Annotated in this window: 73 protein-coding genes, 1 tRNA gene and 1 pseudogene (1 of these 75 only partly in view); 40 read left to right on the forward strand and 35 right to left on the reverse strand. The window is 55.9% G+C overall.

Features of this window, described 5'->3' with window-relative positions; translation table 11 throughout:
• The 28 genes and pseudogenes from tuf to rplQ all read left to right on the forward strand — a co-directional run.
• A pseudogene (gene tuf / locus ASF69_RS22840) lies at positions 1-151 on the forward strand (elongation factor Tu); the annotation flags it as partial.
• A gap of 358 nt (positions 152-509) precedes the next feature.
• On the forward strand, positions 510-818 hold the full coding sequence (rpsJ, locus tag ASF69_RS16585) for a 30S ribosomal protein S10 (protein WP_003507767.1): 309 nt from the start codon (positions 510-512) through the stop codon (positions 816-818).
• Between the two features lie 170 nt (positions 819-988).
• The gene (gene rplC / locus ASF69_RS16590; protein WP_062589331.1) at positions 989-1,630 is read left to right on the forward strand and encodes a 50S ribosomal protein L3; all 642 of its coding nucleotides are present in this window, start codon (positions 989-991) and stop codon (positions 1,628-1,630) included.
• 13 nt (positions 1,631-1,643) lie between these two features.
• Complete coding sequence (gene rplD / locus ASF69_RS16595) at positions 1,644-2,264, forward strand: 50S ribosomal protein L4 (RefSeq protein WP_062451320.1); 621 nt, start codon at positions 1,644-1,646, stop codon at positions 2,262-2,264.
• Positions 2,261-2,554 (forward strand): 50S ribosomal protein L23, encoded by a 294-nt coding sequence (locus tag ASF69_RS16600; protein ID WP_062589332.1) that lies wholly within the window; start codon positions 2,261-2,263, stop codon positions 2,552-2,554. The genes rplD and ASF69_RS16600 overlap by 4 nt, the downstream gene beginning before the upstream one ends.
• Before the next feature lie 44 nt (positions 2,555-2,598).
• Complete coding sequence (rplB, locus tag ASF69_RS16605; RefSeq protein ID WP_062589333.1) at positions 2,599-3,435, forward strand: 50S ribosomal protein L2; 837 nt, start codon at positions 2,599-2,601, stop codon at positions 3,433-3,435.
• A 15-nt stretch (positions 3,436-3,450) separates the two neighbouring features.
• Positions 3,451-3,729 (forward strand): 30S ribosomal protein S19, encoded by a 279-nt coding sequence (gene rpsS / locus ASF69_RS16610; protein WP_045230774.1) that lies wholly within the window; start codon positions 3,451-3,453, stop codon positions 3,727-3,729.
• 2 nt (positions 3,730-3,731) lie between these two features.
• Positions 3,732-4,121 carry a 50S ribosomal protein L22 gene (gene rplV, locus ASF69_RS16615; protein ID WP_037172087.1) on the forward strand — a complete coding sequence of 130 codons (390 nt, stop codon included), beginning with the start codon at positions 3,732-3,734 and terminating at the stop codon, positions 4,119-4,121.
• Positions 4,121-4,852, forward strand: coding sequence for a 30S ribosomal protein S3 (gene rpsC / locus ASF69_RS16620; RefSeq protein WP_062589334.1), 732 nt, complete (start codon positions 4,121-4,123; stop codon positions 4,850-4,852). Before rplV ends, rpsC begins: the two co-directional genes overlap by 1 nt.
• Positions 4,853-4,890: 38 nt before the next feature.
• Entirely contained in the window at positions 4,891-5,304 is a 414-nt protein-coding gene (gene rplP / locus ASF69_RS16625) for a 50S ribosomal protein L16 (RefSeq protein WP_042618528.1), read from the forward strand.
• Positions 5,305-5,316: 12 nt separating this feature from the next.
• Entirely contained in the window at positions 5,317-5,517 is a 201-nt protein-coding gene (gene rpmC, locus ASF69_RS16630; protein ID WP_042618527.1) for a 50S ribosomal protein L29, read from the forward strand.
• A 12-nt stretch (positions 5,518-5,529) separates the two neighbouring features.
• Positions 5,530-5,766: a 30S ribosomal protein S17 gene (gene rpsQ / locus ASF69_RS16635; protein WP_062451325.1), complete on the forward strand. Its 237-nt coding sequence runs from the start codon at positions 5,530-5,532 to the stop codon at positions 5,764-5,766.
• Positions 5,767-5,998: 232 nt separating this feature from the next.
• Positions 5,999-6,367, forward strand: a complete 369-nt coding sequence (gene rplN / locus ASF69_RS16640) for a 50S ribosomal protein L14 (RefSeq protein ID WP_003495199.1) — start codon at positions 5,999-6,001, stop codon at positions 6,365-6,367.
• Positions 6,368-6,379: 12 nt separating this feature from the next.
• Positions 6,380-6,688, forward strand: a complete 309-nt coding sequence (rplX, locus tag ASF69_RS16645; RefSeq protein ID WP_062589335.1) for a 50S ribosomal protein L24 — start codon at positions 6,380-6,382, stop codon at positions 6,686-6,688.
• Positions 6,681-7,238: a 50S ribosomal protein L5 gene (gene rplE, locus ASF69_RS16650; protein WP_062589336.1), complete on the forward strand. Its 558-nt coding sequence runs from the start codon at positions 6,681-6,683 to the stop codon at positions 7,236-7,238. The genes rplX and rplE overlap by 8 nt, the downstream gene beginning before the upstream one ends.
• Before the next feature lie 33 nt (positions 7,239-7,271).
• Positions 7,272-7,577 carry a 30S ribosomal protein S14 gene (gene rpsN, locus ASF69_RS16655; protein ID WP_042618523.1) on the forward strand — a complete coding sequence of 102 codons (306 nt, stop codon included), beginning with the start codon at positions 7,272-7,274 and terminating at the stop codon, positions 7,575-7,577.
• A 12-nt stretch (positions 7,578-7,589) separates the two neighbouring features.
• Complete coding sequence (gene rpsH / locus ASF69_RS16660) at positions 7,590-7,988, forward strand: 30S ribosomal protein S8 (protein ID WP_062589337.1); 399 nt, start codon at positions 7,590-7,592, stop codon at positions 7,986-7,988.
• A 42-nt stretch (positions 7,989-8,030) separates the two neighbouring features.
• Positions 8,031-8,564: a 50S ribosomal protein L6 gene (gene rplF / locus ASF69_RS16665; protein WP_062589338.1), complete on the forward strand. Its 534-nt coding sequence runs from the start codon at positions 8,031-8,033 to the stop codon at positions 8,562-8,564.
• 12 nt (positions 8,565-8,576) lie between these two features.
• On the forward strand, positions 8,577-8,939 hold the full coding sequence (gene rplR / locus ASF69_RS16670) for a 50S ribosomal protein L18 (RefSeq protein WP_062589339.1): 363 nt from the start codon (positions 8,577-8,579) through the stop codon (positions 8,937-8,939).
• 120 nt (positions 8,940-9,059) lie between these two features.
• Complete coding sequence (gene rpsE, locus ASF69_RS16675; protein ID WP_062589340.1) at positions 9,060-9,629, forward strand: 30S ribosomal protein S5; 570 nt, start codon at positions 9,060-9,062, stop codon at positions 9,627-9,629.
• Positions 9,630-9,640: 11 nt separating this feature from the next.
• Positions 9,641-9,847 carry a 50S ribosomal protein L30 gene (rpmD, locus tag ASF69_RS16680; RefSeq protein ID WP_045230765.1) on the forward strand — a complete coding sequence of 69 codons (207 nt, stop codon included), beginning with the start codon at positions 9,641-9,643 and terminating at the stop codon, positions 9,845-9,847.
• A gap of 16 nt (positions 9,848-9,863) precedes the next feature.
• Positions 9,864-10,343 carry a 50S ribosomal protein L15 gene (rplO, locus tag ASF69_RS16685; protein ID WP_062589341.1) on the forward strand — a complete coding sequence of 160 codons (480 nt, stop codon included), beginning with the start codon at positions 9,864-9,866 and terminating at the stop codon, positions 10,341-10,343.
• A gap of 314 nt (positions 10,344-10,657) precedes the next feature.
• Positions 10,658-11,998 carry a preprotein translocase subunit SecY gene (secY, locus tag ASF69_RS16690; RefSeq protein ID WP_062589342.1) on the forward strand — a complete coding sequence of 447 codons (1,341 nt, stop codon included), beginning with the start codon at positions 10,658-10,660 and terminating at the stop codon, positions 11,996-11,998.
• Positions 11,995-12,609 (forward strand): adenylate kinase, encoded by a 615-nt coding sequence (locus ASF69_RS16695; RefSeq protein ID WP_062589343.1) that lies wholly within the window; start codon positions 11,995-11,997, stop codon positions 12,607-12,609. Before secY ends, ASF69_RS16695 begins: the two co-directional genes overlap by 4 nt.
• Positions 12,610-12,833: 224 nt before the next feature.
• Complete coding sequence (gene rpsM, locus ASF69_RS16700) at positions 12,834-13,202, forward strand: 30S ribosomal protein S13 (protein WP_062589344.1); 369 nt, start codon at positions 12,834-12,836, stop codon at positions 13,200-13,202.
• A 134-nt stretch (positions 13,203-13,336) separates the two neighbouring features.
• On the forward strand, positions 13,337-13,726 hold the full coding sequence (gene rpsK / locus ASF69_RS16705; protein WP_007766864.1) for a 30S ribosomal protein S11: 390 nt from the start codon (positions 13,337-13,339) through the stop codon (positions 13,724-13,726).
• 185 nt (positions 13,727-13,911) lie between these two features.
• Complete coding sequence (locus ASF69_RS16710; RefSeq protein WP_003495228.1) at positions 13,912-14,922, forward strand: DNA-directed RNA polymerase subunit alpha; 1,011 nt, start codon at positions 13,912-13,914, stop codon at positions 14,920-14,922.
• Between the two features lie 134 nt (positions 14,923-15,056).
• Positions 15,057-15,482 (forward strand): 50S ribosomal protein L17, encoded by a 426-nt coding sequence (rplQ, locus tag ASF69_RS16715; RefSeq protein WP_062589345.1) that lies wholly within the window; start codon positions 15,057-15,059, stop codon positions 15,480-15,482.
• A gap of 122 nt (positions 15,483-15,604) precedes the next feature.
• On the opposite strand, the gene ASF69_RS16720 is transcribed toward rplQ, so the two are convergent.
• The 3 genes from ASF69_RS16720 to ASF69_RS16730 all read right to left on the reverse strand — a co-directional run bounded on the left by ASF69_RS16720 (position 15,605) and on the right by ASF69_RS16730 (position 18,050).
• On the reverse strand, positions 15,605-15,997 hold the full coding sequence (locus tag ASF69_RS16720; protein ID WP_244475504.1) for a DUF930 domain-containing protein: 393 nt from the start codon (positions 15,995-15,997) through the stop codon (positions 15,605-15,607).
• 351 nt (positions 15,998-16,348) lie between these two features.
• Positions 16,349-17,164 (reverse strand): carbon-nitrogen hydrolase family protein, encoded by an 816-nt coding sequence (locus ASF69_RS16725; protein ID WP_062589347.1) that lies wholly within the window; start codon positions 17,162-17,164, stop codon positions 16,349-16,351.
• A gap of 13 nt (positions 17,165-17,177) precedes the next feature.
• Positions 17,178-18,050 carry a DUF817 domain-containing protein gene (locus tag ASF69_RS16730; RefSeq protein ID WP_062589860.1) on the reverse strand — a complete coding sequence of 291 codons (873 nt, stop codon included), beginning with the start codon at positions 18,048-18,050 and terminating at the stop codon, positions 17,178-17,180.
• A 67-nt stretch (positions 18,051-18,117) separates the two neighbouring features.
• Here ASF69_RS16730 and ASF69_RS16735 point away from each other — a divergent pair, with 67 nt between their 5' ends.
• Complete coding sequence (locus tag ASF69_RS16735) at positions 18,118-18,552, forward strand: DUF2809 domain-containing protein (RefSeq protein WP_156462121.1); 435 nt, start codon at positions 18,118-18,120, stop codon at positions 18,550-18,552.
• Here the strand turns inward: ASF69_RS16735 and msrQ are convergent.
• The 5 genes from msrQ to ASF69_RS16760 all read right to left on the reverse strand — a co-directional run bounded on the left by msrQ (position 18,494) and on the right by ASF69_RS16760 (position 23,314).
• Positions 18,494-19,153, reverse strand: coding sequence for a protein-methionine-sulfoxide reductase heme-binding subunit MsrQ (gene msrQ / locus ASF69_RS16740; RefSeq protein WP_062589349.1), 660 nt, complete (start codon positions 19,151-19,153; stop codon positions 18,494-18,496). The genes ASF69_RS16735 and msrQ overlap by 59 nt on opposite strands.
• Positions 19,154-19,155: 2 nt before the next feature.
• Positions 19,156-20,097, reverse strand: a complete 942-nt coding sequence (gene msrP, locus ASF69_RS16745; RefSeq protein WP_062589861.1) for a protein-methionine-sulfoxide reductase catalytic subunit MsrP — start codon at positions 20,095-20,097, stop codon at positions 19,156-19,158.
• Between the two features lie 206 nt (positions 20,098-20,303).
• Positions 20,304-22,292: a bifunctional 2',3'-cyclic-nucleotide 2'-phosphodiesterase/3'-nucleotidase gene (locus ASF69_RS16750; RefSeq protein ID WP_062589862.1), complete on the reverse strand. Its 1,989-nt coding sequence runs from the start codon at positions 22,290-22,292 to the stop codon at positions 20,304-20,306.
• Between the two features lie 129 nt (positions 22,293-22,421).
• Positions 22,422-22,757: a PilZ domain-containing protein gene (locus ASF69_RS16755; protein WP_062589863.1), complete on the reverse strand. Its 336-nt coding sequence runs from the start codon at positions 22,755-22,757 to the stop codon at positions 22,422-22,424.
• A gap of 89 nt (positions 22,758-22,846) precedes the next feature.
• Positions 22,847-23,314, reverse strand: coding sequence for a DUF1203 domain-containing protein (locus ASF69_RS16760; RefSeq protein WP_062589350.1), 468 nt, complete (start codon positions 23,312-23,314; stop codon positions 22,847-22,849).
• A 165-nt stretch (positions 23,315-23,479) separates the two neighbouring features.
• On the opposite strand from ASF69_RS16760, the gene ASF69_RS16765 reads away from it, so the two are divergent.
• A complete protein-coding gene (locus ASF69_RS16765) occupies positions 23,480-24,349 on the forward strand; it encodes a DUF4344 domain-containing metallopeptidase (protein ID WP_244475505.1) in 870 nt (289 codons plus the stop codon).
• Positions 24,350-24,455: 106 nt separating this feature from the next.
• Here the strand turns inward: ASF69_RS16765 and sseA are convergent, their stop codons facing one another.
• The 4 genes from sseA to ASF69_RS16785 all read right to left on the reverse strand — a co-directional run bounded on the left by sseA (position 24,456) and on the right by ASF69_RS16785 (position 29,250).
• Positions 24,456-25,877 carry a 3-mercaptopyruvate sulfurtransferase gene (sseA, locus tag ASF69_RS16770; RefSeq protein ID WP_062589352.1) on the reverse strand — a complete coding sequence of 474 codons (1,422 nt, stop codon included), beginning with the start codon at positions 25,875-25,877 and terminating at the stop codon, positions 24,456-24,458.
• 16 nt (positions 25,878-25,893) lie between these two features.
• Positions 25,894-26,631, reverse strand: a complete 738-nt coding sequence (locus ASF69_RS16775; protein ID WP_062589354.1) for an alanyl-tRNA editing protein — start codon at positions 26,629-26,631, stop codon at positions 25,894-25,896.
• 11 nt (positions 26,632-26,642) lie between these two features.
• The gene (locus ASF69_RS16780) at positions 26,643-27,680 is read right to left on the reverse strand and encodes a cysteine synthase A (RefSeq protein ID WP_062589355.1); all 1,038 of its coding nucleotides are present in this window, start codon (positions 27,678-27,680) and stop codon (positions 26,643-26,645) included.
• Between the two features lie 121 nt (positions 27,681-27,801).
• Positions 27,802-29,250 carry a deoxyribodipyrimidine photo-lyase gene (locus ASF69_RS16785; protein ID WP_062589356.1) on the reverse strand — a complete coding sequence of 483 codons (1,449 nt, stop codon included), beginning with the start codon at positions 29,248-29,250 and terminating at the stop codon, positions 27,802-27,804.
• Between the two features lie 188 nt (positions 29,251-29,438).
• Here ASF69_RS16785 and ASF69_RS16790 point away from each other — a divergent pair, with 188 nt between their 5' ends.
• Together ASF69_RS16790 and ASF69_RS16795 are read left to right on the forward strand one after the other, a co-directional pair.
• A complete protein-coding gene (locus ASF69_RS16790; RefSeq protein ID WP_062589357.1) occupies positions 29,439-29,705 on the forward strand; it encodes a DUF982 domain-containing protein in 267 nt (88 codons plus the stop codon).
• A 407-nt stretch (positions 29,706-30,112) separates the two neighbouring features.
• The gene (locus tag ASF69_RS16795; RefSeq protein WP_082469762.1) at positions 30,113-30,487 is read left to right on the forward strand and encodes a TIGR02594 family protein; all 375 of its coding nucleotides are present in this window, start codon (positions 30,113-30,115) and stop codon (positions 30,485-30,487) included.
• Positions 30,488-30,498: 11 nt separating this feature from the next.
• On the opposite strand, the gene ASF69_RS16800 is transcribed toward ASF69_RS16795, so the two are convergent.
• Positions 30,499-30,729 carry a hypothetical protein gene (locus ASF69_RS16800; protein WP_062589358.1) on the reverse strand — a complete coding sequence of 77 codons (231 nt, stop codon included), beginning with the start codon at positions 30,727-30,729 and terminating at the stop codon, positions 30,499-30,501.
• Positions 30,730-30,861: 132 nt separating this feature from the next.
• On the opposite strand from ASF69_RS16800, the gene ASF69_RS16805 reads away from it, so the two are divergent.
• Positions 30,862-31,179, forward strand: coding sequence for a DUF2934 domain-containing protein (locus tag ASF69_RS16805; protein ID WP_062589359.1), 318 nt, complete (start codon positions 30,862-30,864; stop codon positions 31,177-31,179).
• A gap of 431 nt (positions 31,180-31,610) precedes the next feature.
• On the opposite strand, the gene ASF69_RS16810 is transcribed toward ASF69_RS16805, so the two are convergent.
• The gene (locus tag ASF69_RS16810) at positions 31,611-33,563 is read right to left on the reverse strand and encodes a HAMP domain-containing methyl-accepting chemotaxis protein (protein ID WP_062589360.1); all 1,953 of its coding nucleotides are present in this window, start codon (positions 33,561-33,563) and stop codon (positions 31,611-31,613) included.
• A gap of 579 nt (positions 33,564-34,142) precedes the next feature.
• Positions 34,143-34,217, reverse strand: a tRNA-Asn gene (locus ASF69_RS16815).
• Positions 34,218-34,393: 176 nt separating this feature from the next.
• Here ASF69_RS16815 and ASF69_RS16820 point away from each other — a divergent pair.
• Positions 34,394-34,678, forward strand: a complete 285-nt coding sequence (locus ASF69_RS16820; protein ID WP_062589361.1) for a hypothetical protein — start codon at positions 34,394-34,396, stop codon at positions 34,676-34,678.
• Here ASF69_RS16820 and ASF69_RS16825 read toward each other — a convergent pair.
• On the reverse strand, positions 34,665-35,312 hold the full coding sequence (locus ASF69_RS16825) for an exopolysaccharide biosynthesis protein (RefSeq protein WP_062589362.1): 648 nt from the start codon (positions 35,310-35,312) through the stop codon (positions 34,665-34,667). The genes ASF69_RS16820 and ASF69_RS16825 overlap by 14 nt on opposite strands.
• A 461-nt stretch (positions 35,313-35,773) precedes the next feature.
• Between ASF69_RS16825 and ASF69_RS16830 the strand changes: the two genes are divergently transcribed.
• Positions 35,774-36,361, forward strand: a complete 588-nt coding sequence (locus tag ASF69_RS16830; RefSeq protein WP_062589363.1) for a YqaA family protein — start codon at positions 35,774-35,776, stop codon at positions 36,359-36,361.
• Between the two features lie 100 nt (positions 36,362-36,461).
• Positions 36,462-37,058, forward strand: a complete 597-nt coding sequence (locus ASF69_RS16835; protein WP_082469763.1) for a dual specificity protein phosphatase family protein — start codon at positions 36,462-36,464, stop codon at positions 37,056-37,058.
• A 198-nt stretch (positions 37,059-37,256) separates the two neighbouring features.
• Here ASF69_RS16835 and ASF69_RS16840 read toward each other — a convergent pair whose 3' ends face one another.
• The 16 genes from ASF69_RS16840 to ASF69_RS16925 all read right to left on the reverse strand — a co-directional run bounded on the left by ASF69_RS16840 (position 37,257) and on the right by ASF69_RS16925 (position 46,588).
• On the reverse strand, positions 37,257-38,381 hold the full coding sequence (locus ASF69_RS16840; protein ID WP_156462093.1) for a tyrosine-type recombinase/integrase: 1,125 nt from the start codon (positions 38,379-38,381) through the stop codon (positions 37,257-37,259).
• Between the two features lie 341 nt (positions 38,382-38,722).
• Positions 38,723-39,073 (reverse strand): hypothetical protein, encoded by a 351-nt coding sequence (locus tag ASF69_RS16850; RefSeq protein ID WP_062589366.1) that lies wholly within the window; start codon positions 39,071-39,073, stop codon positions 38,723-38,725.
• Entirely contained in the window at positions 39,070-39,801 is a 732-nt protein-coding gene (locus ASF69_RS16855) for a hypothetical protein (RefSeq protein WP_062589367.1), read from the reverse strand. The genes ASF69_RS16850 and ASF69_RS16855 overlap by 4 nt, the downstream gene beginning before the upstream one ends.
• The gene (locus ASF69_RS16860) at positions 39,791-40,327 is read right to left on the reverse strand and encodes a hypothetical protein (protein WP_062589368.1); all 537 of its coding nucleotides are present in this window, start codon (positions 40,325-40,327) and stop codon (positions 39,791-39,793) included. Before ASF69_RS16860 ends, ASF69_RS16855 begins: the two co-directional genes overlap by 11 nt.
• Entirely contained in the window at positions 40,324-40,719 is a 396-nt protein-coding gene (locus ASF69_RS16865) for an HNH endonuclease (protein ID WP_062589369.1), read from the reverse strand. The genes ASF69_RS16860 and ASF69_RS16865 overlap by 4 nt, the downstream gene beginning before the upstream one ends.
• Positions 40,720-40,918: 199 nt before the next feature.
• Positions 40,919-41,203 carry a pentapeptide repeat-containing protein gene (locus ASF69_RS16875; protein WP_062589371.1) on the reverse strand — a complete coding sequence of 95 codons (285 nt, stop codon included), beginning with the start codon at positions 41,201-41,203 and terminating at the stop codon, positions 40,919-40,921.
• On the reverse strand, positions 41,200-41,328 hold the full coding sequence (locus ASF69_RS23760; RefSeq protein ID WP_280136390.1) for a hypothetical protein: 129 nt from the start codon (positions 41,326-41,328) through the stop codon (positions 41,200-41,202). The genes ASF69_RS16875 and ASF69_RS23760 overlap by 4 nt, the downstream gene beginning before the upstream one ends.
• Entirely contained in the window at positions 41,321-42,160 is an 840-nt protein-coding gene (locus tag ASF69_RS16880; RefSeq protein WP_156462094.1) for a hypothetical protein, read from the reverse strand. The genes ASF69_RS23760 and ASF69_RS16880 overlap by 8 nt, the downstream gene beginning before the upstream one ends.
• A complete protein-coding gene (locus tag ASF69_RS16885; RefSeq protein ID WP_062589373.1) occupies positions 42,157-43,038 on the reverse strand; it encodes a hypothetical protein in 882 nt (293 codons plus the stop codon). Before ASF69_RS16885 ends, ASF69_RS16880 begins: the two co-directional genes overlap by 4 nt.
• A gap of 199 nt (positions 43,039-43,237) precedes the next feature.
• Complete coding sequence (locus ASF69_RS16895) at positions 43,238-44,212, reverse strand: hypothetical protein (RefSeq protein ID WP_062589375.1); 975 nt, start codon at positions 44,210-44,212, stop codon at positions 43,238-43,240.
• Complete coding sequence (locus ASF69_RS16900; protein WP_156462095.1) at positions 44,200-44,442, reverse strand: hypothetical protein; 243 nt, start codon at positions 44,440-44,442, stop codon at positions 44,200-44,202. The genes ASF69_RS16895 and ASF69_RS16900 overlap by 13 nt, the downstream gene beginning before the upstream one ends.
• Positions 44,443-44,965: 523 nt before the next feature.
• Positions 44,966-45,349, reverse strand: coding sequence for a hypothetical protein (locus ASF69_RS16905; protein ID WP_244475506.1), 384 nt, complete (start codon positions 45,347-45,349; stop codon positions 44,966-44,968).
• A 42-nt stretch (positions 45,350-45,391) separates the two neighbouring features.
• Positions 45,392-45,769, reverse strand: coding sequence for a hypothetical protein (locus ASF69_RS16910; RefSeq protein ID WP_062589377.1), 378 nt, complete (start codon positions 45,767-45,769; stop codon positions 45,392-45,394).
• A complete protein-coding gene (locus ASF69_RS16915) occupies positions 45,766-46,134 on the reverse strand; it encodes a hypothetical protein (protein ID WP_062589378.1) in 369 nt (122 codons plus the stop codon). Before ASF69_RS16915 ends, ASF69_RS16910 begins: the two co-directional genes overlap by 4 nt.
• A 41-nt stretch (positions 46,135-46,175) precedes the next feature.
• On the reverse strand, positions 46,176-46,415 hold the full coding sequence (locus tag ASF69_RS16920) for a hypothetical protein (RefSeq protein WP_062589379.1): 240 nt from the start codon (positions 46,413-46,415) through the stop codon (positions 46,176-46,178).
• Complete coding sequence (locus ASF69_RS16925) at positions 46,415-46,588, reverse strand: DUF1391 family protein (RefSeq protein ID WP_156462096.1); 174 nt, start codon at positions 46,586-46,588, stop codon at positions 46,415-46,417. The genes ASF69_RS16920 and ASF69_RS16925 overlap by 1 nt, the downstream gene beginning before the upstream one ends.
• Positions 46,589-47,572: 984 nt before the next feature.
• On the opposite strand from ASF69_RS16925, the gene ASF69_RS16930 reads away from it, so the two are divergent.
• On the forward strand, positions 47,573-48,346 hold the full coding sequence (locus ASF69_RS16930; protein WP_062589382.1) for a KilA-N domain-containing protein: 774 nt from the start codon (positions 47,573-47,575) through the stop codon (positions 48,344-48,346).
• A gap of 30 nt (positions 48,347-48,376) precedes the next feature.
• Here the strand turns inward: ASF69_RS16930 and ASF69_RS16935 are convergent, their stop codons facing one another.
• Together ASF69_RS16935 and ASF69_RS16940 are read right to left on the reverse strand one after the other, a co-directional pair.
• Positions 48,377-48,658, reverse strand: a complete 282-nt coding sequence (locus ASF69_RS16935) for a hypothetical protein (RefSeq protein ID WP_156462097.1) — start codon at positions 48,656-48,658, stop codon at positions 48,377-48,379.
• Positions 48,655-48,852 (reverse strand): hypothetical protein, encoded by a 198-nt coding sequence (locus ASF69_RS16940; RefSeq protein ID WP_062589390.1) that lies wholly within the window; start codon positions 48,850-48,852, stop codon positions 48,655-48,657. Before ASF69_RS16940 ends, ASF69_RS16935 begins: the two co-directional genes overlap by 4 nt.
• Positions 48,853-48,946: 94 nt before the next feature.
• Here ASF69_RS16940 and ASF69_RS16945 point away from each other — a divergent pair, with 94 nt between their 5' ends.
• Positions 48,947-49,252 carry a hypothetical protein gene (locus tag ASF69_RS16945; RefSeq protein ID WP_062589391.1) on the forward strand — a complete coding sequence of 102 codons (306 nt, stop codon included), beginning with the start codon at positions 48,947-48,949 and terminating at the stop codon, positions 49,250-49,252.
• Here ASF69_RS16945 and ASF69_RS16950 read toward each other — a convergent pair whose 3' ends face one another.
• Positions 49,253-50,008, reverse strand: coding sequence for a LexA family transcriptional regulator (locus ASF69_RS16950; RefSeq protein WP_062589867.1), 756 nt, complete (start codon positions 50,006-50,008; stop codon positions 49,253-49,255).
• Positions 50,009-50,102: 94 nt separating this feature from the next.
• On the opposite strand from ASF69_RS16950, the gene ASF69_RS16955 reads away from it, so the two are divergent.
• Both ASF69_RS16955 and ASF69_RS16960 read left to right on the forward strand, forming a co-directional pair.
• Positions 50,103-50,300 (forward strand): helix-turn-helix domain-containing protein, encoded by a 198-nt coding sequence (locus tag ASF69_RS16955; RefSeq protein ID WP_062589392.1) that lies wholly within the window; start codon positions 50,103-50,105, stop codon positions 50,298-50,300.
• Positions 50,297-50,373 carry the start of a hypothetical protein gene (locus tag ASF69_RS16960; RefSeq protein ID WP_062589393.1) on the forward strand. 115 nt of this gene lie beyond the right edge of the window, so only the first 77 of its 192 coding nucleotides appear in the window; it begins with the start codon at positions 50,297-50,299; its stop codon lies beyond the right edge, outside the window. Before ASF69_RS16955 ends, ASF69_RS16960 begins: the two co-directional genes overlap by 4 nt.

Raw genomic sequence — 50,373 nt, forward strand, 5'->3', positions numbered from 1 at the left:
AGAAGGCACGGAAATGGTTATGCCAGGCGACAACGTTACCGTTGCTGTTGAGCTGATCGTTCCAATCGCGATGGAAGAAAAGCTGCGCTTCGCTATCCGCGAAGGCGGCCGTACCGTCGGCGCTGGCATCGTTGCCTCGATCGTCGAGTAATGTTGGTTGACGGTGCCTCGGCATCGTCGCAGACAACGCCGGGCAATATCCTGGCGGGATAATTCTGGACAATGGCGGTGTGAAAAGCACCGCCATTGGACGTTTGAGAAAAAGCGTCATGGCGTTGCACTTTTAGTGCTTGAAAAATGCAGTGAAAGCGCGTAAACGCGCACTCACAGTTAGATGCCGGATTCGCAAGTCATTGCGCGGTTCGGCGGTTCAGCAATACAGACTACCGAAATGATTGGGGTGCGCCTAAGCACTCCTCTTGATTTTTGAAAATCTGCGGCGCCACGATCAACTAGGTTCATGTATTTCCGCGTGCGGAAATCAATAACAAAGAACAAGGACAAGACGAATGAACGGCCAGAATATCCGTATCCGCCTCAAGGCGTTTGATCACCGGATCCTCGATGCCTCTACCCGTGAAATCGTGTCGACCGCCAAGCGCACCGGCGCCAGCGTTCGCGGCCCGGTTCCGCTGCCTACCCGCATCGAAAAGTTTACTGTCAACCGCTCTCCCCACGTTGACAAGAAGAGCCGTGAGCAGTTCGAAATGCGGACGCACAAGCGTCTTCTCGATATCGTTGACCCAACCCCTCAGACTGTCGATGCTCTTATGAAGCTCGACCTCGCTGCTGGCGTTGACGTGGAAATCAAGCTCTAAGACCTCGGCCTGACCTTGCGAAAGTAAGGGCCGATATAACAAGGAAGGTACGTGGAGTAATCCAACGTCTTCCAATCCGGAGACCGGAAACGTCGTGAGATGTCGAAGGGAACTCCTTAACAAAGGCCAGAGAGGGTTTTCCCTTCAAGGCTCGCAAGAGGATTGAACCAATGCGTTCAGGTGTGATTGCACAGAAAGTGGGTATGACCCGCGTCTATAACGACGCCGGGGAGCATATCCCAGTAACAGTATTGCGTTTGGACAACCTTCAGGTTGTTTCACAGCGCACGGAAGACAAGAATGGCTACACTGCAGTTCAGCTCGGTGCAGGCCAGTCCAAGGTCAAGAACACGTCGAAGGCGCTCCGCGGTCATTTCGCTGCCGCCAGCGTCGAGCCGAAAGCAAAGCTCGTCGAGTTCCGGGTTTCTCCCGAGAACCTCATCGACGTCGGTGCAACACTGACCGCAGATCATTTCCAGGCAGGCCAGCTGGTAGACGTTACCGGCACCACGATCGGTAAGGGCTTCGCCGGTTCCATGAAGCGCCACAACTTCGGTGGTGGTCGCGCTTCGCATGGTAACTCGATCTCGCACCGTGCACATGGTTCGACTGGTTCGAACCAGGATCCGGGCAAGGTCTGGAAGGGCAAGCGCATGGCCGGTCACATGGGCCAGACACGCGTCACCACCCAGAACCTGGAAGTAGTCTCGACCGATGAAGGTCGTGGTCTGATCCTCTTGAAGGGCGCCGTTCCCGGTTCCAAGGGTTCCTGGATCATCGTCCGCGACGCCGTTAAGTCGGCAGCGAAGTAAGGGAGCCTCAGCAATGGAATTGAACGTCAAAACCCTCGAGGGAAAAGACGCCGGCAAGGTATCCCTGTCGGACGAAATTTTCGGCCTCGACCCACGCCAGGATATCCTGGCCCGCATGGTTCGTTACCAGCTCGCCAAGAAGCAGCAGGGAACGCACAAGTCCAAGAACCGTTCGGAAGTTTCCCGCACGGGTGCAAAGATGTACAAGCAGAAGGGTACGGGCCGCGCTCGTCACCATTCGGCTCGCGCACCGCAGTTCCGCGGCGGCGGCAAGGCTCATGGCCCAGTCGTTCGCAGCCACGCTCATGACCTTCCAAAGAAGGTTCGTGCGCTTGCTCTGCGTCACGCGCTCTCTGCAAAGCTCAAGGCAGAAGACCTGATCATCGTCGATCAGCTCGTTGCCAGCGATGCAAAGACAAAGGCTCTGCTGGGCAATTTTGCTACGCTTGGCCTGACCAACGCTCTCGTTATCGGTGGCGCTGAACTTGATGGCAACTTCAAGCTCGCAGCTCAGAACATTCCAAACGTGGACGTTCTGCCGATTCAGGGCATCAATGTTTACGACATCCTGCGCCGTGGCAAGCTGGTGCTTTCCAAGGCTGCTGTAGAGGCTCTGGAGGAGCGGTTCAAATGACGGATCTTCGCCACTACGATGTGATCGTATCTCCTTCGATCACGGAAAAGTCGACGCTGGTATCCGAACAGAACCAGGTCGTATTCAACGTCGCCAAGGACGCTTCGAAGCCTGAAATCAAGGCTGCAATCGAAGCACTCTTCGGCGTCAAGGTCACGGCAGTGAACACGCTTATCCGCAAGGGTAAGACCCGTCGTTTCCGTGGGTTCGCCGGTAAGCGTAAGGACGTCAAGAAAGCCGTCGTCACGCTCGCCGAAGGTCAATCCATCGACGTGTCCACCGGACTCTAAAGGTTAGGCCCAAGCGGGCAAAGACCCAAAAGGGAACAAGTAAAATGGCATTGAAAAGTTTCAATCCGACCACGCCAAGCCAGCGTCAGCTGGTTATCGTGGACCGCGCTTCGCTCTACAAGGGCAAGCCGGTAAAGGCTCTTACAGAGGGCCTCAGCTCGAAGGGTGGCCGTAACAACCAGGGCCGGATCACCGTTCGTTTTCAGGGCGGCGGTCACAAGCGGACCTACCGTCTGGTTGACTTCAAGCGTCGTAAGTTCGACGTTGAAGGTACGGTCGAGCGTCTGGAATATGACCCTAACCGCACCGCATTCATCGCGCTCGTGACATACACGGACGGAGAACAGGCTTACATTCTCGCGCCACAGCGTCTCGCTGCTGGTGACAAGGTGATCGCCTCCGACAAGGCAGTGGACGTGAAGCCAGGCAACACAATGCCGCTTCAGTACATCCCAGTCGGCTCGATCATCCACAACGTCGAGATGAAGCCGGGCAAGGGCGGTCAGATCGCTCGCTCCGCCGGTACCTATGTTCAGCTCGTTGGCCGCGATGCCGGGATGGCGATCCTTCGCTTGAACTCCGGTGAGCAGCGTCTGGTTCATGGCTCCTGCCTTGCATCCATCGGCGCTGTCTCTAACGCCGATCATGGCAACATCAACGACGGTAAAGCCGGTCGTTCGCGCTGGCGCGGTAAGCGTCCACACGTTCGCGGCGTCGTGATGAACCCGGTTGACCACCCTCACGGTGGTGGTGAAGGTCGCACGTCGGGTGGTCGTCACCCGGTTACCCCTTGGGGTAAGCCTACCAAGGGCAAGCGCACCCGCTCGAACAAGTCGACCGACAAGTTCATCATGCGTTCGCGCCATCAGCGCAAGAAGTAAGAGAGGAAGTCTCAAGTGGCTCGTTCAGTATGGAAAGGTCCGTTTGTTGACGGCTATCTTCTCACTAAGGCTGAGAAGGTGCGCGAAGGCGGACGCAATGAAGTGATCAAGATCTGGAGCCGTCGCTCCACGATCCTGCCGCAGTTCGTTGGTCTGACATTCGGCGTCTACAACGGCAGCAAGCATGTGCCCGTCTCGGTCAACGAAGACATGGTCGGACACAAGTTCGGTGAATTCTCTCCGACCCGGACCTATTACGGTCATGGTGCGGACAAGAAGGCAAAGAGGAAGTAATCATGGCGAAGGCTAAGACCGAACGCCGGCTGAAGGACAATGAGGCTCAGGCCATTGCCCGTACGCTCCGCGTCAGCCCCCAGAAACTGAACCTGGTTGCCGCTCTTATCCGTGGCAAGAAGGTTGATCGCGCTCTCGCCGAGCTCGAGTTCTCCCGCAAGCGTATCGCTTCCACCGTCAAGAAGACGCTGGAATCGGCTATTGCGAACGCCGAAAACAACCATGACCTCGACGTCGACGCTCTTGTCGTCGCCGAGGCCTATGTCGGCAAGTCCATCACCATGAAGCGTTTCCACGCTCGTGGCCGTGGTCGTGCATCGCGTATCGAAAAGCCGTTCTCTCACTTGACGATCGTTGTTCGTGAAGTGGAAGAAAAAGGGGAGGCCGCATAATGGGTCAGAAAATCAATCCAATCGGCTTCCGCCTCGGCATTAACCGTACGTGGGACAGCCGCTGGTATGCGGACACTGCCGAATACGGCAAGCTGCTGCACGAAGACCTTGCTATCCGCGCTTACCTGATCAAGGAATTGAAGCAGGCCGGCATCGCTAAGGTTATCATCGAGCGTCCGCACAAGAAGTGCCGCGTGACCATTCACTCGGCTCGTCCTGGTCTGATCATCGGCAAGAAGGGTGCGGACATCGAGAAGCTTCGCAAGAAGATTTCCGAGATGACCGCTTCTGAAACGCACCTCAACATCGTTGAAGTGCGCAAGCCTGAAATCGACGCAACGCTTGTTGCCCAGTCGATCGCTCAGCAGCTTGAGCGCCGCGTGGCATTCCGCCGTGCAATGAAGCGCGCTGTTCAGTCCGCACTGCGTCTTGGCGCTGAAGGCATCAAGATCACCTGCGGTGGCCGTCTTGGCGGTGCTGAAATCGCTCGTACCGAATGGTACCGCGAAGGTCGCGTTCCTTTGCATACCCTGCGTGCGGACATCGATTACGGTACGGCGGAAGCCGAAACCGCATTCGGCATCTGCGGCATCAAGGTCTGGATCTTCAAGGGCGAAATCCTTGAGCACGATCCGATGGCTTCCGAGCGTCGTGCGCTCGAAGGCGATGCACAGGGTCCGGCAAGCCGCGAGCGCGGCGATCGTGGCGACCGTCGCCGCGAAAACGCTTGATTGACGCTGGCGAAAGATAAGCTCGGAGAAGTTAGAAAATGTTGCAGCCAAAGCGTACTAAGTACCGTAAGCAGTTTAAGGGTCGCATCAAGGGTGTGGCCAAGGGCGGCTTTGACCTGGCATTCGGTGAATTCGGCTTGAAGTCGCAGGAACCGAACCGCGTGAACGCGCGCGAGATCGAGGCGGCCCGCCGCGCGATCACGCGTTACATGAAGCGCGCTGGTCGTGTGTGGATCCGCGTATTCCCAGACACTCCGGTTACGGCGAAGCCGACCGAAGTCCGTATGGGTAAGGGCAAGGGTTCTGTTGAATACTGGGCATGCAAGGTCAAGCCCGGTCGTATGATGTTCGAGATCGACGGTGTTTCCGAGGAGATCGCCCGCGAGGCGCTCCGTCTCGGCGCTGCCAAGCTCTCGGTTAAGACGCGCTTCGTTCAGCGCATCGCAGAGTAAGGAGCAGGCACCATGAAAGCCGAAGACGTTCGCGGCCTCAGCGCCGATCAGCTCAAGGACAAGCTCGCCGACCTGAAGAAGGAGCAGTTCAACCTGCGCTTCCAGAAGGCAACCGGCCAGTTGGAAAAGTCCTCGCGCATCGACGAAGTTCGTAAGGACATCGCCCGCGTGAAAACCATTGCCCGCCAGAAGGCGGCAGAAGCCAAGGCCTAAAGGAAGAATAATATGCCTAAACGCATTCTGCAGGGCGTCGTTGTGTCCGACAAGAACGAGAAGACTGTCGTAGTCCGTGTTGAGCGCCGATTCGCTCACCCGCTGCTTCAGAAGACTGTTCGCCGTTCGAAGAAGTACAAGGCGCACGACGAAAACAACCAATACAAGATCGGCGATGTCGTTTCCATCGAGGAATGCGCACCGATTTCCAAGGATAAGCGCTGGACGGTCGTTTCCGCCCAGGCATAATTTCAACTGATTTTCGCGCAGCACTTGCTATATGCGCGAAAGTCTGTATGAAGCAGCGCAAGGACGCTCGTTCACGGGCGTTCTTTTGCTTTGATGCGCACGGAAGGTCCGTTAGGAAACCACCCTGTCACGATTATTCCGCGCGAAAACAGAGACATTTCATAAGCTGGAGCAGGGGGCGGTCTCATAGACTTGCCCAACCGGTCCGGTAACAACAAGAAGGCGACCTGACATGATTCAGATGCAAACAAACCTCGACGTGGCGGATAATTCCGGCGCACGTCGTGTCATGTGCATCAAGGTGCTGGGCGGCTCGAAGCGTAAGTATGCTTCCGTTGGCGACATTATCGTCGTTTCTATCAAGGAAGCCATTCCGCGCGGCCGCGTCAAAAAGGGCGACGTGATGAAGGCGGTCGTTGTTCGTACCGCCAAGGACATCCGCCGCGCTGACGGCAGCGTCATCCGTTTCGATAACAACGCAGCCGTTCTTATCGACAACAAGAAAGAGCCGATCGGCACCCGTATCTTCGGACCGGTTCCACGCGAACTTCGCGCTAAGAACCACATGAAGATCATCTCGCTGGCTCCAGAAGTACTGTAAGGAGCGATAGCGATGCAGAAGATCCGCAAAGGCGACAAGGTTGTCGTATTGACCGGTAAGGACAAGGGCCGTACCGGCGAAGTAAAACAGGTTTTGCCGAAAGAAGACCGGGCTATCGTGAGTGGCGTGAACATGGTGAAGCGTCACCAGCGCCAGACCCAGAGCCAGGAAGCCGGCATCATCAACAAGGAAGCTTCCTTGCACATTTCCAACCTCGCCATCGCCGATAAGGATGGCAAGCCAACTCGCGTTGGTTTCAAGGTTGTTGACGGCAAGAAGGTCCGCGTGGCCAAGCGTTCGGGAGAAGTGATCGATGGCTGAGTCCAAGTACGAGCCGCGTCTCAAGACTGAATACGTTTCCCGTATTCGTGGCGCAATGCAGGAGAAGTTCTCCTACGCCAACGTTATGATGATCCCCAAGCTGGACAAGATCGTCATCAACATGGGCGTTGGTGAGGCGACCGCTGATTCGAAGAAGCCAACGGTTGCCGCAGGCGATCTGGCTGCTATCGCAGGTCAGAAGCCGGTTGTAACCAAGGCTCGCAATTCCATCGCGGGCTTCAAGGTTCGCGAAGGCATGCCGATCGGTGCGAAGGTTACTCTTCGTGGCGCCCGCATGTACGAATTCCTTGATCGTCTGGTCAACATCGCGCTTCCGCGCGTTCGCGACTTCCGGGGCCTGAACCCCAAGAGCTTTGACGGCCGTGGCAACTTCGCCATGGGCATCAAGGAGCACATTGTGTTCCCTGAGATCAACTACGATAAGGTTGATCAGATGTGGGGCATGGACATCATCGTTTGCACGACGGCGACTTCGGACGACGAAGCACGGGCTCTTCTGACAGAGTTCAACTTCCCGTTCCGTCAATAACCGTAACGACGAGCGTAGAAAAGGAACTCCGATATGGCGAAAACAAGCGCAGTTGAAAAGAACAAGCGCCGCCGCAAGACAGTGGCCTCGCAGGCCGGCAAGCGTGCCGCCCTGAAGGCAATTGTCATGAACCAGTCCCTTCCGATCGAAGAGCGGTTCCAGGCAACTCTGAAGCTCGCTTCGCTGCCGCGTGACGGCTCGAAGACGCGTATCCGCAACCGCTGCGAAGTAACGGGCCGTCCGCGCGCGTTCTACCGCAAACTCGGAATGTCGCGTATTGCGCTTCGCGAGTTGGGCAACTCCGGCAAGGTGCCGGGTATTGTCAAGTCGAGCTGGTAAGGAGACGGGCACATGACAATGACTGATCCGTTGGGTGATATGCTCACCCGAATCCGCAATGGTGCTGCCCGTCGCAAGTCGTCGGTCAACACGCCAGCATCCAGCCTTCGCGCACGCGTTCTCGACGTGCTGCAGGCTGAAGGCTACATTCGCGGTTATTCCAAGGTCGATTTCGAGAACGGCAAGTCCGAGCTCACCATCGAACTGAAGTACTACGAAGGCGCGTCCGTGATCCGTGAGATCGGCCGCGTTTCCAAGCCGGGCCGCCGGGTTTATGTCTCGGTCAAGTCCATTCCGCAGGTCGCGAACGGCCTCGGCATTAGCATTCTCTCGACTCCGAAGGGTGTTATGGCCGATCATCAGGCTCGCGAACAGAACGTTGGTGGCGAGGTTCTTTGCTCGGTCTTCTAAGACTGAGCAGGGATCTCCTTAACGGACAGACAGGATAGAAATATGTCTCGTATCGGTAAAAAGCCCGTTCAGGTTCCTGCAGGTGTGACGGCCACTGTCGACGGCCAGAAGATTACTGCCAAGGGTCCTAAGGGTGAACTGTTCTTCGTCGCCAATGACGAAGTCCAGGTTAAACTGGAAGAAAACGCGGTTTCCGTGACGCCAGCCAACGACTCCAAGGAAGCTCGTTCCAAGTGGGGCATGTCCCGCACGATGGTCGAGAACATCTTCAAGGGTGTCAAGGACGGTTACGAACGCAAGCTCGAAATCAACGGCGTTGGTTATCGTGCTGCCATGCAGGGCAAGAACCTGCAGCTGGCACTCGGTTTCAGCCACGACGTGATTTACCAGACTCCGGAAGGCATCACCATTGCCGTTCCGAAGCCAACGGAAATCATTGTTTCGGGTATCAACAAGCAGCAGGTCGGTCAGGTTGCCGCGGAAATCCGCGAATACCGTGGTCCCGAGCCCTACAAGGGCAAAGGCGTCAAGTACGCTGAAGAACGGATCATCCGCAAAGAAGGCAAGAAGAAGTAAGGATCACGCGAAATGGCTAGCAGGAAAGAAGCACTTGCACGTCGCGCGAACCGCGTGCGCCGCCAGATCAAGGCGGTTGCCAACGGTCGCCCGCGCCTGTCGGTTCATCGCTCGTCGAAGAACATCTACGTTCAGGTCATCGATGATGTGGCTGGAAAGACGCTTGCGTCTGCCTCCACGCTCGAGGCTGATCTGCGCTCGTCCTTGAAGACGGGTGCTGACGTTGCAGCAGCTGCCGTTGTTGGCAAGCTCGTTGCAGAGCGCGCCAGCAAGGCTGGTATCAAGGATGTCGTATTCGACCGCGGCGCTTTCATTTACCACGGCCGCATCAAGGCTCTGGCTGAAGCAGCCCGCGAAGGCGGTCTGAACTTCTAATCATCATTTCCTGCCCGGGCCTTGTCCGGGCAGGTTTCACCGGACCATGCGGGTTTCAGAAATGAAGCCGATGGTCTTTTCGTTTGCCGTTCCACCCGTAAAAGAAAAAGGAAAAGGACAATGGCACAAGAAAAAAGAGGTTCTCGCGACGACCGCCAGAACCGTGAAGAGCGCGATAGCGAGTTCGTCGACAAGCTGGTCGCGATCAACCGCGTTGCGAAAGTTGTCAAGGGCGGCCGTCGTTTCGGTTTTGCTGCTCTCGTCGTTGTCGGCGACCAGAAGGGTCGCGTTGGCTTCGGTCACGGCAAGGCTCGTGAAGTTCCTGAAGCGATCCGCAAGGCAACTGAAAGCGCAAAGCGCGATCTGATCTTCGTTCCGCTTCGCGATGGCCGCACGCTGCATCACGATGTCAACGGTCGTCACGGCGCCGGCAAGGTTCTGCTGCGCTCGGCCAAGGCTGGTACCGGTATCATCGCTGGTGGTCCGATGCGCGCTGTTTTCGAAACGCTCGGCGTTCATGACGTTGTTGCAAAGTCGACCGGTTCCTCGAACCCATACAACATGGTTCGCGCAACTTTCGACGCTCTGAAGCACCAGGTTCATCCGAAGGACATCGCTGCACAGCGTGGTCTCAAGTATGCGACCCTTCAGTCCCGCCGCGCCGCTTCCGGCAACGCGACTGAAGAATAAGGAGCAGTATCATGGCCAAGAAGACTACTGAAGCCAAGACGACTGTTACGGTCGAACAGATCGGCAGCCCAATTCGCCGCCCTGCGGTTCAGCGCCAGACGCTGATCGGCCTGGGTCTCAACAAGATGCACCGTCAGCGCACTCTGGAAGACACTCCAGCTGTTCGCGGCATGATCCGTGCTGTCCAGCATCTCGTTCGCGTCGTAGACGAGAAGTGAGACGGAGGAAGTCATCATGAAACTCAATGAAATTAAAGACAACGAAGGCTCGACGAAGAACCGTATCCGCGTAGGTCGCGGTATTGGTTCCGGCAAGGGCAAGACCGGTGGTCGCGGCGTCAAGGGTCAGAAGGCTCGTTCGGGCGTTGCCATCAACGGCTTCGAAGGCGGCCAGATGCCAATCTACCGTCGTCTGCCAAAGCGCGGCTTCAACAACATCTTCGCATCTGAATTCGTTACCGTTTCTCTCGGTCGCGTTCAGGCTGCTATCGATGCTGGCAAGCTCGACGCCAAGGCAACGATCGACGCAGCTGCTCTGAAGGCCGCTGGCGTGATCCGTCGTCCGAAGGATGGCGTTCGTATTTTGGCTGACGGCGAGTTGACGACGAAGGTTTCCTTTGAAGTTGCTGGCGCTTCTAAGCCTGCTGTTGAAAAGATCGAGAAGTCTGGTGGTTCCATCAAGCTTCTGGTTGTTGCAGCCGAAGCCGCAGAGTAATATAAGATGACGAACGCCCGGGGTGTTTCACTCCGGGCTTTCATGTTCTACAGTCGCATGAGCTTTTGAATCCTAATCGATTAGAATGTCTTATGCGGATACTCTCAAGCAATGTGTGAATGTTGCGGGGAGAGCCTCACAGTTCCGAAGCATTCAGTTGAATGTGGAGCGAACGAACGAAAACAGGGTGAGGCATGATTCCGGCGTTAGAGCCGTGATCCGTCCGAAGCCCGGTTTTTGAACCAGTATCTTTACGACCTTTTCCGGAATTGCCGGTTTCCGTGCCGCTGGACAAGGGTCATGCGGAGAAATTTATGGCTTCAGCAGCGGAACAACTGGCCTCAAACCTGAACTTTTCGACCTTCGCGAAAGCTGAAGATCTGAAAAAGCGACTCTGGTTTACCCTTGCCGCACTTCTCGTTTACCGTCTTGGCACGCATATCCCGCTTCCCGGTCTGAACCCGGAAGCCTATGCACAGGCATTCCAGGGCCAGGCCAACGGTATTCTCGGCCTTTTCAACATGTTTGCAGGTGGCGCTGTCGAGCGTATGGCGATCTTCGCTCTCGGCATCATGCCCTACATTTCCGCTTCGATTATCGTGCAGCTCATGACTTCGGTCGTGCCCTCGCTCGAAGCGTTGAAGAAGGAAGGCGAAGCAGGCCGCAAGATCATCAACCAGTACACGCGCTACGGCACGGTTCTGCTCGGTACGCTTCAGGCCTACGGCATTGCTGCCGGTCTTGAGAGCGGGGCAGGGCTCGTCATCGATCCAGGCTGGTTCTTCCGTGTCTCCACCGTCATCACTCTTCTCGGCGGTACCATGTTCCTGATGTGGCTTGGCGAGCAGATCACGTCACGCGGCATCGGCAATGGCATTTCTTTGATCATCTTCGCCGGCATTGCAGCGGGCCTTCCCGGCGCATTGGCGCGTACTCTTGATCTCGGCAAGACAGGATCGCTGTCCACGCCCTTGATGTTGACGGTACTCGTTGTCTGCATCGGTGTCATCGCGCTCATCGTCTTCGTCGAGAGAGCGCAGCGGCGCCTGCTGATCCAGTATCCGAAGCGTCAGGTCGGTAACCGGATGTTCCAGGGCGATACCTCGCATCTTCCGCTGAAGCTGAACACGGCGGGCGTCATTCCGGCAATCTTTGCGTCATCGCTGCTTTTGCTGCCAGCAACGGCTGCGGGCTTTACCGACAGCACGAAATTGCCGACTTGGGCAACGACGGTCATTGCGTCGCTGCAGCACGGCCAACCTCTGTTCATGCTGTTCTACGGCCTGCTCATCGCATTCTTCGCATTCTTCTATACAGCTATCGTATTCAATCCGAAGGATACGGCAGACAATCTTAAGAAACACGGCGGCTTCATCCCGGGCATTCGCCCAGGTGAGCGGACAGCGGAGTATATCGATTACGTCCTGACCCGTATCACGGTCGTGGGTGCGATCTACCTGGTCTTCGTCTGTATCCTTCCTGAGACGCTTATCGCCCGTACAGGCATCCCATTAGCCCTTGGTGGTACTTCGCTTTTGATCGTTGTCAGTGTAACGCTAGATACAGTGGCACAGATTCAGGGTCACTTGATTGCCCAGCAGTATGAGGGGCTCATCAAGAAATCGAAACTGCGTGGAGGAAAGAGGGGACGATGAGACTGATATTTTTGGGACCACCTGGGGCCGGCAAGGGGACCCAGGCGAAGCGTCTGACAGACAAATACGGTATCCCACAGCTTTCCACGGGGGACATGCTCCGTGCGGCCGTGAGTGCCGGTTCTGAAATCGGCAAGCGTGCCAAGGAAGTCATGGACTCCGGCGGTCTCGTTTCGGATGACATCGTCAATCAGATCGTTTCCGAAAGGGTCGAGCAGGCGGACTGTGCCAATGGGTTTATCCTGGATGGTTATCCGCGTACCGTTCCACAGGCAAAGGCGCTCTCCGAAAACCTTCGGCAGAAGGATCTCGTTCTGGATGCCGTCATTGAATTGAAGGTCGATCAGGAAGCGCTCATACGCCGAATCGAAAACCGCGTGGCAGAAACGATTGCCGCAGGTGGAACCGTGCGTTCCGACGATAACCCCGAATCGTTCCGTAAGCGGCTCTCAGAGTACCGTGAGAAGACGGCACCCTTGTCTGCCTACTACCAGGAGCAGGGAGAGCTCGTGGTGCTTGATGGCATGGCTGACGTCGATGACGTGACGGCCGCTATTGAGGCTGTGCTTGAAAAAGATGCGGGATCATCTGCTTCAGCCGCGCGTATCTAAAGAATCTTGGCGGAGCCGGTTGCTTTTTTGAACCGATTCCGTTAAACACCGCGCCAACTCGCGACAACCCAAGCGACTGGCGCGGATTTTCCTTTAGGGAAGGAAAGTCCGGGTTCGGTCGTTTTGACTTGTGACGAACAGGAATTTGAACTGGCGGCAAAATCGTGCCGCTCAAATGAAAGCACCACTTGCCGGATGGCAACTGGAACGCAAGGAGAATAGACGTGGCACGTATCGCTGGCGTCAACATCCCGACGGCTAAGCGCGTTGTTATCGCTTTGACCTATATTCACGGGATCGGTCCGAAATTCGCGCAGGAAATCATGGAAAAGGTCGGTCTTCCGGCTGAAAAGCGCGTTCATCAGCTGACGGATGCCGAAGTCCTTCAGATCCGCGAAACCATCGACCGCGACTATCGCGTCGAGGGTGATCTTCGTCGCGAAACCGCGATGAACATCAAGCGCCTGATGGACCTTGGTTGCTACCGTGGCCTGCGTCACCGTCGTGGCCTTCCGGTCCGCGGTCAGCGCACGCACACCAACGCTCGCACCCGTAAGGGTCCGGCGAAGGCGATCGCTGGTAAGAAGAAGTAATTTTCCGGTCTTCCGGAAGGGGAGGCTGGTGCAGGCCGCACCAGCCTTTCTGAGTTTGGCGAAAGGTCTTCTGGGCTTTTCGCCGGTGTAGCCGCTGGTGTTACGGCGGTGAAGAGATCAATGAAAGGTATATCATGGCCAAGGAAGCCACACGCGTACGCCGTCGCGAACGCAAAAATATCACGTCGGGTGTTGCGCACGTCAACTCAACCTTCAACAACACGATGATCACCATCACCGACGCACAGGGCAACGCGATTGCCTGGTCGTCTGCTGGTGCAAAGGGCTTCAAGGGTTCGCGTAAGTCGACTCCTTTTGCTGCCCAGATCGCTGCTGAAGATTGCGCCAAGAAGGCTCAGGAACACGGCATGAAGTCGCTTGAGGTAGAAGTTTGCGGTCCAGGTTCGGGTCGTGAATCTGCACTTCGCGCTCTGCAGGCTGCCGGTTTCATGATCACCTCCATCCGCGACGTGACGCCGATCCCGCACAATGGTTGCCGCCCGCGCAAGAAGCGCCGCGTCTAACGCGCTTCTGTCTGGGAATTCCGCCTCACCCTCGGTTTGGCGGAATTTTCGCGTATTCGGCGTGTGGTGCTGGTTCATCCGGCAAACCAACGCTTTCAAACCCTCCGATGAACTTTTGGGTTCCTCTCGGTGATCATGCTCGGTCCGTCACGATTGGATGGTGGCGGCGAACGGAAGGTTTAAAGATGATTCAAAAGAATTGGCAGGAACTGATCAAGCCGAACAAGGTCGAGTTCACGTCTTCCAGCCGCACCAAGGCAACGCTGGTTGCCGAGCCGCTGGAACGCGGTTTCGGTCTGACGCTTGGTAACGCGCTCCGTCGCGTTCTCTTGTCGTCTCTGCGTGGCGCCGCTGTGACAGCGGTTCAGATCGACGGTGTTTTGCACGAGTTCTCTTCCATTCCCGGCGTTCGGGAAGACGTGACGGACATCGTGCTGAATATCAAGGAAATCGCCATCAAGATGGATGGTGACGATTCCAAGCGCATGGTCGTACGCAAGCAGGGTCCTGGTGCTGTCACTGCTGGTGATATCCAGACCGTAGGCGACATCGAGATCCTCAACCCGGATCACGTTATCTGCACGCTCGATGATGGCGCTGAAATCCGCATGGAATTCACCGTCAACAACGGCAAGGGCTATGTGCCTGCAGAGCGTAACCGTGCTGAAGACGCGCCGATCGGCCTTATCCCGGTCGACAGCCTGTATTCGCCGGTCAAGAAAGTGTCCTACAAGGTGGAAAACACCCGCGAAGGCCAGGTTCTTGACTACGACAAGCTGATCATGACGATCGAAACCAACGGTTCGGTTTCCGGCGAAGACGCAGTAGCATTTGCTGCTCGTATTCTTCAGGACCAGCTCGGCGTCTTCGTCAACTTCGATGAGCCACAGAAGGAAGCAGAGGAAGAATCTGTAACCGAATTGGCGTTCAACCCGGCGCTTCTCAAGAAGGTCGACGAGTTGGAACTGTCCGTTCGTTCGGCAAACTGCCTGAAGAACGACAACATCGTCTACATTGGCGACCTCATTCAGAAGACGGAAGCCGAAATGCTTCGTACTCCGAACTTTGGCCGCAAGTCGCTGAACGAAATCAAGGAAGTTCTCGCTTCCATGGGTCTGCATCTCGGCATGGAAGTGCCAGCATGGCCGCCAGAGAACATCGAAGATCTCGCCAAGCGTTACGAAGATCAATATTAACCAATAAAAAGGCAGGCCCTTTAAAGACTGCCTTTCCCCGTCAAACAACAGGCGCCGTCACGAAAGACTGGTTGCCTGCATGTGCCAGGAAACGGCAGGCCCGGACAGGAAGCCTGCATTAAAGGAGAATAGCAATGCGCCACGGAAATTCAGGCCGCAAGCTCAATAGAACCGCCAGCCACCGCAAGGCAATGTTTGCCAACATGGCGGCTTCGCTCATCACGCATGAGCAGATCGTAACGACGCTTCCTAAGGCGAAGGAAATCCGCCCGATCGTTGAAAAGCTGGTTACGCTCGGCAAGCGTGGCGACCTGCACGCTCGTCGTCAGGCCATCTCGCAGATCAAGGATCAGGATGCTGTTCGCAAGCTGTTCGACGCCATTGCTGAACGTTACGCAACCCGCAACGGCGGCTACCTGCGTATCATGAAGGCTGGCTACCGTCAGGGCGACAACGCTGCCATGGCTGTTGTCGAGTTCGTTGAGCGCGACGTAGACGCCAAGGGCAAGGCCGACAAGGCACGCGTTGCTGCAGAAGCTGCTGAAGCCGAAGCTGCATAATTGATAGCGCTGAAAAGCGCTTGATGATCGAGAGCCGGGTGAGAAATCACCCGGTTTTTTTGTTTTGGGGAAATATTTTTTTAGCGGATTGGCTGGGCGTCCAGGAACAGCGGCGGTTGCCGTTAATCGGATGGGCCGTCTTCGTCCGGCAGATTGTGCTCGGCCCAGATGTCTCTTGGGATTGCGTCTCCCATTAGAAATTCGAAGGCTACGACTTTCTCTTTATCCGGGGTCAGCTGGCACTTGAATTGAAGGCGATACCAGTCGTGCTCACTGTGGATCGCGGCACCCTTGGCGATGAAATTGGTGCCAGAGAATTCAGGGTCAGCCATGGCATAGGCCACAACCCGGTCTGGCTTGAGGCTCTTGCTCCACGCGCCAACCTGCGCCATGGCCTCGAGATTACAAAGCTGTTCAATCTGATCTGCCGGTGCGAGCTGTTTCAGCGCGTCGCGCGCCTGTCTGCTGCGGTGGTCCGCGAGAACCTCCTGTGAGAGCATGTGCGACGGCTTCACGAGTGTTTTTCCGTTGTCGTTCACTGGGGCTTGCTGCGGCGGCGTATTCGAGCTTTCAGTTGGCGGGGTGCTCGCCTTACTGTCGTTCGGCGGGTAAGTCGCGGCTGGCGGAGGCGGGGTCGGCAAATTGTTCGCAGATGCAGCCGAGGTGACCGGCTGTGGCGGGGCAGGGGCCGAGGCTATAATTTCCACGGTGATGCTACCGTCCTGCGAGACCGAATTCGGTTGAGGCGCAGGACTTAGAAAGAAGGCAGCCAAGAGCAAAGCATGGAGCAGAAACGATAAAATGACGCACCAGCGACTACTCCGGCGCGCTGTTTCCTTGCCTTCCCTCACTGGCACCGGCTCGGGTCAATCAATAGGGGTATGCTTTTGCAAATCTATCATGCCCAGCCTTGCGGACCTGCGCCAGGGCCGAGCCTTGTTGAGGGGAATGTCATAGTTGGCGTCTTCGCGATCTAGCGTCGCGACAGCGAGTTCGTTGAAGGGCTTTCCATCGCATGAGGCGACGATCTTTCCATCTGGCGCAACAACAATGGCAGGGCCTTGAGCTGCTTTTGGTGCGGGCGTTGCACCACTGATCCAGATGCAATTGAAACCGGCGTGCGCGCGCAGCGCAATCTGAAAGAAGTTGCCGATTCCGTAGGATGAAAACAGAATTGCATCCACATCCAGACGTTCATATTCCATGAACAGTTCAGGAAACTGAACTTCGATGCAGGTCAGGCAACCGAAACGGTAGCCATCGACCTCAAAAACTGTGGGATGTTTTCCCGGCCTGTACCACTCCTGCTCGAGTTCGGAATTGGAAAGATAGCGCTTGTCGTATCGAGCGGTCATCCCACCCTGATCACTAATGACATACTGACTGTTGTTTGGTGGGTGTGGCAAAGGCAGTGGAGATGCGGAACCAATGACGGCGAAGATGCGGTTTTCCCTGCATGTCTCGGCGATGGCATTGAGTTCGTCGGCATGGGCATCCCAACAGAAGTTTCGCCAGTCTTCGGGAGAAGCAATCTGCGCCTTCGCATAGCCAGACAAAGCACCTTCGCAAAAATTGACGAGGCGGGCACCGTCCTTCGCAGCCTGGTGAATGAGCGCACGTATCGTCCGGCCATTTTCGGCAACGTCTTTTGTAACGACACTCTGCGCCGCTGCGATTTTCATGAAAGGCTCCGGTTCACTCCGGCACTGAGATGCGCCCTTTGATGTGCTTCAGGTAAGAGACGATGGAGAAGGTCATGATGACGAGGAGCGACCATGAACTCCATTTGCCGATATGCACTGCCGACCACGCGCCGAGTTGGTTTGGGTAGCTCCAGATGCCGAAGAATGTGGAGATGTTTTCTGCCAGCCAGACGAAAAAGCCGATGAGGATGAAGGACAGAAGCAGTGGCATTTTGCGGTCGCGATCATAGGGGCGGTAGATGACGGTGGCGCGGGCGTAGAGGCCGAGCGCACAGGCGGCGATGTACCAGCGATAATCGCCGATGAAGTGGTGGGTGAAGAAGTTGGCGTAGATTGCGATGCCGATCATCGACGCCATCCAGTAGGGCGGGTGGTGGCGAATGCGGACATCAAGCAGACGCCATGCCTGGATGATATAGCTTCCGACGGCGGCATACATGAAACCGGAAAACAGCGGTACCCCGAAAACCTTGGTGTAGGCAAAATCTGTATAGGACCAGGACTGGATGGCGCTGGATGTCTTGAAGACTTCGAGAGCAAAACCCACCACGTGAAAAAGCAAAATGGCCTTGGCTTCGTCCCATGTCTCCAGTTTGCTCCAGATCATGAAGAACTGGATGGCCAGAGCGACGACCAGGAGAACATCATAGCGCGGCAGACCGAACAGACCGCCGCGCGGCACAAGAAAGATGGAGATGAAGAACAAGCCGGCAAACATGCAGGCGCGCGCTTCCTTGATGCCGAAATAGAGAAACTCGACGATGAAACGCTTTATGCCTTTCAACTCGCCCCATGGCTGCCGATCGCATAAAAGGGCGTCAAGCGTTGCAAGGCGGCTGGCGGGGTAGGTGGTTTCGCTTGTCAAAGCCATCAGTCCTCTTGCTCGGCAGGATTGTATCTCTACAACAAACCGGAAATAAAGCGACATGATGATGAAGAATGCCCACCGATTTTATGAGAGCCGACTGGCGCTTCTTATCTGCACATGCGGCGTGATTGCCGCCGGTCTGCTGCTGCGACGATATGGCTATATGGCCGGGCTGCCCTTTGTTGTCGTGAAATACGGTGGGTCGGTGCTGTGGGGATCGATGGTCTACCTGCTCGTGGAAGCCATCATGCCAGCGCGTAGACGGAATCTGGCAGTAGCGATTGCCTGCGGGCTGGCAATCGTTGTGGAATTGCTGCGGCTGGTGCATTTTCCAGCGCTGGATGCGTTTCGGGCAACCACAGCCGGGGCATTGCTGCTTGGCCGCGTTTTTTCGCTCTGGAATATTGCCTGTTATGTCGTGGGGATAATGTTGGCTGCGTTCATCGTCCGGCACGTCCGGGTGAGAGGGCGGCCTTGCGAGCCCGTTTGCGGGCCATGATTGCCGGTCTGACGCTTCGATATCCGAGCAGGATGACCATCACCGATATGTAGAAGACAGGCTCCAGCGTCAGCGATTTGCGGGCGAGCACAAAATGCAGGATGCCAGCGATGAGGACGAAATAGGACAATTTGTGCAGCGTGTTCCAGCGCGAGCCCAGATTGCGAATCGACCATCGGTTGGACGTGAGAGCCAGGGGTACGAGCATAACCAGCCCCGCCATGCCGAACATGATATAGGGGCGCTTTAGGACATCTGCGATGATTGAGCTCATGACCAGCCCGCGGTCCAGAACGAGATAGACTGCGAAATGCGCCAGCACATAATAAAAGGCGATCAGGCCCAGCGCCCGGCGGTAGGCGATGAGATTGACGTTGAAGAGGTCGCGTAGCGGTGTGACGCAGAGGCCGAGGCACAGGAAGCGCAAAGCCCATATGCCAAGCAGGTGTTCGAAATCCTTGACCGGATTGAACCCTAGCCCGCCAGTGGCGGCGAGATAAAAATACCAGACGCCGGGACAGAGCCCGACGACATAGAGCGCCCAGATGGCGGCGGGCTGGTATCGCTTGGGAAGGGCGGGAAGCGAAAGCGCAAATGCCATGGTCAGTAATTCGCCTTCAGATCCAGCCCGGAATAGAGGCTCGCAACTTCCTCATAACCGTTAAACATCAGCGTCGGGCGATTTTGCGTGCTGAAGAAGCCGCCTTCACCGATCCGCTGCTCTGTCGCCTGGCTCCAGCGCGGATGGTCCACATTGGGATTAACGTTGGAATAGAAACCATATTCGCGTGCGTTGGAGTTTTTCCACGTTGTCTCAGGCTGTTTTTCAACGAGCGAGATACGCACGATCGATTTGATGCCCTTGAACCCATACTTCCAGGGAACAACAAGGCGGATAGGTGCGCCGTTCTGGTTGGGCAATGTTTCGCCATAGAGGCCAACCGCCAGAATTGTCAGCGGGTGGCGCGCTTCGTCCAGGCGCAAGCCTTCGACATAGGGCCAATCCAGTGGCTGGAAAAGACCGCTCTGACCGGGCATTTCTTCGGGGCGCACCACGGTTTCGAACTTGACGTATTTGGCGCTGCCCAGTGGCTCGACCTTGTCGAGAATCGTGGACAGTGAAAAGCCGATCCAGGGAATGACCATCGACCAGCCTTCGACGCAGCGCATTCGATAGGTGCGATCTTCCAGTGGATATTTCAGCAGGTCCTCGATGCCGAATTCCTGCGGCTTACCCACGAGACCGTCGACCTTCACGGTCCACGGTGTGGGCTTGAAGCTGCCGGCATTTTCCTTCGGGTCTGACTTGCCCGTGCCGAATTCATAGAAATTATTGTAGCTGGTAACGGCGTCCAGCGGTGTGAGCTTTTCATCCAGCTTGTAGGCGCCGGGCTTTGCGACAAGTGGCGCGGCCAGCGCATTGCCAGCCGTCAGACCTATCGTGGCGAGACCGGCAGCCGTTCCCAGAAAATGTCGTCTGGAAAGATAGACGTCGCGTGGTGTTATTTCGGCAGCAGAGATGCGTGGCGGACGGTAGGCGGGCATTGAAACCTCCTGAAGACGCCAATTCGAAGTATTGCCATTCAATACCTGCGCCATTGGCACTGTAAGTATGTTTCACAATACGAGAAAAAGAAGGAATTGGAGCATGTTCTAAAAACAAATTTCCGAGAACACCGATAGAAATGTGCATCTCGGACGCCAGCCAGTAACGGGGCGGCAGTGGTCTGCGCGCCCCGGCATCAATTCCGTCAGAGCGTCAGCCTGAATTTGGCAAACCCCTCGGCCCCATCGCCGGCCTCCTCGATTTTCGCCCCCTTCACATCCTTGGCGTATTGACGCGCCTTCGGTCCGGTTTCGAAAATGGCTGTCGTGTTTGCGACCGGCGCAAAAGACCAGTTGTCATCGGCGGCGGGATTGATGGTCCCCTCGGCAATGATGTAGCGGACGATCACGTCGCGGTTGGTGTCGGGTGCCACAAAGATGATCTTATCGGAGGAAATACCCGGGAACTTTCCGCCGCCACTGGCGCGGTAATTGTTTGTCGCAACGACAAATTCCTGCTCGGGGTCGATGGGTTTGCCTTCGAATTGAAGATTGACGATGCGGCTGCTTGGCGGATTGACTGCCTTGCCATCCTTGTCGAATTTCGCAGGTTTCGAGATATCGATCTGATAGGTGACCCCGTCGATAACGTCGAAATTATAGGACGGGAAATCGTTGTTGAGCAGAGGTGCGTCCTTTGCCCCCACTTCGACCGTGTTGAACATGCCCGCAGACATCTCCAGCCAGTCCTTGACCTGAGCACCGGTGATGAGGACCGCCTGCACTGTGTTTGGATAAAGATAAAGGTCCGCCACGTTCTTGATGGCAATGTCACCGGCGGGGACATCGGTGTAGTAGTCCGAGCCGCCACGGCCGCCTGCCTTGAAGGGCGCTGCTGCCGATAGCACCGGCAGGTCCTTATACTGGCCGTCCTTCAGCATGTCCTTGATGTACCAGGTCTGGGCGTTGGACACGATCTGCACGGATGGATCGTCTGCCACCAGCGCAAAATAGGAATAGAGCGGCGCGGATGTCTTGCCCACGGGGCGGCGGACATAGGCAAGTGCTGCCTCGTGGTCAGCCTTGACGGCGGTTATGACTTCGGCCTTGTCCTTCACGTCAGCCACGATCTTGCGGTTGTCGTCACGGTGATAGATCGGGCGCGCTTCGGTGGTGAAGTCCACGATCTTCCAGCTCTTGCCGTCCTTCTCCAGCAGCAGGTCGATGAGGCCCATATGGGAGCCCCAGAAGCCAGCCATGACGGCAGGCTTGCCCATCAACGTGCCCTTTACGGGATCGGCGCCCTCTATCCCGTCCCAGGTCTTGGGGCCGGGGAAGACGAGGTGCTGGTGGCCGGTAAAGACGGCATCAATGTCTTTGACGCCAGCCAGATAGAGTGAAGCGTTTTCCATGCGCTCGCTCTGGCCCTTGCCCTCGATGCCGGAGTGGGACAGCGCGATGATGATATCGGCGCCCTGTTCCTTCATGACAGGAACCCAGGCCTTGGCAGCTTCGACGATATCGCGGGTCTGCGCCTTACCTTCCAGATTCTTGGCATCCCACATCATGATCTGCGGCGGCACGAAGCCGATGACACCGATCTTGACCGGGCTGCTTGCCCCGGAGCCGTCCTTTATCTGTTTTTCGAGGATGACGTAGGGCTTGAAGAACAGGTCGTCCTGCTTCGGGTCGGATGCGAGCTGACCCTTGGTCAGGTTTGCGCAGACATATGGAAAGCCTGCACCGGCCAAGGTGTTGAACATGAAGTCGAGCCCGTAATTGAACTCGTGATTGCCCAGTGTGCCGCAATCATAACCCAGAACATTCATGGCGTTGATGACCGGGTGCTTGTCTCCCGCCTTCATTCCACGCTCATAGGCAATGTAATCACCCAGCGGGTTGCCCTGTAGAAAGTCGCCATTGTCGACCAACATCGTATTGCCTGCCTCGGCGCGGATGCTGTCTATGATGGATGCGGTGCGTGCAAGGCCCAAGGTGTCGTTCGGCTTGTCGGCGTAATAATCATAGGGGAAGACATGGACATGGATATCGGTGGTTTCCATGATGCGCAGATGCGCCTGATTGGCCTGTGCACGCGCCGCAAAGGGATGAAGCATGACCAACGCCGAGGAGGCGGCGATGCCTCCCAGCAGAGAACGTCGCGTGATGGGATGAAGGCCGATGAGGGAAGACATGGAAACTCCTGCAATGATTTCAGGCTGCATGGGAAGGTGTCAGCGTAAAACGAATTGCCGAGGAGTCCATCATCAAAATGACATGCGTATGATTTGCCCCGTATTTTCGGGCGGCCTTGTCAAAATTCCTTATACGGCAAGTGTCGGCTTCACGTCTTCATGGAAGAAGCGGAAATAGGACGAAATCTGCGCCAGCGTGTTGGTTGAAAGCTGCAGCTGCAGCCCGAGCCTGTTTCTATGCTGCCACTGGACGATGCCTTCGATGTGGCCCAGATCTTCGCTCTGAACCTTGACCCGGCTTCCCTTTGCGGCGGCAAAGGGGCCTTCAAGTTCAAGCGCCATCCCCGTGGCTGAAAGATCGACGACGCGACCTTTCACAGACTGATTGACGTAGTGGACCGTTCCGAAGATGCGTGTCTTGCTGCGGTCTGCGCCGCGCTTATGCGTGCTCAATGTGCCGGACATTGCCATTCCCTTTTGACTACAGGTCAAAATCGCATGGAAAATTTGAAGCCGGCTTATCGATTTCGGTAAAATCTACCGCAATCGCCCATTTATACCCTGTCGATCCGGCACTGGTAGCAATTGTTGCGCGCCGAGCGCACATGCACATAGGAGACGTCATCGCGTATCAGAAGCTCTTTTGCGCGGTCCCTGATGGCGTCTGTTGGCGTGACCGCGCCGGTTCCATAGATTATGCGGTTGGAAGCGCTGTAGCCGCGGACGATGTAATCCGTGCTGTCGAGCATGGGCGGCAGGACCTCCTTGGCGACATAGGTTGCACAAGCTTCAGCGTGAATGAAAATCGGACCCGTTTCAGCAAAGGGTTGCAGGTCTGGAAAAGGTCGATAGGCAAGCAGCAGCACGCGTTCACCGTCTCTGATCTGGCCTAGACAGGCGCGGCAGGGGAGAGATCCGCTTGCGATCGAGGATTCGGGTTGTTGCCCATAGGCGTCCAGCTTTCCGTTGCGATAGGCCTCGGCTTCCTCTGCTGGCATTGCGGTGAAAGTAATGCGCGCCATATTGGCTCTCCTGCGTTGCTTGTTTGTCGCTATGCGCTTCAAAGAGTCGTGTATCCACCCGTTTCTTGCGTAAAGACGCAACTAGCCCATTGCTTGAATCGTTGAGTATGGCAATCAATCGAACGTCCTCGTTTTTGAAAGTTGACGTCCATGCTGCGCAGGTTGATGACCGCTTCCCTGGTCACGGTTTTTTCGTTCGTTTCACCTGCAGCCCATGCGCAAACCGCTCCCGCGCTGGATGGCCTTTCCGATGAGCAGCTGCAGCAGACGGTCAATTTCGTCATCGGAAATGCGATCTTCAGCCTCTTTCACGAAGCATCGCGTATGCTCATCTCCGATCTGGCCTTGCCCGATGCGGGAGCAGGCCGCGATTCCGCGGATCAGCTCGCCGGGACCATGATGCTGGAGGCGAACGAGGAATGGCTGGATACAGCCATCGTCAACGCCACCGACAGCTGGTATCTGGCCCGTTCGGCAGGTGCGTTGCCGGATCATAATGCGCCGCTCTATTCGGTTCTGGTGCCAAACCCCACTCGTGATCGCCAGATGGCGTGCCTGATGGTTGGCAAGGACGCTGGTGGCTACGGTGATCTGGCCGACATGATGGGGCTGCCGAAAGGCGACTGGAAGGCCTGCGAGGCCTCTTATCCTCAGACAGTATCCCATTGGAACGAGCTGCTGAAGCCGCATGTTGCCAAGGCCGGTGCCACGAAATTCGTGTCGCGCTATGAGCCGGTTCGCGATCCATTTCTGGATATCTATGCTACGATCCTCAAGGAATCCAAGGTTCTGGACCTGATTGCACGCAGCTTTACCGGCTATGCGCTCAAGGGCGAAGTCAAGCTGACGGCCCGCACCTGCGGCAGACCTGATGTCTACTGGTCAGCCGAAAAGCGGGAAATCACCTATTGCTATGAAATGGCACGGTTCCATGGCGAACTGATAGCCGCCCATCTCGCAGCCGCGGGCAACGAAAAGGAAAGCAATCCTGCTCAGGAAATTCCGACCGCGGTCAATCTGGGGCAGGAACTGTAACCTGACGGCGGCGCGGATCTCGTAACCTGCGCCTTTGCCAAGAATTGTGTCGCTGATGTGAAAACGGTGCCTGGAGAGACCCCACGCACCGTTTATCGTTAGCCGGTCAATTGCGGCGGGAAATTTCCAGATACTCGCTATCTGTCAGAGGCTCTACCCATGCCTGATAGGTGCTGACGGGTGAGAAGCCCATCATCTGGTAAAGCTGCAGCGCGCGGGGGTGGTCCAGCGTGTTGGTGGAAACGATAACTTTCTTTGGATTATCCTGCCACGCCGAATAGAGCGCCTGCAGGAGGAACCATTTGCCAACGCCCGCACCAATCGCTTCTTCCATCAATCCGAAATAGGCGAGCTCGGTGACATCGGCGTCGAGTTTTTGCAGTTCGAAGAAGCCTGCTGGCGCACCGTTCATGTAGAGCACGGTCACGCAATTGGCTGGATCGCGCAGCGTTGCCGAAAGCTCTGCATCGCTCATGCGCATTCGCCTGTGCCAATGCCAGCGTTTTCCCACACGCCAGTAGAGGTAGCGGTAAAAATGCAGGGGAATATTCGTCGTCCGCATGATGGCGGTCTGGATGTTGACCGGCACCGGCAGGCTGACCTTCGGTGCGGACGTCATTTCCAGCTGTGTCACATGTGCCTTCAGCGGGCCATGGACCTGCGTCGGGATGGGCTCTGCCGGGCCGGTTACGACAGGCGTGTCGTCCTTGCTGCCCCATTCCGACCAGGAACCATCATAGAGCGCATTGTCCGTGTGCCCAAGCGATTCCAGTGCCAGCGTAATGACGGCAGCGGTTACGCCAGAGCCGCAGCTGGTGACGACGGGCTGAGACAGATCAATGCCCGCTTCCGTTATCATCTTGCGGATTGTCGGCAGGTCCTTGAACTGGCCGTTCTCGGAAAAGGCCGTGGCAGGCAGATTGCGTGCACCCGGCATATGGCCTGAGCGCATTCCGGCGCGTGGCTCTGCCTCTTCGCCCGTGAAACGACCGGCGCCGCGCGCATCGGCAATCTGCTCTTCGCCGCTGTCAACGAGGGCGCGCATTGCCGAAAAGGAAACGACGCGCTTGGGCTTAAAATGCGGATCGAAAATGGCGGGCTCTATGACAGGTGTACCAGTCTCCAGTGGCTTGCCTGCGGCCTTCCAGCCGTCCAGCCCACCATCCAACACGTAAACCTGTTCTGCGCCCATAACGCGCAGCATCCACCACACGCGCGGCGCGGAGAAAAAGCCCGGACCATCGTAAACGACGATGGTGTCATGCTCGCCAATTCCGAGCTTTCCGACTTCATCGGCAAAAAACTGGGGTGAGGGCAGGGAGTGCGGCAGGCCGGTATCGTGGTCTGCGATGACATCCTGATCGAAGAACACTGCGCCGGGCAGATGACCGGCCAGATACTCCTCCTTGCCGTTGCGCTTGTGCGCCGGCAGATACCAGGAGGCATCGACCAGACGAAAATGCGGGGTGCCGAGCTGCTGCTCTACCCAATCCGCCGAAACGACGAAGCGGCTTTTATCCGTGCTCACGATAATTCTCCCACAATCAGGCGGATGCGTCGGGTTTTCCAAAGCGAATTCGGAAGCGACGGTTCTCCTTGCCCTTTTTTTCGATCTTGGCGATGTAGATCTCGCCAACTTCCTGCGTCTCGGACACATGAGTGCCCCCGCAGGGTTGGCTGTCAACTGCCGAATCCTCGCCGATACAGACAAGGCTTACACGGCCCAGGCCAAGCGGCGGCCGGACATTCTTGGATTTGACGATATCAGGATTGGCGGCAAGTTCTTCGTCGGTGATCCATTTCAGAAAAACCGGGTGGTTCTGCTGAACGAGGTCCATCAGCTTTGAGGTAACCTCGTCCTTGTCGATGGTTTCGGACATATCGAAGTCGACACGCGATTCGTCCTCGCCCACCGCAGCACCCGTAATCGGCCACGGGCAAACCACGGACAGGAGGTGACAGGCCGTATGCATACGCATCAGCCTGTAGCGACGTTGCCAGTCTATATGGAGGGTCAGCTTTTCGCCAAGCTCCGGAGCGGCTTGTCCCTCGGTGGGGACATGGATGATGACGCTTTTATCTGCGCCGTGTTTCGTCAGTCCGATCTCTATCTTAGAGCCGTCGGTGCGTTCGAGGAAACCGGTATCTCCGGGCTGGCCGCCGGATGTGGCATAGAAACAGGTCTGATCCAGCTCTATGCCACCATCTTCGTGAACTGCCGTTACAACCGCTTCGCATGTGGACAGGTAGAAGTCGTCACGAAACAGGGCATTCACGGGCATTGACACTCACCTCAGGCAGTTTCGTAGGGCACCGAAATCTCCCGCTTCTCCGTGAGCCAGACTGGAAGGGGCAGCCCCTTGGACAGCAGGAAGGCAGGGTTGAAAAGCTTCGATTGATAACGGTTGCCATAGTCACAAAGAATGGTGACGATTGTATGCCCCGGACCGAGGTCGCGGGCAAGCCTAATCGCACCGGCAACGTTAATTCCGGATGAACCGCCCAGCGACAGTCCCTCGTTCATGACGAGATCAAACACAATCGGCAGGGCCTCTGCATCTGGAATGCGATAGGCAAAGTCCGGCTGGAAACCTTCCAGATTGGCCGTGATGCGGCCCTGTCCAATTCCTTCCGTAATGGAAGATCCCTCGGATTTCAGTGTTCCATTCTTGTAGAATTCATAGAGGGCGGCGCCTTCCGGGTCGGCCAGGCCGATCTTGATATCCGAATTGAAGTCGCGCAAGCCATCCGCCACACCGGCAAGGGTGCCACCGGAACCGACGGCGCAGACAAAGCCATCTACCTTGCCATCGGTCTGATCCCAGATTTCCGGAGCCGTGGTTTCGATATGCGCCTGGCGATTGGCGATATTGTCGAACTGGTTGGCCCAGATTGCTCCGTTCGGATCGGTGGCCGCAAGCTGCTTTGCCAGTCGGCCGGAAACCTTGACGTAATTGTTGGGGTTGGAATAGGGCGCTGCCGGCACTTCGATCAGCTGCGCGCCAAGCAGCTTCAATGCGTCTTTCTTTTCCTGGCTCTGGGTTTCCGGAATGACGATGACGGTCTTGTAGCCCAGTGCATTTGCGACAAGGGACAGGCCGATGCCGGTATTGCCAGCAGTACCTTCCACGATGGTGCCGCCGGGGCGCAACAGGCCGCGCCGTTCGGCATCCTTGATAATATAGAGCGCGGCACGATCCTTGACGGATTGGCCGGGATTCATGAATTCGGCCTTGCCGAGAATTTCGCACCCGGTCGCCTCAGACGCTGCATTCAAGCGGATAAGCGGCGTGTTGCCAATGGCTGTGATCACAGAGCTATGAATGGTCATGATGGGGCCTTTTGATCTGTCGCGAAGATGATGCCGTTATCTCCTCGTCTACAGGCGTTGTGACAAGAAATTATCTTCCGGTGAATAGGTCTCTTGCGCAAAATCTTCCCGATAGCGCCGCTTATCCACTTTTCTTGATGTCCGAATAGGCGGCGAGCGCCCGTTTCCGAGCCGTATCGTGGTGAACGAGCGGCTGCGGGTAAGTTTTGCCAAGTTCCACGCCTGCTTTCTCCAGCGCCGCCTTGGGCGCTTCGAACGGCTTGTGAATAAACTTCTTTTCCAGCTTGGAAAGCTCGGGAACGAAGGTTTTGACGTATTCGCCTTCGGGGTCGAATTTCTCGCCCTGCAAAATGGGGTTGAAGATCCTGAAAAACGGCGACGCATCCGCGCCAGAGCCTGCGACCCACTGCCAGTTGGCGGCATTGGAGGCGGGGTCGGCATCAACAAGCGTATCGCGGAACCACTCCTCGCCCTTGCGCCAATCGATCAGGAGATGCTTGATGAGGAAGGAGGCCGTGATCATCCGCACGCGATTGTGCATGACGCCATGTTTCCACAGCTGGCGCATACCGGCATCTACGATTGGATATCCTGTCTTGCCCTTCTTCCACGCGTTGAATTTGGCTCTGTCCGTCTGCCACTCGAAGGCATCGAAGGCGTCGTTCCAGTTTTTCTTATCCAGGTGCGGGAAGTGGAACAGCAGGTGGTAACAGAATTCCCGCCAGGCGATCTCCTTGCGAAAGCGGCTGACGTCGTTTGAACTCACATGCCGTGAAAGACCCTGCGTGGCAGCCCAAAGCTGGGCAGGCGATATTTCGCCCATGGTCAGATGCGGAGACAGCATCGAGGTGGCGGGATTTGCGGGAAAGTCGCGGCCTTCCTCGTAGCCTTTCAAGGCGCCATCCACGAAGTCTTTCAGCTTGTCCGCTGCCGCTGCCTCGCCGGGCTTCCAGACCTCGTCAAAATCCTTGGCCCAGTTTGGTTTGGTGGGGAGCAGCTTCCAATCCGCCAGTTTCTCGGATTTTGGCCAACTGGATGGGGACGGTATGGACTTCGGCGCGGGCAGGGGTTCGTCCGGCTCCTCGCCGCCTTCGAGCGCCCGCCAGAATGGTGTGTAAACCCGGTAGGGCCCGCCGCTTTTCGTCTTGAGCTGCGAGGGCTCATGCAGAAGATATCCGGCGAAACTCTCGACTTCGAAACCATCGTCACGAAACGTCTTTTTGATCGTCTGGTCGGTTTCCATACCCGCGGGATCGTATCGGCGGTTCCAGAATATGCTGCTCGCTCCGGTCTCCTCGCAAAGCGATTTGAGAACCGACTCCGGCTTTCCCGAACGCAGGATCAGCCTGGATCCCGCCTTCTCCATCGCCTTCGACAATGTGTCGAGCGAGTGGTGCAGCCACCAGGTCTGTGCCGCTCCCAGAGGACCATTCGTCGTGGCCTCGTCCTCACGGATATAGATGGGCACCACGGTATCGCCATGGTCGATTGCTGCCTGTAGCGCTCGGTTGTCTGCAAGGCGTAAGTCCTTACGAAACCACACTAGAACGGAATTTTTCGTCTTCGTCATATGCCCCTCGGTTCACTGGACCTTGAATGATTGTTGAAGAGCTTTGTTCCGTCAAACAGTCTACAATCACGCCCTCTACGAACATAATTTTCAAGGGGTAAATTATTATCTCTTGAAACCATTTGCACCGGAACCATATGTCGGGTCCGGCGTTAGAGGCGGGTTAATTGAGTATGGAAGTCCAATCAATGATGCTGAACGACGTCAAATGGGAAGCCCCCGTTATTATTTCCCTGGAAAATGGCGCACCCAGAACCTTCAACGGCGTTTACGAGGCTTTTGATTTTTTGCAGCATGAGTGGCCAAGCCGTTCTGGCAAGGTCTATGAGCAGGCGCTGAGGCTGTGCAGAGCTTCGCTTCTTGGAAGCGTGGCTGGCGAGATCGCCCGCATAGCCTTCATCGAGGCCAGCCGTGATGCGCACTGCCTCGTGGATACGCAGAAACTCGCCTCCTGAACCAGATTTACGGATTGATCGCAACGACAGCCACCCGCCATAAAAGCCGGGTGGCTTTTGCTTTTCGGGCATCCGCCACTCAATGATCTCGAAATGTGGCAGAGCACAAAAACCGACTTGCAGAATACTTAAGATAACCTTAAGAAAATCCCTTAAGAAACGTTCTAATTTTCGCCTATATCTGGTCAAATTCTCGCTGGATTGGCGGAATAGATCGACCGTCATCGGCGGCCAGCGCAAAATGAATGAGCGCTTTCCGCCGCTGTACTCTGAATATGCACACAACACTTCCGACGGGGCAGGGCCGATGTGTTTGCGTGCTTCTAAAGGGCGAGAATTTGAAAGTAACTGCGTTCGTTCTGGCTGCGTCACTTTGCGCAGCGTTCACTGCTCCTGCATCTGCTGGAATGCTCAATCAAGCTGAGCGGTATTCCGGCCTTCATGAGGGCAAAAACAACAAGACCTTGAAGGCAATTCTCGGTGTAAACCCACGCAAGACACCCTGGTGTGGCCATTTCCTGAGTGTCGTGGCAGAAAAATCAGGCCGCCAGCCGCCTAAATCTTCCGGATTTGCAAAGTCCTGGACGTCATTCGGTTACGCCGTACCCACAAGTGGTGCAAAGCCCGGCGACGTTGTGGTGGTCAGAAGCGGCAGGAGTTATCATGCCGGTATCCTAAAGAGCCTCAACAAAAATACCGCCCAGATTCTGGGCGGCAATCAGTCCGGTCGCGTTCAGGTGTCGAACTTCAGCAGGAAGTCCATCGTTTCGGTGCGCCGCTAGAACGTATGCGGTTAAGGCTGCTCTCGTGTGCCGGGAGCAGCATCGCGCTGATCGTCATCTTCGAGATCCGTTGCGACAATAAAGGCGTCCTCGTGCTGTCGAGCCGCCTGACGACGCGCCCTCAGGTTCATGTCGCCATCAGGGTCCACTTCTTCCGGATCGCCCTTGAGTTCGCGCTCAGTATGAAAATCAGCGACATCCTTGTCGTCAATGTCCAGCGCGTTTTTGTGCTTCTCGTCCATTGTAATTCTCCTTGGTATGAAGGAACAACGGGCGGGCACCCCTGAGGTTCCGCAAAAGGATTGTTGGTGCCCTCAGGAACCAACCTTGCTGATCATTTGTTTCTCCCACAATCAAACCTTAAGGAGGACGACATGGTTGATCGTGACGCAGAAATTCGCAGGAAGGCCTACGAGAAGTGGGAGCAGGAGGGCCGCCGCGAAGGCGACCACGAGCGCCACTGGAGCGAAGCCGAGCAGGAAGTAGGCTTTACTGGAGAAGAAACGTCTTCCGCAGCCCAGTCGATGAAAAATGAACAGGCAGACGCCCACAACAACAGCAAGGACGAGGATCTGGAGGAAGGCCTGGAAGACAGCTTTCCAGCCAGCGACCCGATCTCCGCTACATCGACGACAACATCGGGAAGCGCGAATAACAACATGAACAGCAAGAGTTCTGCGCAGCGCCGCTAACTCCTGCACTTGTAGCCCAATGCGAAAACACAAGGCGTCATTCCAAGAATGGCGCCTTTTTCATGCCGTCCGAAGCATCAGCATTAAGCAGACCATTTCGGCAGGGAATCCGTTGCGTGATCTCAAGGCCAGTTTTCATGGGTGGCAGTGAAGGTAAGGTGAGAGGCAGACGGGACCTTTGGAGCCGCGTTCTGCCGTCCTTGAAATCACCTACTGCGAAGATAGGCGCGAGAAAGCCCAGGTCCCGCCAACCACCCCTAGTTTAGCCAAGCTTCGCGAAACTCTCTCTGACGAATTTTCCATCAATCTGTCCATGTGCCTAAATAGCTGAATGGCAAAATGGTTACGGAAGCTTCTCCGCCATAACAAAGGCCCGGCAGATTCATATGCCAGGCCTTTGCTTATGCTGATATCTTTCGAGGGCAAGTGGCTTAGAACTCTTCCCAGTTCTGTACTGCGACCGCTGCCGATCCACCACCGCCGACAGCGCGGGCCAGCTTGTTGACGAGATTGCGTGCGGGCGAGGGGGCTGCGACGTGCCGTGCCGGGGAGGCGACGGCCATGGGCGCTGCACCTGCACGGCCCGTTCCGCTATTGCCGAGCTGGAAGCGACTGACGAGCTGGCGCAGCTTATCGGCTTCGTTGGCCAAGGTACTGCTGGCCGCTGTAGCCTGTTCCACCATGGCGGCGTTCTGCTGCGTGGTCTGGTCCATCTGGTTCACGGCGGTGTTGACCTCTGAGAGACCGACAGACTGTTCGCGGGCCGATGTCGAGATCGCGTCCAGCTGGCCGTTGATGGCGGCTACGTGGTCATCGATCACCTTCAGCGCCTCGCCGGTTGCCGTGACGAGTTTGACGCCACTTTCCACTTCGTCGGCAGACGTGCGGATAAGATCCTTGATCTCCTTTGCCGCCTGCGCCGAGCGCTGTGCCAGTTCGCGCACTTCCTGGGCAACGACGGCAAAGCCCTTGCCGGCTTCACCCGCGCGGGCGGCTTCAACACCGGCATTCAACGCCAGGAGGTTGGTCTGGAATGCGATTTCGTCGATGACGCCGATGATGTTGGAAATCTGGTTGGACGAAGCCTCTATGCGCTGCATGGCGTTGACGGCATTGGCCACTACCTCACCCGACTGACGTGCCGACTTGTTGGCGTCGACCGCCATCTCGCGAGCTTCCTCGGTGCGATGTGTGGAATTCTTGACGTTGACCGTGATTTCGTCGAGCGCAGCTGCGGTTTCTTCCAGTGCTGCGGCCTGCTGCTCGGTACGCTTGGACAGGTCGTTGGCGCTGGCAGAGAGTTCCCGTGAGCCGCTATCGATGGCGCGGGTTGCATCAGCCACGGAAGACAGGGTTTCACGCAACTGGGCGACGGCGGCATTGAAGTTGCTGCGCAGGCCTTCGAAGTCGGCCGCAAATGGGCGGCTCAGCTCAAAGCCGAGGTTACCGCCGGCCAGATGCTGCAGACCTTCTGCAAGACCGGTGGTGGCTTCTGCCATGTCCGCGGCGCGCTGACGATCGGCTTCTGCCACACGGGCGCGTTCCGCTTCCGACATATTGCGTTCGCTGGCCGCCTGTGTCTCCAGCTCGCGAGCCTTGAGGCCGGTATCCTTGAACACCTGCACGGCCTTGGCCATGGTGCCCACTTCATCGCGACGTTCCGTGCCTTCTACCTCGGCGGAAAGATTGCCCCCGGCAAGAATGCCCATTGTCGATGCCAACTGGCGAATGGGGCTTGATACTGAGGAGCGAATGACGAATGTCCCGAAGGCCAGCACGATGCCCATTCCAAGAACAATACCAGCCAGCGACGACATGACGATCGATTCTGTTTGAGACGTCAGTTCCACGCTTTGGACGTCGGTCAGCTTGATAATGCGAGCTGTGTTCTCCGTCATCATTGCAGATACGCGCGCAATTTCTGGCTGACACTTCTCAAAGAACTTCTGTTGAAGTTGCTTGTTTTCTTCTGGGTCAGTCGTTGCCATGCCTGCTGCGACCAAACCACTGCACACCGTGTCAGCAACACGCAGACCTTCGTTCTTGGCCTCCACCAGCAACTTGTCGGTAGGTAAGGCCTTCGCTGCCACGTCCATCTGCTCGATGAAGCGTGCGCGAGAAGCATCAAATTCGGCCTTGGACTTATTTAAGGCAGCCTGATCGGTTGCCATAAGCACCTCGCCAACAGAGCCGCGCATTGACTGAAAGCTACGATTTGCTCGCGAAGATGCAATTGCAGCATTAACTTCCTCTTCCAGGAGGCCACTATAAGAATCGTCAATATTTTTCATTTTATTTGAAGTATAAATTGCAACACCTAGACAAAATACTGTGCTAAGTGCCATAATTATCATAAATTTAGTTAATATTGGCAGGTTTTTCAATTTTTATCCCCTAGGGTTTTCCTATAAATGGGTGGGTGTGCAATTGATTTAACTACGAAAATCTGACCGTTTTTTATTAAGTAAATTGCAAATACTATATTAATTAAATTTGCGAATAGTTGTATTTTATTGCGGAATGAATTGTTAATTTATAAGCTTGTCGTTTAGTCATTTGTCAATTTTTCAGTGCAGCTGACCGCAAATTTCGCACTTTTCAGTTTTGAACTTTGTCAAAAGTCAAATACCGGACCTTCCATCGCCGATTTGCTGGATTGTCGGGTTTCATTCTTTTTATACATTTGCATGAAGGGAAGCCGACGCCAGATTTCGCCGGGATCTGAGGATCCAGATAAGCGGTTCTGACTCGGAGGACAGTCGAATCGAAGCTCAAACCGTATGGCGGTTAGCCTCGCTGTGCTGGCGCTGTCTTGGAAGGAGAAGACGGAGAACGCTATCGTTCAGGAATCACTGACAACTGTGGTTGAGGCAGCAAAACGGTATCAGCCAATCAGTGGGGGTGTGTTATGTAAAGTATGTTTGCTGATTTTGCAGCGTACCACTTAACCATATCGGTAGAAGTGGCTCCCCGGGCCGGATTCGAACCGGCGACCTGTCGATTAACAGTCGAATGCTCTACCGCTGAGCTACCAGGGAACGTGCGCTGCTTGGCGCGGTGTGAGCGGGGTAATACAAATGCTTTTCCCTTTTGCCAAGCGGTTTTTTTAAAAAAAATGCATCAGTCTTGTTTTATCCACCGAAGTCCCCACGTTTCTGGGAATGTTGACCTTAAAAAAAATTCACATCGTCTTCTTTAGCGGGGGTGTTTTGCGATGACTTTTGGCATTCACCCGAAAACCGGGCGCCTTCATTTGGGAAAATGGAGTGTTGCGATGCCGCGTTCGCGAGTCGGGCGCATCATTATCGGCGTTTTGCTGATCGTCGGCGGTGTGCTCGGATTTCTTCCGATCCTCGGCTTCTGGATGGTGCCGCTCGGGCTCCTCGTGCTTTCGCAGGATTTGCCGTTTGTAAGGCGCCAGAGGCGGCGCCTTACGGTTTGGTGGGCAAACAGGCGGCGCGACAGGCAAGCGCGCCGTGGAGGCACTACGCGCCCGTGAGAGAGTTGCTGAGGCCTTGTCCTGCCCAGAACGCTCCATAAGCCAGAATGGCGAAATAGATCGTCGTGAGGACAAGGAACAGATAGCCGCCAAGAACGGTCGCGCCGTCGCGCTGGATCATCCCTGCGGAAAACAGCAGAATGGCAACGCCGGGCAGGGTGTTGGAGAAGGGCACGAAACCGAGCGGCATCATCAACAGAACACCGGCCGTCATAATCGCAAGGCCGTTCACCCGCGCCATAACCGTCCCTGTTGTCAGGCCGGGCAGGCGAGGGCGCATATATCGATCCAGCTTCGAGACGATGTTGACGCCCTTCTCCAGCGCCGGCACCAGACGGGCGGTTTCCATTTCCTTGTCCAGAATGCGTTTGGGAAGCCACGGAAGACGGTTGAGCGTGATTGCGAGACTGATCATGACGATCGCTGCACCGAACACAGTGCTGACACCCGGTATGGAAACGGGGATGAGAAACGGCAGGCAGGCAATGGCGCACATCAGCAGCAAGCCCTGCTCGCCGATTGCTTCCATCAAATCCCGCAATGTGATCGTTTTTCCACTCAGGTTTCCGATCAATCTCTGCAATACCGTGCTGAGACTTTCAGACGTGTCCGTAAAGGTGAAGTTTTGCGTCATTACTTATCCTGAGGCTATTTTTCCTTCCGGATAGATAGCATCGTCGATATGTCATGCCTATGGCAAACCAACCCGCTTCACACCAACGTCGGGCATCAATGTCTGCTGGGATGGCGCGACAGTCTAGTGCGAGACCCAGGAATTATAAGCGCCGATGGCCAGAACCGCCAGAAGAATGCCGACGATGAACGGGTTGATAGAAGTAACGAAGCCGACATAGTCCATAACTATTTCCTCCTCCATGCGTCCCGCTGAAATTATAGTTCAGATTGACCTCCACTGCCAGTAAAAATGGATTTTTTTCCGTGGTGCAACATATGGTTTACTGTTGCCCCCGGGTTTGCGGGGGCTTAATTCTGCTGCAATGCAAAATAATGGTCGATGTTCGACGATTTACTGCTCCGCAGCATTTGCCACCGGGCATGACGGCGGCTAGAACGGCCCTGTGAAAGAGGTGCGCGATGCTCAAAGGATTATATGCTTGGACAATGGCTCTTGCCGCCCGGAAGACAGCTGTATGGTGGCTCGCCATCGTCGCTTTCGTGGAAAGCTCCATCTTCGTCGTTCCCGCCGATGTCCTCTTCATTCCCATGGTACTGGCAAAGCCACGGCGTGCGATGTTCTATGCGGCAGTTGCGACGATCGCATCCGTATTAGGGGGCATCGGTGGCTGGTATCTGGGGCACTACGCCTTTGAAAGCGTAGCGCGGCCTGTGCTGGAGTTCTATGGGAAGCTGGAAAGCTTTGAGCACATGAAGGCATCGGTCGATTATGAAACGATCTTGCTGCTTCTGGTCACATCGGGCCTTGCGCATCTTCCACCAATCAAGGTCGTGACCATTCTTTCCGGTGCCGCCAATATCAGCCTTGGCCTGTTCATCCTGTCTGCCGTTGTCACACGCGCCGCCCGCTTCTTCATTCTGGCTGGGCTGTTGCAGCGATATGGCGAGTCGATCAGGCACTTCATTGAAAAGCGTCTTGCGGTCATTACCGCCGTGGGAGCAGGGGCCTTGATTGCGGTCTATGCTGTCTATGTCTTTGCCCGGTGACACCCATCGCGGCCGTGACCTGACCGCCGGATGCAAAGGACTTCCGTGTTCAGCTTGCTGTCAGAAATGATGGCCATCGTCCTGTTGAACAACAGGAAAGATGAATATGCGCATTCTTTTGGTCCGTGGCTTTGCGATTGCTTTGGCTCTACCTGCAATCTTTTTCACCTATTTCGGATTGCTGCTGGTTTCGGGAAATTTCCACGAAGTCATCCCCGGGCAGGTCTACCGCTCAAGCCAGTTGAGCGACAGCCAACTGGCGCAGTATGTCAAAGCAAACGGCATCAAGACGATCATTAATCTCCGTGGTGAGAACGAAAGATCGTCATGGTACAGGCACGAAACACAAACCGCTGAAAAACTGGGTGTGCAGCACATCGACTTTGGAATGTCTGCCCGCAAGCAACTTGCGCTGGCCCGCATGACGCAGCTGGCGCAAATCATGCGTGACGCGCCAAAGCCTATCCTCATCCACTGTAAGTCCGGTGCCGACCGCACAGGCCTCGCATCCGCAATCTATGTCAGCCGTGTGGCCGGTCTGGATGAGGAAACGGCGGAACAGCAGCTTTCAATCCGCTATGGGCATCTCGGCATACCTTACCTGTCGTCCGCCTATGCCATGGATAGAAGCTGGGAAGAGCTCGAACACTTGCAAACGCTTACATCGATGACCGACGTGCCAAAGGATATGATCTGAGGGTTGAAGATGCGGCCTCATTCTTCAGGCGAACGAGGTATGGGGGATACCTCGGAGGAAATGGTCGGAGCGGCGGGATTCGAACCCACGACCCCTTGACCCCCAGTCGGGTAGTTAAACGCTAGAGGCCTTATATTCCAGCGCCTTTGGGAATTTCAGTTTACAGACCACCACTTTACTGGCCCACAGAAATCAAGGTTATCCCGCTTCGCCTGTAAACCGTTTTTGGCGATTCTCGATGCTCTCCACAGCCGCGCTCGACACCAGATAGTGCTTGCGAATGATCGTCTCGGCGTCCTTTTCAGAGTGACCGGACACTTCGGCTATTTCCTTGATCGAAGCGCCGTTCCGATAGGCGAGAGTGACGAAAGTTCCCCGCAGGTCGTGGAAGGTCTTTCCTTCAATCCCAGCCTTCTCTACGGCCTTGCGCCAAGACGATTTAAAGCCGGTCGCCCAAGGCTGGCCTTGACCATTGGTCAGGATCGTAACGGAGTTGCCACGCTTCACTCCGTCCAGATGTCTCTTCAGCTCATCAGAGACTTTTACCCTGACGTGCGATCCGGTCTTAGACTGGCGCAGATAGATGGAATGGCCGTCATATGCCTTCCATGTCAGCTTGAGCAAATCCCCCTGTCTCTGCCCCGTCCAGACTGCCAGCAAGAGTGCGCGCACCAGCGGCTCCGATGATGGCTTAATCTCCCAAGAACCGGCCGCGTCTTTTTTCCCGTTTCGGAAAACGTCGATATCGTCATCTGTCCAGATCACGTCACGGCGCGATCCGTCGCTGACCTTTTCCACGCGCTCCAGCGGGTGACGCTCAATCATTTCCCGATCGAGGCCAAACCACAAAATACGCTTCAGCACGCTCATGTAGAGGTCTGCTTTGCGTGGGTGAGTTTGGGCGATCTCATCGCGCCATTGCAGGAATGTGGTTCTGGTGCCGGGAGCGGATATCTGTGAGGCGGGCATCTCAAAGAAACTGGCTTCAATCTCTTTGATTGCGAAATCGTACCCTTCGCGAGTGCTCGGCTTAAGACCGGTATAAGCGGGCGATTTGAGATATTCCCGGATGATTTCGGCTAGGCATCCCTTATAGGGAGCGTCTGGGCGGTCACGCTGCAAGCGGACAAACTCAGCCGTGAACTCGATAGCATTCGAGGGGTCGGCCTTGATCCGCGGACCTCCTCGCCATGCATAGTGGTAGAAGACGACTTGTCCGCTAGCCAGCTTTTTTCTTACTTTGTGGACGCCCACCAAGTCGACCTTCACGTTGAGCCCTCCATTCGGAGAGGCTATTGCTTGTAGGAACTGGCGCCAAGTCAACTGAACATGGCTTGTGAGTTACGGGGATATCGGGGGCAACGCGGATAATTCTTCCGTCCACCTCGATCTCCACGCGCACGCCCTTGGATAGGGCAATATCGGCCATGCGCTTCAGGTCGGCCGATTTGACGAGTGCTGCTGCTGTCATCCCTCGCTCCTTTCAAGCGCCGCTCTGCCCGTCCAAGTCAGACCAACGACGCGACCGCCATCGTTCCATTTCGATGGCTCTGCAAGACCTTGCTTGATGAGACCTCGCAGAGGTGCATTAGGGTGGCTTTTGTATTCGGCCATAGGCTTGGTTTTGAGGTCAGAGAGTAATTCCATCTCGCTCTGGGCATACATCAACGCTCCTCCGATTGCAGGGTACGCTTAGAGGCCTCGACCAAAGCAAGATGATACTTGTCCATCAGGGCGTAAGCACCGGACAGATTTTCGCAGACATAGGCCCCGATCTCTGTGTTCATCTGCAAGTTCTGGATAATCTCAGGCGTCAACTCCTTCGGGACTAAGCACCAACCATCAGGCGCCCGCCTTGCGTCCTTCCCGCGCTGATCTGCTTCGGATAGGAGTGTGCGGAGGCGAAGGATTTCCTGGGCCATTTGCATTTGAGAGCCACTTATTGACATCGCGCCAGAGGCCATCAAATCAATGTCCATATCCGTAAGCGTAAATTGGTGAGGTTGTTCGCTCATGGCTTTTCCTCCAGCTTGGCGGCGGGTGCTGCGGCTACCAATTCGGCGTATATACGAGAAGCCGTTAGATTGGAGACAACAAATTCAGGCCCGTATTTTACCATCAAACTGTAAGCGGCGTTCTTCAACTGCGAAGCAGTCGTTTCTTTCGGCACAAGCTGCCAGCCGTCCGGCACTGCCACGTCCTGCACCTGTGCGGAGAGGGCGGATGCATAGAGCGGCGTGATCGTTGCTTTACCGTCTTGACTCTTGGTCCTACGAAGACGAGTTATCAGGGACTTTGCCCTGTACTCAGTGTACAGAAGCTCTTCCCCCCATCCTTCAACGCGAACGTTAAAAGCGAACGGTTTGTGTACTACTTGGATTTCATCACAATCACGGCAGATAGAGTGCCTGCCTTCTTTTCCTGTTCCACAGCAGGTAGGGCACGGCTCTTCATTAATGTTTCCGTGCCCAGCTAAAATGAATTCTACACCGCTGCCTTTGCAGAATTCGCAGTCTGTCTTCACCGGCTCCGCGTCCGTCGATAGGGCGTGATCGGGTGGCTCTCCATTCGCAGCTTCCCATCCATCGTTGAAGCCAGCTCTGTATGAGCGTTCTTCAATAGATAACGCCGCAATTGCAGCCTTAGCCGCCTCAACAGGATCAACATACACAAGCCCAGACTGGCATCCTTCACCGGCATCAAGGATTGCGTTGGCGACTTTCTTGATCGTATCAGTTACCATGGGTGTCTCCAGTACTGGAAAGGGCGGCGCGGGCATTGATCAGCGCGCCAGCCAATAGCGTCCACTGGCGGCCAGGAACTGCCCCGAGATTTGATACCTCGCCAGCCTCGCGCACTAGCTTGGTGAGTGCTTCCCGCAACTTGCTCTCTCTGGAATCTGCTGCATCACGCTCACGGCGCACCGTTTCAGCATCGGCGGCATAGTTGCTTGCCTGGATGCGAAGCTGAGCGTTCTCGCGCTGCAAGCTTTCGAGGGTGGAGAGAAGCTCGGAGATGGCGACCGGATTGACGGCGGCGATATAGTGCATATTTGCAATCGCCTCCGACAATGGCGGCGCATCATTGCCACCTTCGCCAATGAGCTTGCCGTTATCCACGTGGATTGTGCAGATAGCGCCGCTGATGCCTTCGCTTAAAATCGACTGGCACTGGCATTTCCCTCCACCGCCGAGATGACCCGCGTGCCACGGCCCCGGCGTCACGCCCACCAGCGCCTTCTTGATTGCTGTGATCGTATCTGCGGTCATGGCGTATCCTCGCGATAGAACGTGACGGGCCGGAATATGACGGACTTCTTCGGCTTTTCAGATTTGGCGAAACCCGGAGACTTGATCTTGCCGGCCGGTCTGATGACGCCGCTTGCCTTATCGCGCTGCCGGTTGGACTTCGCGATCTGCTTCACATCGTTGCGGGTTTTAAACTTGTGACATTGGACGCAGATGGCCAGACAGTTCTTAAGGCTGTTGTCGCCGCCCAGAGCGTCCGGCACAGCGTGATCGTACTGAACGCCGAGGGATAGACTGCAATTGCACCGCTGCCCTTCCGCGAAGCCATAGCGCGTGCCTGTGGCCTCGCATTTGATATCGGCCCTCTTCAAAGCTTCCTGCTTTGTCTTCCGCGTGAATTCCTTCCGGGCCATCACACATTCCCTCCCAACGCTCGGGTCATCTCGTCCCGCTTGCGCTTTTCCAGTTCGCGAACACTTCCGGTTCTGCCGTGTGTTCGCTTCGCCTGTTTGATTGCGGCGTCTATGTCGGATTGCCACCGGTAGGCCCGGGCAAGCTTCTGCCTTGCGCGCCATGACTGCCATAGGTGTATCGTGCGGCGGATCAGGCGGTTCATGGCGACACCTCGAAGATTGAACCGCCGATGTCAGCGCGCTCCAAGATGGTGCTGCTATCCCAGGCGACGTTGACGCCAGTTGCCCCGGTGAGATCGCACCCGGTCAGGTCAAAGCCCCGTAGGTCACAATCTGAAAGGTCAGTTCCTGACAGATCAGAAAAGCGTAGGTCTGTTTCCGGATTCAGTCCGGCAAGGCGGCATAGTTCAATGAAATTGGTGGTCTTGGCTTCCATGACCGCATTGAACCGCGCCATAGCTTCTGGTGAAAAAGTCAGGTTCATGATCTTCCCCCAATAACGAGAAGAGCGACGATTGCCACGATGCCTCTGGTCACGATTCCCAAAAGGATCGCCGTGCCAGCAAAGGTGAAGAACGAATAGAAGATTGCATTGAACAGGTCAGCCATTTGCGGAACCTCCGATATCTGCCGGGGAGCAATCCAGAACCTCGGCAAAGAACTCGGCAGCCGATTCCAGGCTGGTGTTCCCGGCCGCAATTGCTCGGATCGATTGGCTGATGGATTTTGCCTTTGCCTTCCCGGCATCTGACAGGCCCTTCATCTCGCCTTCAGACCAGCCCTTCTCGGATTCCTTCCAAGCTTCTGTCTTTGCAGTTGCCGACATGGGCAGCATTTCAGCGGCGAACCGGATCAGGATATCTCGCTCGGGATCATTGGAGGGCGAGGCGGCTGGAGGGGTTTCCACCTCGCCCTCTGCTGGCTGGGTGCCAGCGTCAACCGACGAAGCAGGGGCGGGCTCGTCGGTATCGGTGTTGTCGAGAATTTCGCCGGTCTGTGGATCATGATCCGGGCCGGTATCGGCGGCTTCACGACCAAGCTCTTCCACGTCCACGCCGGTAATGCGGCATAGGATCATCATCGAGTCTTCAAAGAACTTGCGGAAGCGGGCTTCATCCAAGGCGTTGAAAGCGATGCTGCCAGGGCGAACAAACATCTGTCCGTTGACTGTGCTGCCAACGTCGGTAATGCCCAAGGCCAGCTTGAGTGCGTCTGCAGCCTCTTCCTTGTCTTCCCAAGGCGTGTTGCAGGTTTCTACTACCTTCGAGAGGATAGCCCAGAACTTGCGCAGGAGATCTGGATTTCGGCCCTGCCAGAACGACACCTGAATGACCGCGCCATTCTTGTAGCTCGACAAAGCCTCCTGATCGAAAGCTGATGCCGGGACGAGACGCATTCCCTCGACGCGCATACGGATTGGAACTTGACCTGACCTGCTCATAGCGAAACTCCCAAACGCTTGAGGTTCTTGTTCTTCAGCGCGACTGCCAGACCTTGGCGAACGTCATCGCCTTCCAGCACGGCCATGGGATCGCGAGCGGTCCATACTTCCTCAAGGTCTTCTGCAGACTGTGCCGTGCCAAGTTCGCCTTTGATCAGCTCAACGAAATCATCAGGCGTCATATTTTCGGATGAAGACTGATCGGCATTCTCGGGCTTGATGTCGATAAGGGTGCTGTCCTCGACTTTCCCTTCCTCGGCCGGTGGTTCTGGTGGTGTCGGCGGCTTTGGTGGGGTGACATCCTTGATAGCCTGGTAGTCTTGGACTTCCTCGGCAATGCCAAGGCCACGCAGAACGTCAGAGAACCCGTCTCTAAGCGCGAAGCCTCTTGCTCTCATCTTGAGCATACGGTCAGGATATTGCGTCCACGGTCCGGTCTTCCCCCACAGACCAGCCTTTTTTGCATCGGCCACGCTGAACTCACCTGATTTCACTTCCGGATCGCCTTTGCGCTTGACGGTGCAGAAAGCCTTGCGAGTGTCGCCGCTGCCATCGAACCACTCTTTGTGGGATTCCATGAGGCCAGATCCCTGAACCAGACCGAGCGCACCATCTCCCCAGATCGTCGGGCGTCCGTTGACGACGGCGATTGACTGCAGCGCGGCCATCGGCGTCAGCCCAACTTCCATGCCGTGCATGATGGCGACCATTGCCTTTTCTGCAGTGTCCAGCCCCTTTGGAGCCATACCCGCTTTGACGACGGCTGTTGCGATGCGCCAAGCGCCATCGAAGTCTTGTGGGACGATTGCCTTTACCGAGCCGCCTGACTGCAGCGTAGGAAGGCGAGGGGCTGCTTGCTGTGTTGCTAGATCGCTCATTGGTCATTTCCCTGAGTTGGAATTGCTTCGAAAATGAAGCCTCTATTGGCCGAGCCGATCAGCATGGCGATCTGCCATCCACGAGCCCATCCGTTGTGTGTCCACTTGTTGCGGAAGTAGACCGGGCGTCCGGCGCAAATTTCGGCCATAGCCTCAAGAGGCGTTAACTTCCGGCCCTGTTGCCACTTCCGCTTCGTCATCATCGCACCGCCGCGACTTCTTCAACGGTGATGCCTGGGATATTCGTGCGACCGGCGTCGATGGCGCGCTGCGCCAACTGGCGAAGCGTATCCTGCATCGTGGGATGGTCGCACATGTAGATAGCGAGAGCCTTCCAGTCGGTTACGTCCTTTAGGACGTTCTTGATCTGAACGCTTGCTGCCTTGCCGTAAGTTGGCTTGATCGCTGCTGGCGCGGCTTCTACCTTTGGCGCATCAATCACTGCGACGGTATCGGTTTTCGCGCTGTTGGCTTTCTCTGCGGCAAGGCGAGCCGTTTCAGCATCCCGCTCTTTCTTGCGCTGCTCTTGAAGCTTCGCAGTCTCAAATGTGCCAATGGCGTCACGAACCTTATTCGCGCCTTCCTTGGCCTTCTTGACCAGTGGCTGCCACTTCTCATCCACGGCTTTGCTGGCCTCAAGGTGAGGTGCCTTTTCCTTCACGCGTACCTTGTCAGCCTGATTGGAAAGCTCATTGAGACGGTTGCGGAGAGATAGCGCCTTACCAGCTGTGGCATCGTCGGTGATTGTCTTGTAAGCGTCCATTCCCTTGAGCGCATTTGCGATCTGGTCGCGCAGTTCCTCGGTCTGATCAGCATCGCCAGAGTTATGACCGGCGGTCGCTACTTGCTCGGCAACAACGACGTCCTCGTCTGGAAATGGCTTGCCTTCCATTGCGCCATCATAGTCAGCGCGGCTGATCGGATGCGTCCGGCAGAAGTTCCAAACCTCGGCAGGATCAACTTCGCGGCCAGAGCGATACGCCACCCAATTGCCGCTGTCCTCGTCAACCCAGATGGCGACAGGCTCCCACTTTCCGCCCTTGAAGCGGGTGCGGTAAAAGCCTTGCTCGGGCTGGCCTTCGTGCATCGGGCCAAAGTTACCCTTGAGCGCGTTCTGCCACCATGCCCAACGGCCCACGATCTTCGCGGCAAGATTTCCAATTACCTGTTCCATGCGATTTGCTCCTGCTGTTCCATCGCCTGAATTGAAAGGGTGTGCTCAAGCGCCAGGCAGCCGCCGAACATCAGGCTGCAGCTCATCAGAACCATGACCAGAAGCTCGGTGCGTTCAGCCTTACGGAGCTTGGCGTCGATGCTTTGCTGGCGCTTGTTGAGAGAATGGAGATCGACCTTGATCTCGTCGTGCAGGCTGTCTGCTTCTGGTGTTGGGAAAGCGTCCATCACGATCTGCCTCCTTGATTAGCAGCAGCAATTGCCGCTGATGTTGATCGGGCCTCTGCGCTTCCCGCACATGAGGCAGTTGCCAACGCCGACTTCCCTGCGACGGGCAGAAAGCCCATCATCGTGGCCCGTGATTTGGGCTTTGCAGTTCGGGCAGCGTTCTTCGTTGATGGCTGCAATTCCGCAGCAATCGGTGAATGGTGTGGAGTTGTAAGGGTTGGCGGTATGGGTGCGGGTGTACTGATCGCGCCGTGAACCGGGGGCATGGCGTGAGCGGGTGAACGGTTCAAACTCAGGCTCTTGATATTCGCCGTTCTCCCAACCGCACTCTGGGCATTCGTAGCCAGCGCCGACACAGGAAGAGCAGGGCGGGCTTATGTGGCAGGAGCAGTTCTTGCTCTTGGCGGCAACCAACGTCCCGCTGCAACCGTCCTCTGGGCATGCACTGCCTTCTTCGTATGTGACTTCTTCGCAGACCATTTGTCCTGCCCCTTGATTGCGCGGGTAAAGCGTGGTGGGTGTGGTTTCAGATTGTGGAAGGATCAAAGCCGGGGAGTGGACCGCGCCCGTGACGGGTTGCGCGCTTGGCTCGGATGCGTTCGATTGTTTCGGGGCGCTGCAGTTTTTCCAGATCGGCCTCTGCCGCTGCCATTACGTCAATGTTGGCGATGACGCCGAGAGAGAAAGCTGTGAGAACCTTTGCTCCGATCTCTTTGGCAGGATCGCCAACCGGACGACTGAAGGTGTATTTCACTAGCGCAATTGCTTCGTCTTCGGTCATGCCGAACGCCTGCGCCGTCTCTATGCTTTCCTCGAAACAGCGGGCGTTGCGCTCCGCAATGTCGGTCGGATCGTCATGGAAAAGTGCATAGTGCGCTGCTTCAACGCGGCTTTGGTAGCTGTCGCTCATTCCCTATTCCCTCTTGGTTGCCATCGGAGTGATCGTGGACGGCTAGGCGGTGGCCCTTGCAGCCAGTGCAATCGTCTCTTTCAGGCGGGCGATTTCAGCGTCCTTGCTGGCGATCTGCGAATGAAGCTTTCCAACCTCATCGCGCCAGTTATCCAAGGCGCTGGCTTTCTTCTCGGCATCAGCGGCCCATTCAGCGAACGGAACGTGCTGCGATAGGCAATCACCCGGCTTATGAGCGTTACTGTCCTCATTGAGCTTCCAGAGTGGGTCAACGCGCCCTATGGCTTCCGAACCCTTCTGAGTGAACCAGTGAGTTGATCCGCCGGAAGTCCCGGCGATGTTGCAGAGTGTTGAAAACATCAGCTCGTAGCCATAAGCGAGACGAGCAATTGACTTGGCAGATACTGTGATCTTGCTCATGCCCGCGCTCCAATGCCCTGCTGGACGTGATTGAGGGCGGAATACACGCCGGTACCGCGACGAAGGATGCGCTCTTGCGCCAGCTCGTCAGCGCCTTCGGCTGCGATGCGGTCTTCTTCGCGCTCTGCCCATGTGCGGACATCGAAATCGTCAGCAATGGACTGGCCCTTCTTGGCCTTGAAGTCGTAGAGATCAACGCCGACCACATCGCACTTGTCGGAAACCGTCTCGTCAATCAGAGCCTGGATTTCCTCGGCCTTATAGAACCGCACAGGCGTCTCGAGCAGAACCGTGTCACCGTCATTCCAGCGAACGGTGATGAGAAGCATTTCGTCGCGTCCGATTGTGTAAGCTGGCTTTTCCATTGTCCTCATCCTCATTGGTTGAGATCGTGTTGGGTGCGGGTTTAGGCGGCGTTTTGTTTGTTCCAAAACTTGTCGATGTAGCCTTTTGCGCCGTTGATGCCCGCCATCTGCATCATGCAAACGGGGGCGGTCGCATCTTCCAACACACAGTCAAATCGCATGTGGTGGACGTTGTAGATTTTGAAGCCCTTGTACTCAGTCGGGTTCACGTCAGTTTCGTAGAACGCTGGGCCGTATGAGGAGTCGTGAGGCTTGTGGCAGGGGTTCAGATATCGAGCCATCAGAGGCTCTTTCCGTCTGGGCCGCGGCCAAACTTGGCAAGCCAGCGAACCGCGCCGTTGTATGTCTTGAAGGTTTTGCTCTGGCTGAACAGGAGGGCGGTGAAAGCGCCGTTCATCTCGAAGACGCCGCAGCTGATGCTTTCGTTGTTTCCCATGTTGATTGTGTAAGCCATCGTTCCATCCTCATCCGGGGTTCTGTTTCCGCCTTCCGTTTCGTTCTCCCGAGGGAGCTTCATTCGGTGGGCTGATGAGGATGAATGTAACAGCTTATGCTACAGTGTCAAGCAAATGTAACATAAAATGACGCAAAATATTTGACATGGGCTTTTGAATGTAGCAAAAGAAAAGCCCCAGCGGGATGATCCGACCGGGGCTGACATATGTACTCTGAGGTCTATTGCATACCAAAAATGGTATATATCTGCAATGGGTGTGCATGCTGTCAGGCGCTGAAAAGCGCAAAATCTTGCGTCTGCTCGGAGGTTCCCGGCAAGATTTTGTGTTTAGAGGTGCAAAGGCAGCGGTTTTTTCAGGGCTTTGACCCGCGCCGCCGATCATTCCGGCAAATCAATCCCATCGCGGTTGCTGCTTCCCAGGCTGAAGCAGACTGTCTCAGGGGATTAGACGACCCTTCGACTGGCTTGGACGTGGCTTGAGAGATTGAAGCAGGGTTATGCGGACCATGAGGGCGCTTCGGCGTCGATGATGGGGAAGGACTGGCCCACCTGTGAAACGGGCACCTGTGGATACTGTGACTTGAAAGCGTCCCGGACTGGCTGCTGACTTAGAGCGCCCTCCGTAATTCAGGACCGTGGTGTTTCCCTCATGGGGGCATACGTCTTGATAGGCCGAACTATGCTCAGAATCCAAATATCAGCAAAAACAGGGCAAAAAGAAACCCGCCGGAGCGGGTGAGCAAACACAGAACAAAGCGGGGGTATAGGTGAACGAGCCACTTGAAACGGTATCGAGAGGAGAATAGTTTTCTTCGCTCGGTCGAAAGATTCGAAATGGAGAAGCCCAAGGACGCGTCAACATCCTTGGGCTTGAATAGCAACCTTACGGCCACTGTGTGATCACTCGCCATTCATGTATTAAATTACGCACGAGTGTCAAGATCAGCAGCGGTCAAACAAGCCCAGAAGGGGCCAAGCTGAATGACTGATGCAAAATCATCACTGATACGCCTACGTGGAGTTCTCGTAGAGGAAGACGACTACGGTCACTGGAACCTCAATGACATCTGGTTGATCGCCAAGGGGAAATCTTCACAAGAGCCTAAACATTGGCGCGACATCGGGTCCGTAAAAAAGCTCACAAAGGAGCTCCAGAAAAAGGTAACTGCGGGTTACCTTAAAGAAAATAAGCCAAACATTCCAGTGATTTACGCAAAGACTGGGCGCGGTAACTCGGGTACTTTTGCCCATCCCATTCTTGCCGCTGCGTATGCCGGTTACCTAAGCCCGAAGCTTGAAATTGAAACGCGAGAGGTCTGGCTTCGCTTCCGATCGGGCGATGTTTCTCTTGCTGATGAAATTCTCCAGCGAGCAAGCCCGGAGGATAACCAGTGGGCCGGTGTTCGTGCCTTGAGTCGAGCTAAACGAAACGAGTTCACATCCGTTCTGCAGGCGCACGGCGTAGTCGGCGCTGGCTACGGCCAAGTGACCAACGCTGTCTACACTGGGCTTTTTGGTGCGGACACCCAAGCTCTCAAAGCCGAAAAAGGCGTACTCACGAAATCTGGCAGTCTGCGGGACGCGATGGACACTGACGAACTAGTGTCGGTGATGTTTGCGGAATCGCTATCTCGCAAGAAAATTGTTGAGGGTGAGCTCGAAGGTAATGTCCAGTGCTTGAGTGCGACCAAGCGCAGCACGGCTTTTGTCAAGCAAGCCATAGACGCCAATAACGCCTCAGGGCTTTCGCTTTAAAAAATTACGGGGCTTCGGCCCCGTTTTCATTCAATGCGTTGTTCCGCCACGCCGCTTACGTTCTTCCAATCTCTTAATCCTCGATGCCCTTATGCTGAGATACGCATGAAACGCTAGCGATACAAAAAAGCCCACGGCAGCCAGTGCGATATAGGCCATCAACCGAGAAGATGCGCCGTGCCAGCCCGCCAGTATCGCTGCGCCGTTGAGCAACATCAGAACCATCACCACAAAGAGAAAGCACACCGCCGCTTTCCAAGGCCCGGATGTTCTTTCGATGTAGTGTCTGAGCCCTGATTGGCGGTCACTCAATGCGTTGTTCCCCCACGTCGCTCGACATACTGAGCGTTTAGCAGATCGACCAGATCGTCTGCCTCCTCCATTTCCAGTGCGTCCATCAGATTGCCGTTCACCTCTGCCGCCAAGCCCGTGAAGATGTCGAACACCGTCCAGTATTCGTCATGATCGTTCTTTCGCATGCCGTATCGGTTCTCACGTTCTGACATTTGCCACCCCGTCACGAATCAAAAACGACTCGACTCTTGATTTAGAACCTGCTTTCTTACCGTGAACGAAATGAGAACATACGGGAGAAGAAAAATGGCTCAGAAAGCGGTAAATCAGTTCTTCGTAGTGCCGCCAGAAGATCAGTGCGAGGGCGTTGTAGAGAACAAAGAACTGTTCAAGGCCCACCTCAATGAGAGCTTTCCGGCTTATGAGTTCTTGGTTCAAAAGAACTCCCCCTTCGAAAGTGATGACTTCCAGATAATCCCGATTGCTGGTGTGGTCGGAGACGATGAGAACCCCGGTGAGATGAGAAAGATGCCCGAACGTTGGGTGCTCGATGACATCGTGCAGGTCTGCCGCCGGTTTGACATCTCCACATCCAAGCGCAAGCTCTCCTAACTACTTTCGAGCGATATGGCCGACGATCCGGCCAAGGATGGTCAATCGCTCGAGCTCGACAGTGAACCGATCGAGATTAGGATTGTCCGAGATAATGCGGACTTCAACAGGATCGCTGAATGGCACGCGCTGAAGCCGCTTGATCTGCGGCTCACTCTGGCCATCACTGATGGCATAGACAGTGTCGCTGGACATCGATGTTTGCGAAAGGTCCACCAGCACGCGGTCGCCTGGCATATAGGTTGGCTGCATCGAGTCCCCGATGACTTCCATCACGAGCGTATGGTTGGGCGAAGCCTTTGCCTCGTTCCGAAGGTACTGGAGAGGGATCAGCCATTCGGCCACCACGGCATGACCTGAAACGATTTCACGGCCTACCGGAATGTTGATCGTCTCGCCCACGACGCCGGAGCCCGCGCCAAGCTTTACGTCCACTTCCGGCAGGGCTCCATCGACCGATGGCTTCCAATGCTCTCGGCTATAGCTGGCGATTTCTTCCTGCTGTGATTCCTCGCCGTCGTCGGGATCGAACGAAGACACCAAGTTCTGCTTCACCGGCGGCCGATTGAGCATCAAATCCTCAACCCGAGCGCCCAGCAGCACAGCGAGCTTTTCAGCACGCTCTCTTTTCAGCTGAGAATGATCATTTGCCAGTCGGTTGATTGTCGCACGCGACAAATCCAATGCGTCAGCCAGCGCCTCTTGTGAGCCGATTTTTGATGCTTTGATGAACGGATCGAGCCAGTTTTTTGACATGGCCATGTTATCCGCCAACTTCTGATCGGCTTCTATGCCAAAATATGTTACACTTGTGTTGACATTGGTTTGAAGATGTAGCAATAATTGCGACATGACCCTTGCACAGTACATCCACGATCACACCACCGTAACAGCTTTTGCAGCATTGCTGGGCAAGAGCCGGGCACAAGTGCACCGGTACATGCGTGGCGAGAATCTCAGCAAAAGCATCATCGAAGAGATTTGCCGCGCTACCGGCGGGGCAGTCGAGCCGAAGTCGTTCTTCGAAGTTTCGGAGAACGCAGCATGAGCGAGAGCATCGTCATCCCCCATCAGGACTACGTTTGCGTCGATGTGATCGAAGAAGAGAACCGCGTCGATAT

The organism is Rhizobium sp. Leaf311, assembly GCF_001423445.1.
GTDB lineage: Bacteria > Pseudomonadota > Alphaproteobacteria > Rhizobiales > Rhizobiaceae > Agrobacterium.

Excerpts from the sequence above, each read along its gene's own strand:
- ASF69_RS16895 (WP_062589375.1), bottom strand. The coding sequence starts at position 44,212 with ATGGAACAGGTAATTGGAAATCTTGCCGCGAAGATCGTGGGCCGTTGG.
- rplE (WP_062589336.1), top strand. The coding sequence starts at position 6,681 with ATGGCTGAGTCCAAGTACGAGCCGCGTCTCAAGACTGAATACGTTTCC.
- msrQ (WP_062589349.1), bottom strand. The coding sequence starts at position 19,153 with ATGGCATTTGCGCTTTCGCTTCCCGCCCTTCCCAAGCGATACCAGCCC.
- ASF69_RS16875 (WP_062589371.1), bottom strand. The coding sequence starts at position 41,203 with ATGAACCTGACTTTTTCACCAGAAGCTATGGCGCGGTTCAATGCGGTC.
- rpsK (WP_007766864.1), top strand. The coding sequence starts at position 13,337 with ATGGCCAAGGAAGCCACACGCGTACGCCGTCGCGAACGCAAAAATATC.
- ASF69_RS16915 (WP_062589378.1), bottom strand. The coding sequence starts at position 46,134 with ATGGAAAAGCCAGCTTACACAATCGGACGCGACGAAATGCTTCTCATC.
- rpsH (WP_062589337.1), top strand. The coding sequence starts at position 7,590 with ATGACAATGACTGATCCGTTGGGTGATATGCTCACCCGAATCCGCAAT.
- ASF69_RS16775 (WP_062589354.1), bottom strand. The coding sequence starts at position 26,631 with ATGCCCGTGAATGCCCTGTTTCGTGACGACTTCTACCTGTCCACATGC.
- ASF69_RS16950 (WP_062589867.1), bottom strand. The coding sequence starts at position 50,008 with ATGTCAAAAAACTGGCTCGATCCGTTCATCAAAGCATCAAAAATCGGC.
- rplX (WP_062589335.1), top strand. The coding sequence starts at position 6,380 with ATGCAGAAGATCCGCAAAGGCGACAAGGTTGTCGTATTGACCGGTAAG.
- rpsN (WP_042618523.1), top strand. The coding sequence starts at position 7,272 with ATGGCGAAAACAAGCGCAGTTGAAAAGAACAAGCGCCGCCGCAAGACA.
- rplF (WP_062589338.1), top strand. The coding sequence starts at position 8,031 with ATGTCTCGTATCGGTAAAAAGCCCGTTCAGGTTCCTGCAGGTGTGACG.
- ASF69_RS16735 (WP_156462121.1), top strand. The coding sequence starts at position 18,118 with ATGAAGAATGCCCACCGATTTTATGAGAGCCGACTGGCGCTTCTTATC.
- ASF69_RS16940 (WP_062589390.1), bottom strand. The coding sequence starts at position 48,852 with ATGTCAGAACGTGAGAACCGATACGGCATGCGAAAGAACGATCATGAC.
- ASF69_RS16855 (WP_062589367.1), bottom strand. The coding sequence starts at position 39,801 with ATGGTAACTGATACGATCAAGAAAGTCGCCAACGCAATCCTTGATGCC.
- rplP (WP_042618528.1), top strand. The coding sequence starts at position 4,891 with ATGTTGCAGCCAAAGCGTACTAAGTACCGTAAGCAGTTTAAGGGTCGC.
- ASF69_RS16880 (WP_156462094.1), bottom strand. The coding sequence starts at position 42,160 with ATGAGCAGGTCAGGTCAAGTTCCAATCCGTATGCGCGTCGAGGGAATG.
- ASF69_RS16925 (WP_156462096.1), bottom strand. The coding sequence starts at position 46,588 with ATGGCTTACACAATCAACATGGGAAACAACGAAAGCATCAGCTGCGGC.
- ASF69_RS16710 (WP_003495228.1), top strand. The coding sequence starts at position 13,912 with ATGATTCAAAAGAATTGGCAGGAACTGATCAAGCCGAACAAGGTCGAG.
- ASF69_RS16835 (WP_082469763.1), top strand. The coding sequence starts at position 36,462 with ATGAATATGCGCATTCTTTTGGTCCGTGGCTTTGCGATTGCTTTGGCT.
- rpsJ (WP_003507767.1), top strand. The coding sequence starts at position 510 with ATGAACGGCCAGAATATCCGTATCCGCCTCAAGGCGTTTGATCACCGG.
- ASF69_RS16600 (WP_062589332.1), top strand. The coding sequence starts at position 2,261 with ATGACGGATCTTCGCCACTACGATGTGATCGTATCTCCTTCGATCACG.
- msrP (WP_062589861.1), bottom strand. The coding sequence starts at position 20,097 with ATGCCCGCCTACCGTCCGCCACGCATCTCTGCTGCCGAAATAACACCA.
- ASF69_RS16790 (WP_062589357.1), top strand. The coding sequence starts at position 29,439 with ATGATGCTGAACGACGTCAAATGGGAAGCCCCCGTTATTATTTCCCTG.
- rplO (WP_062589341.1), top strand. The coding sequence starts at position 9,864 with ATGAAACTCAATGAAATTAAAGACAACGAAGGCTCGACGAAGAACCGT.
- rpmD (WP_045230765.1), top strand. The coding sequence starts at position 9,641 with ATGGCCAAGAAGACTACTGAAGCCAAGACGACTGTTACGGTCGAACAG.
- ASF69_RS16785 (WP_062589356.1), bottom strand. The coding sequence starts at position 29,250 with ATGACGAAGACGAAAAATTCCGTTCTAGTGTGGTTTCGTAAGGACTTA.
- rplR (WP_062589339.1), top strand. The coding sequence starts at position 8,577 with ATGGCTAGCAGGAAAGAAGCACTTGCACGTCGCGCGAACCGCGTGCGC.
- ASF69_RS16755 (WP_062589863.1), bottom strand. The coding sequence starts at position 22,757 with ATGTCCGGCACATTGAGCACGCATAAGCGCGGCGCAGACCGCAGCAAG.
- ASF69_RS16850 (WP_062589366.1), bottom strand. The coding sequence starts at position 39,073 with ATGAGCGAACAACCTCACCAATTTACGCTTACGGATATGGACATTGAT.
- ASF69_RS16820 (WP_062589361.1), top strand. The coding sequence starts at position 34,394 with ATGACTTTTGGCATTCACCCGAAAACCGGGCGCCTTCATTTGGGAAAA.
- ASF69_RS16765 (WP_244475505.1), top strand. The coding sequence starts at position 23,480 with ATGACCGCTTCCCTGGTCACGGTTTTTTCGTTCGTTTCACCTGCAGCC.
- ASF69_RS16830 (WP_062589363.1), top strand. The coding sequence starts at position 35,774 with ATGCTCAAAGGATTATATGCTTGGACAATGGCTCTTGCCGCCCGGAAG.
- ASF69_RS16780 (WP_062589355.1), bottom strand. The coding sequence starts at position 27,680 with ATGACCATTCATAGCTCTGTGATCACAGCCATTGGCAACACGCCGCTT.
- ASF69_RS16885 (WP_062589373.1), bottom strand. The coding sequence starts at position 43,038 with ATGAGCGATCTAGCAACACAGCAAGCAGCCCCTCGCCTTCCTACGCTG.
- rplN (WP_003495199.1), top strand. The coding sequence starts at position 5,999 with ATGATTCAGATGCAAACAAACCTCGACGTGGCGGATAATTCCGGCGCA.
- rplD (WP_062451320.1), top strand. The coding sequence starts at position 1,644 with ATGGAATTGAACGTCAAAACCCTCGAGGGAAAAGACGCCGGCAAGGTA.
- ASF69_RS16725 (WP_062589347.1), bottom strand. The coding sequence starts at position 17,164 with ATGAAAATCGCAGCGGCGCAGAGTGTCGTTACAAAAGACGTTGCCGAA.
- ASF69_RS16920 (WP_062589379.1), bottom strand. The coding sequence starts at position 46,415 with ATGGCTCGATATCTGAACCCCTGCCACAAGCCTCACGACTCCTCATAC.
- ASF69_RS16860 (WP_062589368.1), bottom strand. The coding sequence starts at position 40,327 with ATGACCGCAGATACGATCACAGCAATCAAGAAGGCGCTGGTGGGCGTG.
- ASF69_RS16695 (WP_062589343.1), top strand. The coding sequence starts at position 11,995 with ATGAGACTGATATTTTTGGGACCACCTGGGGCCGGCAAGGGGACCCAG.
- ASF69_RS16760 (WP_062589350.1), bottom strand. The coding sequence starts at position 23,314 with ATGGCGCGCATTACTTTCACCGCAATGCCAGCAGAGGAAGCCGAGGCC.
- rpmC (WP_042618527.1), top strand. The coding sequence starts at position 5,317 with ATGAAAGCCGAAGACGTTCGCGGCCTCAGCGCCGATCAGCTCAAGGAC.
- ASF69_RS16805 (WP_062589359.1), top strand. The coding sequence starts at position 30,862 with ATGGTTGATCGTGACGCAGAAATTCGCAGGAAGGCCTACGAGAAGTGG.
- ASF69_RS16955 (WP_062589392.1), top strand. The coding sequence starts at position 50,103 with ATGACCCTTGCACAGTACATCCACGATCACACCACCGTAACAGCTTTT.
- ASF69_RS16905 (WP_244475506.1), bottom strand. The coding sequence starts at position 45,349 with ATGAGCGACAGCTACCAAAGCCGCGTTGAAGCAGCGCACTATGCACTT.
- rplB (WP_062589333.1), top strand. The coding sequence starts at position 2,599 with ATGGCATTGAAAAGTTTCAATCCGACCACGCCAAGCCAGCGTCAGCTG.
- rpsE (WP_062589340.1), top strand. The coding sequence starts at position 9,060 with ATGGCACAAGAAAAAAGAGGTTCTCGCGACGACCGCCAGAACCGTGAA.
- rpsC (WP_062589334.1), top strand. The coding sequence starts at position 4,121 with ATGGGTCAGAAAATCAATCCAATCGGCTTCCGCCTCGGCATTAACCGT.
- rplQ (WP_062589345.1), top strand. The coding sequence starts at position 15,057 with ATGCGCCACGGAAATTCAGGCCGCAAGCTCAATAGAACCGCCAGCCAC.
- secY (WP_062589342.1), top strand. The coding sequence starts at position 10,658 with ATGGCTTCAGCAGCGGAACAACTGGCCTCAAACCTGAACTTTTCGACC.
- ASF69_RS16945 (WP_062589391.1), top strand. The coding sequence starts at position 48,947 with ATGGCTCAGAAAGCGGTAAATCAGTTCTTCGTAGTGCCGCCAGAAGAT.
- ASF69_RS16750 (WP_062589862.1), bottom strand. The coding sequence starts at position 22,292 with ATGTCTTCCCTCATCGGCCTTCATCCCATCACGCGACGTTCTCTGCTG.
- rpsQ (WP_062451325.1), top strand. The coding sequence starts at position 5,530 with ATGCCTAAACGCATTCTGCAGGGCGTCGTTGTGTCCGACAAGAACGAG.
- ASF69_RS16825 (WP_062589362.1), bottom strand. The coding sequence starts at position 35,312 with ATGACGCAAAACTTCACCTTTACGGACACGTCTGAAAGTCTCAGCACG.
- ASF69_RS16795 (WP_082469762.1), top strand. The coding sequence starts at position 30,113 with ATGCTCAATCAAGCTGAGCGGTATTCCGGCCTTCATGAGGGCAAAAAC.
- ASF69_RS16930 (WP_062589382.1), top strand. The coding sequence starts at position 47,573 with ATGACTGATGCAAAATCATCACTGATACGCCTACGTGGAGTTCTCGTA.
- rplC (WP_062589331.1), top strand. The coding sequence starts at position 989 with ATGCGTTCAGGTGTGATTGCACAGAAAGTGGGTATGACCCGCGTCTAT.
- rplV (WP_037172087.1), top strand. The coding sequence starts at position 3,732 with ATGGCGAAGGCTAAGACCGAACGCCGGCTGAAGGACAATGAGGCTCAG.
- ASF69_RS16800 (WP_062589358.1), bottom strand. The coding sequence starts at position 30,729 with ATGGACGAGAAGCACAAAAACGCGCTGGACATTGACGACAAGGATGTC.
- ASF69_RS16910 (WP_062589377.1), bottom strand. The coding sequence starts at position 45,769 with ATGAGCAAGATCACAGTATCTGCCAAGTCAATTGCTCGTCTCGCTTAT.
- ASF69_RS23760 (WP_280136390.1), bottom strand. The coding sequence starts at position 41,328 with ATGGCTGACCTGTTCAATGCAATCTTCTATTCGTTCTTCACCTTTGCT.
- ASF69_RS16865 (WP_062589369.1), bottom strand. The coding sequence starts at position 40,719 with ATGGCCCGGAAGGAATTCACGCGGAAGACAAAGCAGGAAGCTTTGAAG.